This window comes from Nocardioides sp., assembly GCF_044226765.1.
In the GTDB taxonomy this organism is placed as follows: domain Bacteria; phylum Actinomycetota; class Actinomycetes; order Propionibacteriales; family Nocardioidaceae; genus Nocardioides.
Genome location: NZ_JBGAGJ010000014.1, coordinates 1 through 55,059, shown reverse-complemented (window position 1 = coordinate 55,059; position 55,059 = coordinate 1). Strand labels below are relative to the sequence as shown.

General features: G+C 73.0%; 56 protein-coding genes and 1 tRNA gene (1 of these 57 only partly in view). 33 read left to right on the top strand and 24 right to left on the bottom strand.

Annotated elements, in window-relative coordinates:
- The 4 genes from ACILRH_RS21220 to ACILRH_RS21205 form a co-directional block, all read right to left on the bottom strand.
- A protein-coding gene (locus tag ACILRH_RS21220; RefSeq protein WP_395696065.1) for a hypothetical protein crosses the window boundary here: on the bottom strand, positions 1–1,560 show its 5' portion. Its footprint begins 108 nt before the window's first position; the window shows 1,560 of its 1,668 coding nt (coding positions 1–1,560); its start codon is at positions 1,558–1,560; the stop codon falls past the left edge of the window.
- Positions 1,557–3,722: a glycosyltransferase gene (locus tag ACILRH_RS21215; RefSeq protein ID WP_395696064.1), complete on the bottom strand. Its 2,166-nt coding sequence runs from the start codon at positions 3,720–3,722 to the stop codon at positions 1,557–1,559. Before ACILRH_RS21215 ends, ACILRH_RS21220 begins: the two co-directional genes overlap by 4 nt.
- Positions 3,719–3,991: a hypothetical protein gene (locus ACILRH_RS21210; protein WP_395696063.1), complete on the bottom strand. Its 273-nt coding sequence runs from the start codon at positions 3,989–3,991 to the stop codon at positions 3,719–3,721. Before ACILRH_RS21210 ends, ACILRH_RS21215 begins: the two co-directional genes overlap by 4 nt.
- A 217-nt stretch (positions 3,992–4,208) precedes the next feature.
- On the bottom strand, positions 4,209–5,456 hold the full coding sequence (locus ACILRH_RS21205; RefSeq protein ID WP_395696062.1) for a cellulase family glycosylhydrolase: 1,248 nt from the start codon (positions 5,454–5,456) through the stop codon (positions 4,209–4,211).
- A 44-nt stretch (positions 5,457–5,500) separates the two neighbouring features.
- Here ACILRH_RS21205 and ACILRH_RS21200 point away from each other — a divergent pair, with 44 nt between their 5' ends.
- The 7 genes from ACILRH_RS21200 to ACILRH_RS21170 all read left to right on the top strand — a co-directional run bounded on the left by ACILRH_RS21200 (position 5,501) and on the right by ACILRH_RS21170 (position 13,817).
- On the top strand, positions 5,501–6,754 hold the full coding sequence (locus ACILRH_RS21200; RefSeq protein ID WP_395696061.1) for a hydroxyacid-oxoacid transhydrogenase: 1,254 nt from the start codon (positions 5,501–5,503) through the stop codon (positions 6,752–6,754).
- Between the two features lies 1 nt (position 6,755).
- Positions 6,756–9,458 carry an FAD-binding and (Fe-S)-binding domain-containing protein gene (locus ACILRH_RS21195; RefSeq protein ID WP_395696060.1) on the top strand — a complete coding sequence of 901 codons (2,703 nt, stop codon included), beginning with the start codon at positions 6,756–6,758 and terminating at the stop codon, positions 9,456–9,458.
- Positions 9,459–9,537: 79 nt separating this feature from the next.
- Positions 9,538–10,752, top strand: a complete 1,215-nt coding sequence (locus tag ACILRH_RS21190) for a class I SAM-dependent methyltransferase (RefSeq protein ID WP_395696059.1) — start codon at positions 9,538–9,540, stop codon at positions 10,750–10,752.
- The gene (locus ACILRH_RS21185; protein WP_395696058.1) at positions 10,752–11,537 is read left to right on the top strand and encodes a hypothetical protein; all 786 of its coding nucleotides are present in this window, start codon (positions 10,752–10,754) and stop codon (positions 11,535–11,537) included. Before ACILRH_RS21190 ends, ACILRH_RS21185 begins: the two co-directional genes overlap by 1 nt.
- Positions 11,521–12,525 carry a DNA topoisomerase IB gene (locus ACILRH_RS21180; RefSeq protein ID WP_395696057.1) on the top strand — a complete coding sequence of 335 codons (1,005 nt, stop codon included), beginning with the start codon at positions 11,521–11,523 and terminating at the stop codon, positions 12,523–12,525. Before ACILRH_RS21185 ends, ACILRH_RS21180 begins: the two co-directional genes overlap by 17 nt.
- Positions 12,526–12,528: 3 nt before the next feature.
- Positions 12,529–13,032: a macro domain-containing protein gene (locus tag ACILRH_RS21175; RefSeq protein ID WP_395696056.1), complete on the top strand. Its 504-nt coding sequence runs from the start codon at positions 12,529–12,531 to the stop codon at positions 13,030–13,032.
- A complete protein-coding gene (locus ACILRH_RS21170) occupies positions 13,029–13,817 on the top strand; it encodes an SDR family NAD(P)-dependent oxidoreductase (RefSeq protein WP_395696055.1) in 789 nt (262 codons plus the stop codon). Before ACILRH_RS21175 ends, ACILRH_RS21170 begins: the two co-directional genes overlap by 4 nt.
- 13 nt (positions 13,818–13,830) lie before the next feature.
- On the opposite strand, the gene ACILRH_RS21165 is transcribed toward ACILRH_RS21170, so the two are convergent.
- Positions 13,831–14,844 carry an AraC family transcriptional regulator gene (locus ACILRH_RS21165; RefSeq protein ID WP_395696054.1) on the bottom strand — a complete coding sequence of 338 codons (1,014 nt, stop codon included), beginning with the start codon at positions 14,842–14,844 and terminating at the stop codon, positions 13,831–13,833.
- Between the two features lie 84 nt (positions 14,845–14,928).
- Between ACILRH_RS21165 and ACILRH_RS21160 the strand changes: the two genes are divergently transcribed.
- Both ACILRH_RS21160 and ACILRH_RS21155 read left to right on the top strand, forming a co-directional pair.
- Positions 14,929–15,156, top strand: coding sequence for a hypothetical protein (locus ACILRH_RS21160; RefSeq protein WP_395696053.1), 228 nt, complete (start codon positions 14,929–14,931; stop codon positions 15,154–15,156).
- A gap of 28 nt (positions 15,157–15,184) precedes the next feature.
- On the top strand, positions 15,185–15,316 hold the full coding sequence (locus ACILRH_RS21155; RefSeq protein WP_395696052.1) for a hypothetical protein: 132 nt from the start codon (positions 15,185–15,187) through the stop codon (positions 15,314–15,316).
- Between the two features lie 17 nt (positions 15,317–15,333).
- On the opposite strand, the gene ACILRH_RS21150 is transcribed toward ACILRH_RS21155, so the two are convergent.
- Together ACILRH_RS21150 and serC are read right to left on the bottom strand one after the other, a co-directional pair.
- Positions 15,334–16,299, bottom strand: coding sequence for a type II CAAX prenyl endopeptidase Rce1 family protein (locus tag ACILRH_RS21150; RefSeq protein ID WP_395696051.1), 966 nt, complete (start codon positions 16,297–16,299; stop codon positions 15,334–15,336).
- Positions 16,300–16,520: 221 nt separating this feature from the next.
- The gene (serC, locus tag ACILRH_RS21145; protein ID WP_395696050.1) at positions 16,521–17,642 is read right to left on the bottom strand and encodes a phosphoserine transaminase; all 1,122 of its coding nucleotides are present in this window, start codon (positions 17,640–17,642) and stop codon (positions 16,521–16,523) included.
- Positions 17,643–17,693: 51 nt separating this feature from the next.
- Here serC and ACILRH_RS21140 point away from each other — a divergent pair, with 51 nt between their 5' ends.
- The gene (locus tag ACILRH_RS21140) at positions 17,694–17,990 is read left to right on the top strand and encodes a hypothetical protein (protein WP_395696049.1); all 297 of its coding nucleotides are present in this window, start codon (positions 17,694–17,696) and stop codon (positions 17,988–17,990) included.
- A gap of 3 nt (positions 17,991–17,993) precedes the next feature.
- Here ACILRH_RS21140 and ACILRH_RS21135 read toward each other — a convergent pair whose 3' ends face one another.
- Complete coding sequence (locus ACILRH_RS21135; RefSeq protein WP_395696048.1) at positions 17,994–18,590, bottom strand: class I SAM-dependent methyltransferase; 597 nt, start codon at positions 18,588–18,590, stop codon at positions 17,994–17,996.
- Between the two features lie 37 nt (positions 18,591–18,627).
- Here ACILRH_RS21135 and ACILRH_RS21130 point away from each other — a divergent pair, with 37 nt between their 5' ends.
- The 3 genes from ACILRH_RS21130 to ACILRH_RS21120 all read left to right on the top strand — a co-directional run bounded on the left by ACILRH_RS21130 (position 18,628) and on the right by ACILRH_RS21120 (position 20,921).
- The gene (locus tag ACILRH_RS21130) at positions 18,628–19,221 is read left to right on the top strand and encodes a hypothetical protein (RefSeq protein WP_395696047.1); all 594 of its coding nucleotides are present in this window, start codon (positions 18,628–18,630) and stop codon (positions 19,219–19,221) included.
- Between the two features lie 11 nt (positions 19,222–19,232).
- Complete coding sequence (locus ACILRH_RS21125; RefSeq protein ID WP_395696046.1) at positions 19,233–19,835, top strand: hypothetical protein; 603 nt, start codon at positions 19,233–19,235, stop codon at positions 19,833–19,835.
- A gap of 81 nt (positions 19,836–19,916) precedes the next feature.
- The gene (locus ACILRH_RS21120; protein ID WP_395696045.1) at positions 19,917–20,921 is read left to right on the top strand and encodes a hypothetical protein; all 1,005 of its coding nucleotides are present in this window, start codon (positions 19,917–19,919) and stop codon (positions 20,919–20,921) included.
- A 14-nt stretch (positions 20,922–20,935) separates the two neighbouring features.
- Here the strand turns inward: ACILRH_RS21120 and ACILRH_RS21115 are convergent, their stop codons facing one another.
- Together ACILRH_RS21115 and ACILRH_RS21110 are read right to left on the bottom strand one after the other, a co-directional pair.
- A complete protein-coding gene (locus ACILRH_RS21115) occupies positions 20,936–21,790 on the bottom strand; it encodes an SDR family NAD(P)-dependent oxidoreductase (RefSeq protein WP_395696044.1) in 855 nt (284 codons plus the stop codon).
- Positions 21,787–22,890, bottom strand: a complete 1,104-nt coding sequence (locus tag ACILRH_RS21110) for a citrate synthase 2 (protein ID WP_395696043.1) — start codon at positions 22,888–22,890, stop codon at positions 21,787–21,789. The genes ACILRH_RS21115 and ACILRH_RS21110 overlap by 4 nt, the downstream gene beginning before the upstream one ends.
- Before the next feature lie 36 nt (positions 22,891–22,926).
- Here ACILRH_RS21110 and pdxH point away from each other — a divergent pair, with 36 nt between their 5' ends.
- From pdxH to ACILRH_RS21085, 5 genes are all read left to right on the top strand, one after another.
- Positions 22,927–23,559, top strand: a complete 633-nt coding sequence (pdxH, locus tag ACILRH_RS21105; protein WP_395696042.1) for a pyridoxamine 5'-phosphate oxidase — start codon at positions 22,927–22,929, stop codon at positions 23,557–23,559.
- A 77-nt stretch (positions 23,560–23,636) separates the two neighbouring features.
- Positions 23,637–24,230, top strand: coding sequence for a TetR/AcrR family transcriptional regulator (locus tag ACILRH_RS21100; RefSeq protein ID WP_395696041.1), 594 nt, complete (start codon positions 23,637–23,639; stop codon positions 24,228–24,230).
- Complete coding sequence (locus tag ACILRH_RS21095) at positions 24,230–25,966, top strand: ABC transporter ATP-binding protein (protein WP_395696040.1); 1,737 nt, start codon at positions 24,230–24,232, stop codon at positions 25,964–25,966. Before ACILRH_RS21100 ends, ACILRH_RS21095 begins: the two co-directional genes overlap by 1 nt.
- Complete coding sequence (locus ACILRH_RS21090; RefSeq protein WP_395696039.1) at positions 25,963–27,930, top strand: ABC transporter ATP-binding protein; 1,968 nt, start codon at positions 25,963–25,965, stop codon at positions 27,928–27,930. Before ACILRH_RS21095 ends, ACILRH_RS21090 begins: the two co-directional genes overlap by 4 nt.
- A 234-nt stretch (positions 27,931–28,164) precedes the next feature.
- Positions 28,165–29,001: an isocitrate lyase/phosphoenolpyruvate mutase family protein gene (locus ACILRH_RS21085; RefSeq protein WP_395696038.1), complete on the top strand. Its 837-nt coding sequence runs from the start codon at positions 28,165–28,167 to the stop codon at positions 28,999–29,001.
- 30 nt (positions 29,002–29,031) lie between these two features.
- Here the strand turns inward: ACILRH_RS21085 and ACILRH_RS21080 are convergent, their stop codons facing one another.
- The 4 genes from ACILRH_RS21080 to ACILRH_RS21065 all read right to left on the bottom strand — a co-directional run bounded on the left by ACILRH_RS21080 (position 29,032) and on the right by ACILRH_RS21065 (position 32,814).
- Positions 29,032–30,147, bottom strand: a complete 1,116-nt coding sequence (locus ACILRH_RS21080) for an NDMA-dependent alcohol dehydrogenase (protein ID WP_395696037.1) — start codon at positions 30,145–30,147, stop codon at positions 29,032–29,034.
- 359 nt (positions 30,148–30,506) lie between these two features.
- Entirely contained in the window at positions 30,507–31,535 is a 1,029-nt protein-coding gene (locus ACILRH_RS21075; protein ID WP_395696036.1) for a hypothetical protein, read from the bottom strand.
- Positions 31,532–32,119, bottom strand: a complete 588-nt coding sequence (locus ACILRH_RS21070) for an RNA polymerase sigma factor (protein ID WP_395696035.1) — start codon at positions 32,117–32,119, stop codon at positions 31,532–31,534. The genes ACILRH_RS21075 and ACILRH_RS21070 overlap by 4 nt, the downstream gene beginning before the upstream one ends.
- A 53-nt stretch (positions 32,120–32,172) precedes the next feature.
- Positions 32,173–32,814: a hypothetical protein gene (locus ACILRH_RS21065; protein WP_395696034.1), complete on the bottom strand. Its 642-nt coding sequence runs from the start codon at positions 32,812–32,814 to the stop codon at positions 32,173–32,175.
- A gap of 214 nt (positions 32,815–33,028) precedes the next feature.
- On the opposite strand from ACILRH_RS21065, the gene ACILRH_RS21060 reads away from it, so the two are divergent.
- Entirely contained in the window at positions 33,029–34,639 is a 1,611-nt protein-coding gene (locus ACILRH_RS21060; protein WP_395696033.1) for an MDR family MFS transporter, read from the top strand.
- Position 34,640: 1 nt separating this feature from the next.
- Entirely contained in the window at positions 34,641–35,102 is a 462-nt protein-coding gene (locus ACILRH_RS21055; protein ID WP_395696032.1) for a MarR family winged helix-turn-helix transcriptional regulator, read from the top strand.
- A 6-nt stretch (positions 35,103–35,108) separates the two neighbouring features.
- Here the strand turns inward: ACILRH_RS21055 and ACILRH_RS21050 are convergent, their stop codons facing one another.
- The 3 genes from ACILRH_RS21050 to ACILRH_RS21040 all read right to left on the bottom strand — a co-directional run bounded on the left by ACILRH_RS21050 (position 35,109) and on the right by ACILRH_RS21040 (position 39,165).
- Positions 35,109–36,734, bottom strand: coding sequence for a glycoside hydrolase family 13 protein (locus tag ACILRH_RS21050; RefSeq protein ID WP_395696031.1), 1,626 nt, complete (start codon positions 36,732–36,734; stop codon positions 35,109–35,111).
- Positions 36,735–36,749: 15 nt separating this feature from the next.
- Entirely contained in the window at positions 36,750–37,742 is a 993-nt protein-coding gene (locus ACILRH_RS21045) for a hypothetical protein (RefSeq protein ID WP_395696030.1), read from the bottom strand.
- A gap of 67 nt (positions 37,743–37,809) precedes the next feature.
- On the bottom strand, positions 37,810–39,165 hold the full coding sequence (locus tag ACILRH_RS21040; protein ID WP_395696029.1) for a cryptochrome/photolyase family protein: 1,356 nt from the start codon (positions 39,163–39,165) through the stop codon (positions 37,810–37,812).
- Positions 39,166–39,239: 74 nt separating this feature from the next.
- On the opposite strand from ACILRH_RS21040, the gene ACILRH_RS21035 reads away from it, so the two are divergent.
- A complete protein-coding gene (locus tag ACILRH_RS21035; protein WP_395696028.1) occupies positions 39,240–39,926 on the top strand; it encodes a metal-dependent transcriptional regulator in 687 nt (228 codons plus the stop codon).
- A gap of 178 nt (positions 39,927–40,104) precedes the next feature.
- Here ACILRH_RS21035 and ACILRH_RS21030 read toward each other — a convergent pair whose 3' ends face one another.
- Positions 40,105–40,929, bottom strand: coding sequence for a Sir2 family NAD-dependent protein deacetylase (locus ACILRH_RS21030; RefSeq protein ID WP_395696027.1), 825 nt, complete (start codon positions 40,927–40,929; stop codon positions 40,105–40,107).
- Positions 40,930–40,939: 10 nt separating this feature from the next.
- Positions 40,940–41,209 carry a DUF2277 domain-containing protein gene (locus ACILRH_RS21025; protein WP_395696026.1) on the bottom strand — a complete coding sequence of 90 codons (270 nt, stop codon included), beginning with the start codon at positions 41,207–41,209 and terminating at the stop codon, positions 40,940–40,942.
- Between the two features lie 44 nt (positions 41,210–41,253).
- Between ACILRH_RS21025 and ACILRH_RS21020 the strand changes: the two genes are divergently transcribed.
- On the top strand, positions 41,254–42,432 hold the full coding sequence (locus ACILRH_RS21020) for a saccharopine dehydrogenase family protein (protein ID WP_395696025.1): 1,179 nt from the start codon (positions 41,254–41,256) through the stop codon (positions 42,430–42,432).
- A 47-nt stretch (positions 42,433–42,479) separates the two neighbouring features.
- Positions 42,480–42,710 (top strand): hypothetical protein, encoded by a 231-nt coding sequence (locus ACILRH_RS21015; RefSeq protein WP_395696024.1) that lies wholly within the window; start codon positions 42,480–42,482, stop codon positions 42,708–42,710.
- 170 nt (positions 42,711–42,880) lie between these two features.
- Here the strand turns inward: ACILRH_RS21015 and ACILRH_RS21010 are convergent.
- A tRNA-Arg gene (locus ACILRH_RS21010) sits at positions 42,881–42,953 on the bottom strand.
- Positions 42,954–43,137: 184 nt separating this feature from the next.
- Between ACILRH_RS21010 and ACILRH_RS21005 the strand changes: the two genes are divergently transcribed.
- Positions 43,138–44,376 (top strand): LCP family protein, encoded by a 1,239-nt coding sequence (locus ACILRH_RS21005; RefSeq protein WP_395696023.1) that lies wholly within the window; start codon positions 43,138–43,140, stop codon positions 44,374–44,376.
- Between the two features lie 10 nt (positions 44,377–44,386).
- Positions 44,387–44,593 carry a hypothetical protein gene (locus ACILRH_RS21000; protein WP_395696022.1) on the top strand — a complete coding sequence of 69 codons (207 nt, stop codon included), beginning with the start codon at positions 44,387–44,389 and terminating at the stop codon, positions 44,591–44,593.
- Positions 44,594–44,707: 114 nt separating this feature from the next.
- Here ACILRH_RS21000 and ACILRH_RS20995 read toward each other — a convergent pair whose 3' ends face one another.
- From ACILRH_RS20995 to ACILRH_RS20985, 3 genes are read right to left on the bottom strand one after another with little or no spacing between them, the layout of a single operon-like run.
- Positions 44,708–45,082: an MscL family protein gene (locus ACILRH_RS20995; protein ID WP_395696021.1), complete on the bottom strand. Its 375-nt coding sequence runs from the start codon at positions 45,080–45,082 to the stop codon at positions 44,708–44,710.
- 9 nt (positions 45,083–45,091) lie between these two features.
- Complete coding sequence (locus ACILRH_RS20990; protein ID WP_395696020.1) at positions 45,092–45,721, bottom strand: RcpC/CpaB family pilus assembly protein; 630 nt, start codon at positions 45,719–45,721, stop codon at positions 45,092–45,094.
- Positions 45,722–45,773: 52 nt separating this feature from the next.
- The gene (locus tag ACILRH_RS20985) at positions 45,774–46,088 is read right to left on the bottom strand and encodes an FmdB family zinc ribbon protein (protein ID WP_395696019.1); all 315 of its coding nucleotides are present in this window, start codon (positions 46,086–46,088) and stop codon (positions 45,774–45,776) included.
- Positions 46,089–46,180: 92 nt separating this feature from the next.
- Here ACILRH_RS20985 and ACILRH_RS20980 point away from each other — a divergent pair, with 92 nt between their 5' ends.
- A complete protein-coding gene (locus ACILRH_RS20980) occupies positions 46,181–48,757 on the top strand; it encodes a penicillin acylase family protein (RefSeq protein WP_395696018.1) in 2,577 nt (858 codons plus the stop codon).
- Between the two features lie 99 nt (positions 48,758–48,856).
- On the opposite strand, the gene ACILRH_RS20975 is transcribed toward ACILRH_RS20980, so the two are convergent.
- Positions 48,857–49,432 carry a 5-formyltetrahydrofolate cyclo-ligase gene (locus tag ACILRH_RS20975; RefSeq protein WP_395696111.1) on the bottom strand — a complete coding sequence of 192 codons (576 nt, stop codon included), beginning with the start codon at positions 49,430–49,432 and terminating at the stop codon, positions 48,857–48,859.
- Between the two features lie 31 nt (positions 49,433–49,463).
- On the opposite strand from ACILRH_RS20975, the gene ACILRH_RS20970 reads away from it, so the two are divergent.
- The 7 genes from ACILRH_RS20970 (at position 49,464) to ACILRH_RS20940 (ending at position 55,015) form a co-directional block, all read left to right on the top strand.
- Entirely contained in the window at positions 49,464–50,843 is a 1,380-nt protein-coding gene (locus ACILRH_RS20970) for a UTP--glucose-1-phosphate uridylyltransferase (RefSeq protein WP_395696017.1), read from the top strand.
- A complete protein-coding gene (glp, locus tag ACILRH_RS20965; RefSeq protein ID WP_395696016.1) occupies positions 50,836–52,083 on the top strand; it encodes a gephyrin-like molybdotransferase Glp in 1,248 nt (415 codons plus the stop codon). Before ACILRH_RS20970 ends, glp begins: the two co-directional genes overlap by 8 nt.
- Complete coding sequence (gene moaC / locus ACILRH_RS20960) at positions 52,083–52,559, top strand: cyclic pyranopterin monophosphate synthase MoaC (RefSeq protein WP_395696015.1); 477 nt, start codon at positions 52,083–52,085, stop codon at positions 52,557–52,559. Before glp ends, moaC begins: the two co-directional genes overlap by 1 nt.
- Complete coding sequence (locus ACILRH_RS20955) at positions 52,556–53,032, top strand: molybdenum cofactor biosynthesis protein B (RefSeq protein ID WP_395696014.1); 477 nt, start codon at positions 52,556–52,558, stop codon at positions 53,030–53,032. Before moaC ends, ACILRH_RS20955 begins: the two co-directional genes overlap by 4 nt.
- Positions 53,029–53,634 carry a GNAT family N-acetyltransferase gene (locus tag ACILRH_RS20950; protein ID WP_395696013.1) on the top strand — a complete coding sequence of 202 codons (606 nt, stop codon included), beginning with the start codon at positions 53,029–53,031 and terminating at the stop codon, positions 53,632–53,634. Before ACILRH_RS20955 ends, ACILRH_RS20950 begins: the two co-directional genes overlap by 4 nt.
- 61 nt (positions 53,635–53,695) lie before the next feature.
- Positions 53,696–54,514, top strand: a complete 819-nt coding sequence (locus tag ACILRH_RS20945) for a hypothetical protein (protein WP_395696012.1) — start codon at positions 53,696–53,698, stop codon at positions 54,512–54,514.
- Between the two features lie 33 nt (positions 54,515–54,547).
- Positions 54,548–55,015: an SRPBCC family protein gene (locus ACILRH_RS20940; protein ID WP_395696011.1), complete on the top strand. Its 468-nt coding sequence runs from the start codon at positions 54,548–54,550 to the stop codon at positions 55,013–55,015.
- Positions 55,016–55,059 lie beyond the last annotated feature (44 nt).

Sequence of the window (55,059 nt, the reverse complement as noted above, 5' to 3'; positions counted from 1 at the left end):
CTGCGGGTCGGTCCCGTTCGCGGCGTCCGGGTAGAGCTTGGTCAGCAGGTCGCCGTTGTCCGCGGTCGAGAGCAGCATGTAGTTGACCGCGCCGGCGGGGTCGCGAGCCGTCTCCTTCCACGGCCCGTCGCTCTTGTCGACGCGGTCGTAGAAGATCTCGGGCCGGCCGGTCAGCATCATCACGGCGTAGGTCTGCGCGTTGTCGGTCAGGATCGAGTTGTTCGCGGTGACGTTGTTGTCGATGTAGTTGGCCATCGCCTGCTCCGAGACGATGCCGACCTGGTCGCCGTTGAGCGTCTCGGCGCCCTCCTGCGACTCACCGGTGGTGATCGCGGCGGCGAACGGCGCCTCGAGGTTCTGGTAGCGGTAGGTCTTCATCGCGTTGAGGGTCCACGGGATGCTGACCAGCAGGGCCACGATGAGGATGCCGGCCACCAGGGAGCTGCCCTCCTCGGCCGAGCGGGCCAGCCAGATCGCGCCGATCACCGAGATCAGCAGGATCGGGAGCGCGTTGCGCATGAGCATCGGCGAGTCGGTCAGCCGGAGGGCGACCGCCAGCGCCGGGGTCAGGATCGAGGCGCCGAGCAGGACCCCGAGCCAGAGCGCGAAGGGGTTGCCGCGGGCGAAGCCGGAGAAGACGAGCATCGGCAGCACGATGATCGCCAGCGGCGCGCCGTAGAGCACCAGCTCTCCTGTCGCGCGCATGAGGTCGACCGCGGAGAACATCTGCAGCCCACCGGAGGCGGCCGAGTCGCTGCTGCTGGTGATCCACGCGAACGGGTTGTAGAGCAGGATGAAGTTGAAGACGGCCCACAGCGCGACGACGTAGATCGTCGGGGCGGAGAACCCGACTACCGTGCCCTCGACCTCCGTGCCGTCGGCACCGAGTCGCGCCAGGATGGCGCCGACCATGATCGCGCTGAGGACGAAGAGCGTCAGCGACGAGTAGCCGGCGAGCGCGGCGACCGAGTAGGACAGGCCGGCGAGCATCACCCAGCGCACGTCCGCGGTGATGTACCACGCGAAGAGCGAGCCGAGGCCGGTCACGACGAAGGCGATCCAGATGAACGGGCGGGCACCGGTCGTCGCGTAGAGCAGGACCAGCGGGTTGGCGCCGAGCGCCAGCAGCGCCGCGTAGCGCAGCGGCCCGGCCACGAGGGCGCGGCGCATCATGGTGTTGAAGGCGACCATGGTGATCGCGGCGAAGATCGCCGACGCCACGGGTACGGCGGCCATCGAGGTGACGAAGGAGCGCCAGATGGCCAGCGGGGCGATGAGCAGCGTCGACAGCGGCGGGTAGTCGAACCCGATCGCCGACAGCTTCGCCGGGTCGTTGTGCCACACCATGAGCCCGCGGTTGAGCCGGTCGAGGGTCTCGAAGCCCACGACGTGGAGGTCCACGACGACCCAGTAGCCGAACCAGCTGTAGCCGACGGCGAAGAGCAGGAAGACCAGCAGGCTCTCCCAGCGCCGCTTCGGCACGTCGTCGGGGCGACGACCGACGAGTTGGACGACGCCGGCACGGCGGTCCTTGGTGTGGATGATGGGTGCGGTGGTCATGACGCGTGAGCCGATCCGTCGTCGAGCCCGTGCGTCGTCTTCTCCCAGTAGAAGGGGTTCGTGAACAGCTGGATGAAGCCCTTCCAGGCCGCCCAGCTCATCAGGCCCCAGTAGAGCGGGGAGATCAGTGCGGTGCGGGTCAGCGAGAACTCGCCCCGCTGGAGGCTGCCGGCCACGCTGAGGTAGACGAAGATGAAGTTGCCGATGAACAGCAGCGCGCTGGCGACGTAGAAGATGATGCCCGGGAACAGCTGCTCGATGAAGCCGGCCTGGGTGAAGACGTACAGGGTGGTCAGGCCCCAGAAGATCGGGTTCAGCAGCAGCACGAACGCGGTCAGCATCGTGAAGTTGAAGCTCATGAAGCCGCGCACCCCGGTGGCCTTGAGCAGCGCCATCGGGTGCCGCATGTGCACCAGCCAGGTCTGGATGTAGCCCTTGTTCCAGCGGCTGCGTTGACGGATCCAGTTCGGGACCTGGGAGTTGGCCTCCTCCAGCGTCGTCGAGTCGATCATCGCGGTCCGGTAGCCCTCGCGGTGCAGCCGGATGCCGAGGTCGGCGTCCTCGGTGACGTTGAACGGGTCCCAGGCGCCGAGGTCGCGCAGCTTGGAGGTGATGAAGTGGTTGGAGGTGCCGCCCAGCGGGATCGGCGCCTCGGCGGCTCCCATGGCGGGCAGGATCAGCTCGAAGTGCATCGAGTACTCGTTGGCGAACCACGCGGTCAGGATGTTCTGGTCCTGGTTGAAGTGGTTCAGCTTCGCCTGGACGCACACGACGTTGCTGGCGACGCGGCCGAAGGCGATGACGGCCTTCTTGAGCTGGTCGGGGTCGGGACGGTCCTCGGCGTCGAAGATCACGCAGAGCGCCCCGGTGGCCAGCTGGAGGCCGTAGTTGCACGCCTTCGGCTTGGTCTTCGGCTGGCTGTCGGGGACGACCACGAGGTGGAAGTGCGGCGGCAGCTGCATCGCCCGGATCTTCTCGACCGTCTCCTCGTCGTCCTCCTCGCAGAGGAGCTTCACGTCCAGACGGGTGCGCGGGTAGTCCAGCGCGTTGATGTCGCGCACGAGGCGCGGGACGATCGCCGCCTCCTTGTAGAGCGGGACCAGGATCGTGTACATCGGCAGGTACCGCTCGTCGAGCGCCGCGATCTCCTCGTCGGTGACGTCGGTCTCGAGGTGCGTGCCCAGCGCCTGCATCGTCAGCCGGACCTTGTAGACGGTCACCACCAGGTAGAGCAGGCTGCACAGCCCGACCAGGCCGATCGCCGTCGGCCAGGGCCAGATGACCCCGCACACGACGACGATGATCGCGAAGATGACCAGGCCGGCCTTCTGGCCGCCGGAGATGACGATGTGCGCCGACTCCTCGGGTCGGGTCTCCATCATCAGCCGGGTCGACACCTCGGCGTAGTGACGCGCGTGGACCCGCTGGATCAGCTGGTCCAGCTCCGTCCGGTTGGCCAGCAGCTGGCGGAACGGCGACCCGAGAGCGGCCTCGACCTCGGCGGCCCGCTCGGCGTCCAGCGGGCGGGCGACGGCGAGGAGGACCAGCTCCTCGGTCGCCGCGACGGGCACGGCCTGGTAGGCCAGCGCGATCGGCTCGGGCAGCCGGCGTGCCACCTCCATGTCGGGGGTGAACTCCGACAGGCCCACGCGCTGCATCTGGTACATCTCCGAGAGCGCCGCCACCAGGGTGTCCTCGGTGATCGCCTCGTGCGAGACCAGGATGTCGCCGAGCGGGTCGCCGGTGCGGGAGTACTCGAGCATCGCGCGCTGGAGCTGCTCGTCGGTGATGAGCCCGCTGCGGGTGAGCATCTGGGCCATCTGCATGCGGGAGCGCCGGGCCTCGGGAGACTCGACCTCGGTGCCGTGGTGCGGGTAGACCGAGTCGATGGCGGCGGTGATCTCGTTGACCGTGTGCCGCACGAGCTGCACGGGCCGGTCGATCCGCTCGGCCACGACGTGCGCGGTGATGCTGTCGTCCGCGTCGGCGGCGGCCACCAGGACGGTCCCGTCGATCGTGGCGTAGGGCATCACCCGGAAGGTGCGGCAGATGCCCTCGGGGATCAGGTACCGCAGGTCCTGGTCGACGCCGTCGGTCAGCCGCTGGCTACGCCGGATGGGGGCCGCAGCGCCGGTCGAGGACGTAGTCGGTGTGCTGGTCATGACGAGGCCCCCGCACCGAATCCGTGGGTCGGGCGGGTCGCCGGCTGGCCACCGGGGTGGACCGCGCCGTCAGCCGGCGCGGCCGGCGACGACTTCTTCCGCGACCGGAACATCAAGAAGACCAGGTAGGCACCCAGCAGCACCACCAGCGGCGCGATGAGGAAGCTGAGCATGACGACGGCGAAGATGCCGAGGGTCAGCAGGATGCCGACGAACGCAGCGCCGACTGACTTCGATGCCGGCCGCGTAGGGCTTGCCTGCACGGTCATGATCTCCCCCCCCTGCTCGACGTCCCCCAACGCCGATGCCTTGACTCGATCGCTCTCCCATGGTGGCATCCACGAGCGTTCGATCCCTGTCACGGTAGTGCGGAACGGGCAACGTTCTGAAGAGGTCTGGTCCACCCGTTGACGCCCTGTGGACGACTCGTTGACGAGCCGTGGATCGCCCGTGGATTTCGGGCGGTCGCAGCGGCGTTCCTGCAGGTCAGGACGGGGAGCCACCCTGCGTGCTGGGGGAGGCCTTCCGGGTCGGGGCCGGGGTGGTCCGGCCCTCGTCCGCGGCGTGGCCCTGCAGCCAGCGGCGCGCGAGCAGGCCGTACGACGTCGGGCGGCCGCGCTCGCTGCTGACCAGCGCCATCGGGTCGGACGGATGGTCGGCCCAGACCCAGAACAGCACCCCGATCCCGTGCCGGTCGGCCCAGGTCAGGTAGCGCTCGACGTACCCGTCCTCGGGGTGCTCCGCGCCGAGCTCGGACGTCACGACGGGGACCGTGTCCGCCAGGTCGCCCAGCACGTCGTCCCAGCACGTCTCGTCGGCGCACGCCTTGAAGTCATAGGAGTGCACGGCCGCGACGAGCTGGTCGTCGTCGGGTGCGAAGTCGCGCCACTGGCTCAGGTCGTTGGCGTAGTCGAGGCCGCCGAGCAGGATCGGCTGCTCGGCGCCGGCCTGCCGGATCGTGCTCACGACCGACGCCATGCCCTGCACGACGTAGGTGACCCGGCCGTAGCTGGCGGTCTGGTCGTCCTCGGCGGGCGCCCGGCAGCCGCCGTCGCGCCAGCAGCGCCAGGTCAGGTCGAACAGGTAGCGGGTGCCGCTGGCGTTGTAGCGCGAGTAGGGCTCGTTGAACGCGTCGAACATCACCGACGGGTTGTCGGCGTACTGGGTGGCGACGGAGTTCCAGAAGGCGAGCGACTCGGAGTCGGGCATCGCCAGGTTGCCGAACTCGGGCTGCCCGATCCGCTTGCGGCTGTGCAGGTCGAGGATGACCACCAGACCGCGGTCGTTGAGCGCGGACACGAACTTGGCCACCTCGGAGCGGTAGCCGCTGACCGTGCGCTCCTCGTACTGGTCGCTCACGGGCGCGCCGCGGGTCCCGAGCCAGCAGTCCTGGTTGAGCGGCAGCCGGACGGTGTTGGCGCCCCACGAGGCGATCGTGCGTGCCTCGGTGGCATAGGGGTCGGCGGCCGTGATGTTGTCCAGGGCGGAGTAGCCCCAGCCCTGCGCGCAGGCGTACTCGAAGCTGCTCCAGTTCACCCCGCGCGGCACGAACTGCCGGTCGGTGCGGGAGTCGACGAGGCGGTTGCCGTCGACGACCGGGTGGGGAGCGCCCGTGTCGGGCGCGCCGAAGGTGGCGATCGGGCTGCGCAGCTGGGTCCAGGCGACGCCGCCGGCGACGAGGAGGACGACGACGGCCAGCACGACCCAGCGCGCATGGCGCCACACGTGACGCATCGAGCCCCCCTCTTCCGTCCGGTTCAGCGTAATAGGTTGGCGACGTGAGCGAGACGGTATTCACCTATGCTGCGCCGGCCTTGAAGTTCGGCAGCGGGGCGAGTGCCGAGGTCGGCCACGACCTCGCGGCGTACGGCGCCCGCCGGGTGCTGCTCGTCACCGATCCGGGCGTCGCGGCGACCGGTCACCCCGCTCGGATCGCCGAGCAGGTCGCCACCCGCGGCATCGAGGTGACGACGTACGACGGCGTGCACGTCGAGCCGACCGACGACTCGCTGCGCGACGCCGTGGCGTTCGCCCGCGACGCGGGGCCGTTCGACGCGATCCTCGCCGTCGGCGGCGGCTCGTCGATCGACACCGCGAAGGCGGTCGACCTGCTCACGACCAACCCCGGCGACCTGATGGACTACGTGAACCTCCCGGTCGGTCGCGGGCGGGCCCCGTCGGAGCCGCTGCTGCCCCTGGTCGCCGTCCCGACGACCACCGGCACCGGCTCGGAGAGCACCACGATCTGCGTGCTCGACGTGCTGTCGCTGCACGTCAAGACCGGCATCAGCCACCCCGCGCTGCGGCCGACCCTCGCGGTCGTCGACCCCCGGCTCACGCTCACCCAGCCGACGCAGGTGACCGCGGCCGCCGGCATGGACATCCTCTGCCACGCGCTCGAGAGCTGGACCGCACGGTGGTACGCCGACTTCGACGCCAAGCGGCCCGAGGACCGGGTGCCCTACTGCGGGGCCAACCCGATCGCCGACCTGTGGTCCGAGCGGGCGCTCACCCTGCTGGCCGGCGTCTTCCGCGACGCGGTCCGCGACGGCTCGGACCTGGCCGCGCGCGAGCAGATGGCGATGGCGGCCACCTTCGCCGGCCTGGGCTTCGGGAACGCCGGCGTGCACCTCCCGCACGCCAACGCGTACCCGATCGCGGGGCGGGTGCGGGACTACCGGCCCGAGGGCTACCCGGAGGTGATGGTGCCGCACGGGATGGCGGTCTCGCTCACGGCGCCGGAGGCGTTCCGGTTCACCTTCGAGGCGGCGCCCGAGCGGCACGTCCGGGCGGCCCGGCTGCTCGACCCCTCGGTCGAGCCCGGACCCGACGCCCTGCCCACGGTGCTCACGGCGCTGATGCGCGACATCGGGCTGCCGAACGGGCTCGCCGAGGTCGGCTACGGCGACGCCGACGTCGACGACCTCGTGGCCGGCGCCCTCCAGCAGGAGCGGTTGCTCGCGACCGCCCCGCGCCGTCCCACCGACGAGGACCTGGCCTCGGTCTTCCGGCGCTCGATGGAACACTGGTGACGTGACGTCCACCCCCGATCTCGTCGGTGCGCTGCGTGTCCGCGGGGTCACCGACGTCGACGACTCGGTGCTGGCGCGGGCGCTCTACTCCTCCGACGCGTCGCTCTACCGGGTCGTCCCGCAGGTGGTCGTGCGGCCGCGCCACGCCGACGAGCTCGACGCGGTCCTCGACGCGTCCGCGGAGACCGGGGCGCCGGTGACGATGCGCGGCGCCGGGACGTCGATCGCCGGCAACGCCGTGGGCACCGGGATCGTCGTCGACACCCGCCGGCACCTCGACCGGGTCGTGTCGATCGACCCCGAGGCGCGCACCGCCGTGGTCCAGCCGGGGGTCGTGCACGCCGACCTGCAGCGGGCCGCCGCCCCGCACGGGCTGCGCTTCGGCCCCGACCCCTCGACCCACACCCGCTGCACGATCGGCGGGATGATCGGCAACAACGCCTGCGGCTCGCGGGCCCTCGGCTACGGCCGCACCGTGGACAACATGGTGTCCCTCGACGTCGCCTACGGCCCGGGTGCCACCGACGTCGCCGCCCGGCTGGGCGTGCTGGTCGACGAGCACCTCGCCCACGTCCGCACCGGCTTCGGACGGTTCTCGAGACAGGTCAGCGGCTACTCGCTGGAGCACCTGCTGCCCGAGCACGGCCGCTCCGTCGACCGGTTCCTCGCCGGCTCGGAGGGCACCCTCGCCGTGGTCCGCCAGGCCACCGTGCGGCTGGTCGACGACACCGTCGAGCGGCAGCTGGTGGTGCTCGGCTACCCGTCGATGATCGAGGCGGCCGACGCCGTACCGGCCCTCCTCGCGGCGACCGGGGGCGCGATGGTGGCGTGCGAGGGCCTCGACGCGCGCATCGTCGACCTGGTGCGGGCACGGGGCGGGTCGGTGCCGGAGCTGCCCCCGGGGGCGGGCTGGCTCTTCGTCGAGGTGGTCGACGCCGGGTTGGTCGCGCGCGTGGTCGAGGAGGCCGGGGCCCTCGGGCACCGGGTGGTCACCGAGGGCGCGGAGTCGGCAGCGCTGTGGCGGATCCGCGAGGACGGGGCCGGCCTCGCGGCGCGGTCGCTGTCCCGGCCGGCGTACTCGGGTTGGGAGGACGCGGCCGTGCCGCCGGAGCGGCTCGGCGCCTGGCTGCGGGACTTCGACGAGCTGCTGCGCGACCACGACCTCGACGGCGTGCCCTACGGCCACTTCGGCGACGGCTGCGTGCACGTGCGCATCGACTTCCCCTTCCAGGTCCGGCCGGGCGACGACGCTCGCGCGTCGTTCCGCGAGTTCCTCACCGCCTGCGCCCTCAAGCTGCGCGACCACGGCGGGTCCCTGTCCGGCGAGCACGGCGACGGCCGGGCGCGCTCGGAGCTGCTGCCGCTGATGTACGACGAGCAGTCGATCGCCCTCTTCGGCGCGGTCAAGGCGATCTGCGACCCCCGGAACCTGCTCAACCCGGGCAACATCGTCGACCCACGCCCGCTCGACGCCGACCTCCGACCGGCGCGGCCCCGGCCGGCGATCCCGCTCGCCGACTCCGTGCACCGCTGCACGGGCGTCGGCAAGTGCGTGGCGCCGCGCACCGGCGGGGTGATGTGCCCGTCCTACCTGGCCACCGGGGAGGAGAAGGACTCCACCCGGGGCCGCTCCCGGGTGCTCCAGGAGGCGCTGGACGGCACGCTCGTCCAGGGCCTGGCCGACCCTGCCGTGCACGAGGCGCTCGACCTCTGCCTGGCCTGCAAGGGCTGCGCGTCGGACTGCCCGACCGGGGTGGACATGGCGACCTACAAGGCCGAGGCGCTGCACGCGACCTACGACGGGCCGGGCAGCGCGCGCCGGCCGCGCAGCCACTACCTGCTCGGCCGGCTGCCCCGGTGGGCACGGCTGGCGGCGCCGATGGCGCCGGTCGCGAACCGGATGATGCGGCTCGGGCCGGTCGCCCGGCTGGCGAAGGCGACCGCGGGGATCGACCACCGGCGCTCGATCCCGGCGTTCGCCCCGCGCACGCTGCGCCGCACGGTGGGCGTCCCCGACCGGGTGCCGGACGTGTGGATCTGGGCCGACTCCTTCACCGACCACTTCTTCCCGGCGAACGCGCTGGCCGCGATCCGCTTCCTGGAGTCGGTGGGCGTGACCGCGCGGGTCATCGCCGACGACGCCTGCTGCGGCCTGACCTGGATCACCACCGGTCAGCTCGACCAGGCCCGGACCATCCTGGAGCGGACGGTCCGCACGCTCACGCCGTACGTCGAGTCCGGCGTGCCGGTCGTCGGCCTGGAGCCCTCCTGCCTGGCGACCCTGCGCAGCGACGCCGAGGAGCTGACCGGCTCCGCGGTCGGGGTGCTCACGTTCGCCGAGCTGCTCGAGCGGCTCGACGTGCCGATCCCGTCGCTCGCGGGCGTCGAGGTGGTCGCGCAGCCGCACTGCCACCACGCGTCGGTGCTGGGCTGGGCCGCGGACCGCCGGCTGCTGGAGCGGGCCGGGGCCACCGTCACCCAGGTCGCGGGCTGCTGCGGGCTGGCCGGCAACTTCGGGATGGAGAAGGGCCACTACGACGTGTCGGTCGCGATCGCGGAGACCCACCTCCTGCCCGCGGTCCGGTCCCACCCGGACGCCGTCGTGCTCGCCGACGGGATGTCCTGCCGGGTGCAGCTCGACGACCTGGCCGGTGTCCCCACGATGCACCTCGCCGAGCTCCTGGAATCTAGGCTGGAGGCGTGAAGCCCCGCCACCGCAACCTCGTCATCCCGGTCGCGCTCGCGGGCATCCTGCTCATCGTGGTGATCGCGAGCGTGTGGCGGTGAGCGAGCCGCTCCTGCGGGCGCTGAACCGGATGCGCAGCCTGATCCTGGACCCCGACGTCCTGGTCAAGGCGGTCGCGTCGGGCCGGCAGAAGGGCGAGCAGCCGACCTGGCGGCGGGCAGAGCTGCGCTACGTCGACCTCAAGGCCGGCCGGCACCTGCAGGTCGTCACCTACGACGCCACGCAGGCCTTCACGTCCAACCACGTCGCCCCGTCCGACGGGTCGACCGCAGCCCGGGACGCGGTCGACGAGCTGCTCGACCAGCCCTTCGCGAGCTGGCACGTCGAGACCACGACGCAGACCCACCAGCTGCGGGTCACCAAGAAGCTCGAGGCGGTCGTGCACACGACCGACCGCGCGGCGCCCGTCGAGGCCGAGCGCGCCCACGACCGCGACAAGTCCCGGCTGCTGCCCGAGGACGACCCGGTCTTCGTGGCGCTCGGGATCTCCGACCAGGAGGGCCGGCTCAAGCCGAGCCGGCAGGCGAAGTACCGCCAGGTCGAGGAGTTCCTGCGCCTGCTGGACAGCTCGATCACCGACGCGTTCGACAAGGGACGCCTGCGGCGCCCGACCGCCGACGACCCGCTGCGCATCGCCGACCTCGGCTGCGGCAACGCCTACCTGACCTTCGCCGCCGACCGCTACCTCACGTCGGTGCGTGGGCTGCCGGTCCGCTTGGTCGGCGTCGACGTCAAGGAGCAGTCGCGCGACCACAACAGCGCGGTGGCCGCCGACCTCGGGGTGGCCGCCGAGTTCGTGGTCGGGACGATCGGCGGGGTCGAGCTCGACCCGGTGCCCGAGGTCGTGCTGGCGCTGCACGCCTGCGACACGGCGACCGACGAGGCCCTGGCCCAGGCGGTCGGCTGGGGCGCCAGACTCGTGCTCGCCGCGCCCTGCTGCCACCACGACGTGGCCGCCCAGCTGCGCAAGGCGCCGACCCCCTCGCCGTACGCGATGGTGACGCGGCACGGCATCCTGCGCGAGCGGCTGGCCGACACGCTCACCGACGCGCTGCGGGCGTCGCTGATGCGGCAGCAGGGCTACCGGGTCGACGTGGTGCAGTTCGTCGAGAGCCAGCACACGCCGCGCAACACGATGCTGCGTGCGGTGCGCACCGGTGCGCCGGTGAAGGGCGGCTCGGTGCGCAAGGAGTACGACGAGCTCGTCACGACCTGGGGTCTGCACCCGCGGCTGGCCGAGCTCCTGGGCTGATGCTGCTCGTCGACTTCGCCTTCTCCGACCCGGCGATCGTCGAGTCCAGCGGGCTGGTCGTCCGGGACGGGCTGTTCGTGACGGTCAACGACTCCGGCGACCGCGGCCGCGTCTTCACCGTCGACGGCTCCGGCGCGACGGTCGGCACGACCTCGTGGTCGCCGGCCCCGGTCGACGTCGAGGCCCTCGCGCCGGCCGGTCCGGGCGAGGTGTGGGTGGGAGACATCGGCGACAACACCGCGTCGCGGTCGTCGGTGACCGTGCTCCGGGTCCCCGTCGGTCCAGGTGACCGGACGGTGACGCCGCCGGCGTACACGCTCGTCTACCCCGACGGGGCCCACGACGCCGAGACGCTGCTCGCCGCCCCGGACGGCCGGCTCCTCGTCGTCACCAAGGACCTGCGCGGCGGCACGGTCTACGCCGCGCCGAGGCGGCTGTCGCCGCAGCAGCCCAACCGGCTGCGGCCGGTCGCCGACGCGCTGCCGTTCGCCACGGACGGGTCGTTCTTCCCCGACGGCCGGCACTACCTGGTCCGCGGCTACGCGGGCGCCGCCGCCTACACCTACCCGGGCCTGCGCGAGGTGGCGACCTTCGACCTGCCCGCGCAACCGCAGGGGGAGGGCATCGCGGTCGACGAGGACGGGTGGGTGCACGTCAGCAGCGAGGGGGAGCACAGCCGGGTGCTGCGGGTGGTGCCGGTCTCCGCCTGGGGCTGGCTGGAGCGCTCGGCCGGGTTTGTCGGGCGGGCGCTGCGGCTACTCCTCGGCCATGGTGCGGCTGCGTAGGACCTCTCCCGACCAGCCGGGGTGGACCCGGCGGCGGGCCGGTCGCGGCTTCGTCTACCTCGACCGCCACGGCGACCGGCTGCCTCCCGAGGACGTGGAGCGGATCCGCGCGCTGGTGATCCCGCCGGCGTGGAAGGACGTCTGGATCACGCCCTACCCGAACGGTCACCTGCAGGCCGTCGGCACCGACGACGCGGGACGGCGGCAGTACCTCTACCACCCGGAGTGGCGGACCCGGCGCGACGCGGAGAAGTTCGCCCGGATGCTGATGTTCGGCCGGGCGCTGACCAAGGCCCGCGAGCTCGTGCTCACCGACCTCGGTCGGGAGGGGATGCCGCTCGAGCGCGCCTGCGCGGCCGCCGTACGCCTGCTGGACCTCGGCTACTTCCGCATCGGCAACGACGTGTACGCCGACGAGAACGGGTCGTTCGGGCTCACCACGCTGGAGCGGCGGCACGTGCGCCGCCAGCAGGACCGCCTCGTGTTCACCTTCGTCGGCAAGTCGGGCGTCGACCACCGGATCGAGATCGACGACGTGACCGTGGTCGAGGCCATCGAGATCATGAGGCGGCGACGGGGTGAGGACCTGCGCCTGCTCGCCTACAAGCAGGGGCGGTCGTGGCGGTCGGTGCTGCCCGACCTGGTCAACGAGTACGTCCGCTCGTCGACGGGGCTGGAGGCCACGGCCAAGGACTTCCGCACCTGGCACGCCACCGTGCTCGCCGCCGCGGCGCTGGCCGAGACGCCGGAGCCCGGCCACACGAAGGCGTCGCGCAAGCGGGCGGTCTCCGGGGCGATGAAGGAGGTCGCGTCCTTCCTCGGCAACACCCCGACCCTGGCCCGCTCGTCCTACGTGGACCCTCGGGTCATCGAGGCCTACGAGGCGGGACGCACGATCTCGCGGGCCACCTCCCGCCGCTACGCGAACCCCGACGAGCGGCAGGCCGCGCTGGAGCGTGCGACGCTCACGCTGATCCGCGAGAGTTGACCCGTGGACGTCACGGTCGTGCAGGGCGACATCACGCAGCAGCGGGTGGACGCCGTCGTCAACGCCGCCAACCGGGCGATGCGCGGCGGTGGAGGGGTCGACGGGGCGATCCACCAGGCCGGCGGCCCGGCGGTGCTCGAGGACTGCGTCGCCCGCTTCCCGCACGGGCTCGCGACCGGCGCCGCCGGCTGGACCACGGCCGGTGCGATGGCCGCGCGGTGGGTGATCCACGTCGTCGGGCCGAACTGGACCGCGGGCGAGCGGGACCGCTCGCTGCTGCTGTCGTGCTACGCCGGCGCGCTCGAGGTCGCCGACTCGCTGGGTGCGTCGACGGTGGCCTTCCCGCTCGTCTCCGCCGGCATCTACGGCTGGCTGCGCGAGGACGCGATCGCCGCCCCGCTCGAGGTCTTCGGGTCGGTCGCGACGTCGGTCACCGAAGCCCGGATCGTCGCCTACGACCAGGCGACCTACGAGCAGGTGCGTGCGGCTGCCGAGGGCCCGCGGTGACGACGCTGCCGGCGGCGTACGACCTGACCGGTCGCGTCGTCCTGGTCACCGGGGCGGGCGCCCCCGACGGCATCGGCGCCGCGTGCGCGCGGCTGCTGGGCTCGCTGGGCGCCTCGGTGGCGGTGGCCGCCACGACGGGCCGGGTCGCGGAGCGGGCGGCCGAGCTGGAGGCGGTCGGCGTGGGCTCGGTCGGCGTGGTCGCGGACCTGACCGACCCGCGCGAGGTCGAGCGCGCGGTCGCGGAGGTCACCGCGGCGCTCGGCGCGCCGACGGTGTTGGTCAACAACGCCGGCATGACCAGCGTTTCGTCCCCGGGCACGTCCGGCCGCCTCTCCGACGTGGGGTACCACGAGTGGCGCGCCTCGATCGCGCGCAACCTGGACACCGCCTACCTGGTGACCCGGGCCGTGCTCCCCGGCCTGGTGGCCGCACGCTGGGGCCGGGTGGTCATGGTCGCGTCCGTGACCGGACCGGTGATGGCGATGCGCGGCGAGGCGGCGTACGCCGCGGCGAAGGCGGGCCTGGTCGGGCTGGCCCGGTCGGTCGCCGTCGACCACGCGGGCGACGGCGTCACCGCCAACGCCGTCGCGCCCGGCTGGATCGCCACCGGCAGCCAGACCGAGGACGAGGCCCGCCAGGGCACCGTGGTGCCGACGGGGCGCAGCGCCACGCCCGAGGAGGTGGCTGCGGCTGTCGGCTTCCTCTGCTCGCCGGGTGCCTCCTACGTCACCGGTCAGTGCCTGGTCGTCGACGGCGGCAACAGCGTCGCCGAGGAGCGCGGCTGACCGTCGCGCGGGGTCATGTCGGCTGCGGCTCCCGGAGGACGCCCCGGGCCCGGCTGGGACTGGTGCCGAACCAGCGGGTGCAGCTGCGCGAGAAGACGCTCTGCTCGGTGTAGCCGAGGAGGTGGGCGATGTGGGTCAGTGGCAGGTCGGTGTCGCGCAGCAGGTGGACGGCCTCCTCGCGCCGGGTGTCGTCGACCAGCTGCTGGTAGGTCGTCCCCTGGACGGCGAGCTGGCGCTGGAGGCTGCGCGGGTGGACGGCGAGCTGGACGGCCACCTGCTCGAGGCTGAGGCCCCCGGTCGGGAGCAGTCGTCGGATCGTCGTGGTCACGGGGGTCTGGTCGCCCGGGTCCACCGGGATCGTGTGCCCGGCGAGGTAGCGCAGGGCCAGCTGGTGCACCGCGACGTCGTCGGACACCGGCAGGTCGAGGACCTCGCGGCGGAGCAGGAAGCCGTGGTCGTCGGCGTTGAAGCGCACGGGGCAGCCGAAGTAGTCGGCGTACGCCGCCGGGTCGCCCACGGGCCCGTGGCGCAGGAGCACCGCGGTCGGGGTGAAGGACTCGCCGGCCAGGGCGCGGAACACGCGCAGGGACACCCCGAGGCCGAGCTCGGCGGTCTGGGCGTGCGGAAGGGTGTGCTGGGTCCGCAGCGCCCACTCGAAGCTCGCGAGGCGCTCCTCGGGTCGGGGGTCCACGCGGGCGAGGAGCTCAGGGGAGTAGCTGGCCATGTGCTGGTCGATGGCGCCCAACGCGGCACCGACGGTGGACGACGAGCGAGCGGCGATGCCGAGCGCCCCGAGGATCTCGATGCCCTGCCGCAGCGCGAGACGGCGCCCGAACTCGGGGGCGCCGGTCGCCCGTGCGGCACTCTCCATCAGCACCAGCACCCGCCGGGTCTCGATCAGGCTGTCACCGTCGCCGACCGCGGCCGGGTCGATGCCGGCCTCTCCCAGCAATCCCCACGGGTCGGAGCCCAGCTCCTCGACGAGCTCGCTGAAGCCCTGCAGGGAGGACCCGCGCACGGTGGACATGTCGCACAGCGTCAAGAACCTGTCGCCTGAGGTCAAGACCGCGCCCGTCCGGCCTGGTGAGGATGACGGCCGGGAGGAGTCGCTGTGCCACGCACGATGATCCGCGTCGACGGCGCGGTCGCCGCGCAGCTCGAGCGCGAGCTGGCGAGCCGAGGAGTCGCGTTGACCGTCCGGACCGAGGAGCCCGCGACGACGATCACCGGTGACCTCCACGGCGCGGCCGAGCTCGCCGCGGTCCTCGACCGGCTGCGGACGCTCGGCGTGGGAGTCCACCAGGTCGTCTGGGTCGCCGGACGGGGTCCGCAGACGTAGTCGGCGCCGGGGTGGGTACCGCCCAGCCATGACCAGCGAACCTCTCGAGCACGACCAGGACTCCGACCCGCCCACCCCGGACGGCGAGGAGCCGGACCAGAAGCAGCTGGGACCGGACGCCGAGCCGGGCGCCGATCCCGATCCGGACCTCAGCGAGTAGTGACCGCCGTGCAGAGGTCATGACCGCAGGCGGCCCCAGCCGGTGCGGTTGGCATAGGGGATGAGCGCCAGGGCCACGACGACGAACGGCAGCGCGAGGTCGAGTTCGCTGATGGCCGACGACTGCCAGGTGATCCCGTCGGCGAGGCCGCCGATGCGCGCGACGTCGTTGGACAGGCCGTGCATGGCCACCGCCAGCAGGGTCGCCTGGCCGGCGCGCGCCCAGAAGAAGGTCATCACGACCGAGATCGCGACCAGCTTGACGGTGAACGCACCCAGGTAGGCCAGCCCTCCGCCGAGCCCGTAGTCGACGAAGGCGTCGTACTTGACCGGGAAGTGCCAGGTCGCCCAGGCCAGGCCCACCAGCACCGACGCCGCGACCGGGCCGTGGGAGCGCAGCAGGACCGGGAGCGCGAACCCGCGCCACCCGTTCTCCTCGAGGAGTGCTCCGGCGTCGAGGAACATGGCGACCGGTAGCAGCGCGAGCATGCTCCCCGAGAGGCGCCAGGTGAGGTCGTCGGGCACGAAGGCCCGGTGCAGCAGGCCGCTGGCGAGGTTGCAGGCGGTGAAGACGACCACGACCACCAGCCAGATCCGCAGGCCGGTGCGGGCGCCCACCTCCGGCGACCACGGCCGGAACCGACGCCCCACGACCCGCACGAGGCGGCGTCCGCCGCGGACGCCGGCGACGAGGAGGACGGCGAGGTCCGGCGCGGCCACCTGGGCGAGCGCGAGCAGCACCCCGACGAGGGCCGCCGGGTAGGCGACCACGACGCGAGCCGCGGTGACGAGGTCGGAGCCGAAGTCGAGGCCCGCGCGGTCCAGGCCGGTCTCGATCGCCGCGTCCGCCCCGGTCAGCAGGAACGCGACCCCCAGCAGCACCTCCAGCGTGACGGCCAGCGCCCAGAAGAGCAGCACCGGGCGACGAGGGAGCTCGACGCCGTCCAGCGACGGCCGGGCTCCCGGCCCCGCGGACCTCCGCATGCCCAGAGCGTGGACCCGCCCCAGCCCTCGCGCCATCGGGGTCAGCCCTGGTCTGCCCCGGAGGTCGACCGTGAGGGCCGGCCACGCCGGTCGCGGTGCAGCAGCCCGGGTGTCGCCGAACTTGTCGACGTAAACCATCGCTTGTCGGCCGAAGTATTCGACGACAAGCGATGGTTTACCCGGTCGACCGGGTAAACCAGCACCGGCTGACGCCCGGGGGCTCAGAGGTGGTCGACGACCCAGTCGATGCAGTGCGTGAGCGCCTCGACGTCGGCGGGGTCGACGGCGGGGTACATGGCGATCCGCAGCTGGTTGCGGCCCAGCTTGCGGTAGGGCTCGGTGTCGACGACGCCGTTCGCGCGGAGGACGGCGGCGACGCGGGAAGCGTCGACGGAGTCCTCGAAGTCGACGGTGCCGATCACCAGCGAGCGGTGGGCGGGGTCCTCGACGTACGGGAAGGCGTACGGCGACTTCTCCGCCCACGTGTAGAGCATGTCGGAGGAGGCCGTGGTGCGGGCGACCATCGCGTCGAGCCCGCCGGCGGCGTTCATCCAGTCCAGCTGCTCGGCCATGAGGAACAGCGTGGCGATCGACGGGGTGTTGTAGGTCTGGTTCTTCTGCGAGTTGTCGATCGCGGTCGGCAGGTCGAAGAACGCCGGGACGTGCCGACCCGAGCCCGCGATCGACGCCGCGCGCTCGAGGGCGGCCGGCGAGAAGAGCCCGATCCACAGTCCGCCGTCGGAGGCGAAGCACTTCTGCGGCGCGAAGTAGTAGACGTCGGCCTCGCGCACGTCGACCGGCAGGCCGCCCGCGCCGGAGGTGGCGTCGACCAGCACGAGCGCGTCCGATGCCGCGCCCTCGGGCCGCACCACCGGCGCCATCACGGCCGTGGACGTCTCGTTGTGCGCCCACGCGTAGACGTCCACGCCGTCCTCGGCGACCGCGACCGGCGCCGACCCCGGCTCGCTCGTGATCACCGAGGGGTCGGCGAGCCACGGCGCCGCCGCGGCGGCCGCGGCGAACTTCGAGGAGAACTCACCGAAGGACAGGTGCTGGCTCCTCTCGCGGATCAGTCCGAAGGTGGCGACGTCCCAGAACGCCGTCGCGCCCCCGTTGCCGAGGACCACCTCGTAGCCGTCCGGGAGCGAGAACAGCGCGGTCAGCCCCGACCGCACCCGTCCCACCAGGTCCCGGACCGGGGCCTGGCGGTGCGAGGTGCCCATGAGCGTCGTGCCGGTGGCGGCCAGGGCGTCGAGGTGGGAGGTCTGGATCTTGGACGGACCGGCCCCGAACCTCCCGTCGGCGGGGAGGAGGTCGTGGGGGATCTTCGGCGCGTCGGTCACGGTCCCTATTCTGGCAGCCGCACATCCACACTCTCGGGAGACGAACAGATCATGAGCAACCGCACACCCGCCCAGACGCTCCTGCTCGTCGTGGGGGTCCTGCTGCTCCTCGCCGGCCTCGCCTGCGTCGTCGTCGGCTTCGCCGGCTTCGCGAACGCCGACCCGGGGATGGACGACAACACGCCGATCTTCCTCTTCGCCGGCGGCGGTCTCGCCGCCGTGGTCGGCTTCGGCATCATCGCGTTCACCCGCGCCTCGATCCTGATGGGTGACGGTGGCTACACCCGGATCACCGTCGAGCACGGCCGCCGACCCGACGAGCCGCCGGCCGGCCCCTCGGTCGACTGAGCCCTACGCCCGACGCCTGGCGAGCACGGCGTAGCGCTCGTCGTCGATCCGCCCGCCCCAGTAGCCCTCGTCGGGCAGCGGGGTCACCGTCGCGTCCAGCCCGGCCCCCTCGACGAGCGCGACCGTCCGGTCGGCGGTCAGGCCCGCGCCGGTCGACCAGTCACCCTCGATGAGCACCACCCGGCCGTCGGGGACGAGCAGGTCGACCCACCGCGCCAGGACGCCCGCCGGGTCGGGGAGGGCCCAGAGCACGTGGCGGCACAGCACCACGTCGTACGACGCCGCCGGCAGCGGCGGGTCCGCGGCGTCGCCCACGGTGAAGGTGACGCCGGGGAAGGTCCCCGCCTTGGCGCAGGCCCGGCGGACCATCTCGGGGGAGAAGTCGACGCCGTCGACCTCGTGGGCGTCCTCGGCGAGGAGCAGCGCGAGCGTGCCGGTGCCGCAGCCCAGGTCGGCGATGCGGGAGGGGATCGGCGGCACCAACGAGCGCAGCAGGCTCTGCCACGCGGCCCGGACCACCGGGTCGTGGAGACCGTGGTCGGGCTCCTGGTCGAAGGTCTCCGCCTCGACGTCCCACAGCTCACTGTCCCGAGATGACACGTGCCGACCCTACGTCCTGGGCCCGTACGGTGGGACGGTGCTGCTGCCTCCGAAGGTCGCCCACGGCGTCGCCGACGGTTCGGTGACGCTCGCGTTCCGGCGCTGGCGCCGTCCCGACGTCCGGGTGGGGTCGCAGTTCCGCACCGTCGCCGGCGTGGTCCGGGTCGACGGCGTCGAGGTGGTCGAGCAGGTCACCGACGACGACGCCCGCCGCGCCGGCTGGCCCGACGCGGCCCGGCTGCTGCGACAGCTCGACAAGGTCGGCGAGGGCTTGCCGACCTACCGTGTCGCCCTGTCCTGGGCCGGGCCCGACCCCCGGGTCGCCCTGCGGGAGGACGCCGACCTCTCCGACGCGGACGTCGCGGCGATCGATGCCCGGCTCGAGCGGCTGGACCGGGCGAGCAGCCACGGTCCCTGGACGACCGCCACCCTCGACGTGATCCGGCGCCGGCCGCACACCCGGGCACCGGACCTCGCCGCGGAGCTCGGCCGGGAGCGCGACCCGTTCAAGATCGACGTCCGCAAGCTGAAGAACCTCGGCCTCACCCAGAGCTTCGACGTCGGCTACGACCTCTCCCCGCGCGGTCGTGCCTACCTCGAACGGACCACGCGCGGGTCGCACCCGGCGTAGGCTCGACGGCCATGCGACTCGGGATCGCCGTCCTCCTGGCCACGCTCCTCCTCGGGCCGGCCGCCGCGTCCGCCCAGACCCCGATCGAGGGGTACGCGTCGTACGACCCCGGGACCAGGTGCCACCCGCGGCCCCTCCCGGGCACCGTGCTCCTGGCCCGAGCGGTGGTGCACCGGTACGGCGGCGCCCTGGTCGCGACGTCCCGGGCCTGCCGGCGCCACCCGACCTCGGAGCACCAGACGGGCCGCGCCTTCGACTGGGGCGCCGACGTGCGCCGGCCGGCCGACCGCGAGCGGGTCCAGGCGCTGCTCGACCGGCTGTTCGCGACCGACGCGGCCGGCAACGCCGACGCGTGGGCGCGCCGGGCCGGAGTCATGTACGTGATCTGGAACGACCGGATGTACCCGGCCTGGACCCACTTCGAGCCCGAGCCCTACCTCGCCTCCAGCTGCCCGACGCGCCGGCGCTGCTCGGCCACCCTCCGCCACCGCGACCACGTGCACGTGTCGCTGAGCAGGCGTGGCGCCCGAGGCCTCACCAGCTGGTACCCGGGCCGGTCGTCCCGGCCCCGGCCGGGACCGGCGACCCTGTCGCCCGGCCCCACCCGGTCCTAGCCTGGAAGGACCATCAGCGCCCGTCGCCGCAGTCGCGGCTGCGGCGTTCCCGGGGGCGGCCCTCGTGCAAGGGGGCACCCGATGTCACGCAGGTCCCTGCTGGGTGCGGCGATCGCCGCGCTGCTCCTGCCGGTGAGCGCGGTGCCGGCCGGCGCCCGAGCGGTGCCGCCGCAGCCGGTGGTGCACAGCCGCGGGGTCGCGTGGTTGACCCCGATCAGGGTCGGCCAGGTGGTCGGGGTGGCCACGGTGCGGCGCACCTACGTCGCGACCGGTGCCGGCCGGTGGCAGGTGGCCGCCGCCGTCCCCGGCTTCCGCACGACCGTGCGGCCGCGGACGCTCACCAGCACGCACAGCGGTCAGCGGGTCCGGCTCCAGCTCGTCTTCGTGCGTCGTACGGCACGCCTCGGTGCGTGGAGCCGCGGTCTGGTGCGGTTCGAGGGGTCGAGCTCCCTGCGCGCCCGGGTCGCGCTGCGGCCCGTGGGCGCCCTCGTGCCCACGGTCGACCGGCTGGTGGGCACCTCGGGCGACGAGACGTTCCCGGTCCGCGGTGGCGTCGACCGGACCGTGCCGGTGTCGGTCTCCGGGCTGGTCCAGCCCTGGACGTTCTTCCCGGTGCTCACCGCGGGCGCCTCGCACTTCCGCTGCCTGCCGGCCGGTCCGGCGACCCGGGCCCTGCGCGTCGACCTCTCCGCGAGCGACCCGACCGCCGACCTCGACCTCTTCGTGTACGCGGCCACGAACTGCGACCCGGGCACGCGAGGGCTGCTCGTCGCCTCGAGCCACCGGACGCGGAGCACCGAGCGGGTGGTGATGCTGAGGCCGGACCCGGGTGCCTACATCGTCGAGGTGCGGGCCGACGACACGGGCACCGGGAGCGACGTGACCGGGATCCTCCAGCTCATCGACGTCGAGGCGGGTGCCGGGTGGGGCGACCTCGCGGTGTCGCCGAACCCCGTGCCGCTGCGCACGGGGCGGACCTCGATGCTCCACCTGACCTGGTCGGGCCTCCCGACCGAGCACTTCTGGTTCGGGCTGGTCCAGCCGGCCGGTGCTCCGGCCCCGATGTGGGTCGACCTCCTGACCTGACCCCGGTCGTGCGGTCAGGCGGCGCGGGCGGTCCGGCGGGCCCGCCTGTCCTGCAGCCGCCGCTGCTTGGCGACGAAGCGGATGGAGGACCGTTGCACGAAGCCCGGGAAGAACCGCCCGAGACGCCACGCGACCCGCGCGGTGCGTGGCGTCACCAGCATCGCCCGGTCGTCGGCGACCGCGTCGAGCACCTGGGCCGCGAAGACGTCCGGGTCCAGCGGGTGCCGCACGCCCTGGCCCTTCAGGTAGTAGTCGCGGCCGTGGAACCTCCCGACGTGCCCCTTGTCCAGGATCGGGGTGTCCACCGCGGAGGGACACACGACCGTCACCCCGACGCCCTTCGCGGCGGCCTCCGAGCGCAGCGCGAGCGAGAGGCCCACGACGGCGTGCTTGGTCATCACGTAGGACGTGATCAGGCCGGCCGCCATCAGCCCGCCCATCGAGGCGGTGTTGACGATCTGACCCCCCGAGACGCCGGTGCCGCGGCGAGCGACCATCCGGGGGTACGCCGCCGCGACGCCGTGCACCACGCCGCGGATGTTGACGTCGATGATCGCGTTCCACTGGTCGAGGGTGAGGTCCTCGGTCTCCGCGCCGAAGGTGATGCCGGCGTTGTTGAACATCAGGTCGGGGTCGACCTCGTCGACCAGCTCCCGGACGGCGTCGGCGTCGGTGACGTCGAGGGTGACCGCCCGCGCGCCGATCGGGTCGGCGACCCGGGCGGCGGCGGCGCCGTCGAGGTCGGCGCAGACCACCTCGGCCCCGGCGGCGGCGAGGGCGCGCGAGAGCGACGCCCCGATGCCGGAACCGGCGCCGGTGACGATCGCCCGCTTGTCGCGGAAGTGCGACCCGAGATCGGCTCGGGTCACCCGGCCCACTCGTCGCGCCAGCCCTCGACGGCCGAGGCCGGCCGCGTGGACGGGCCCGTGTAGACCGCGGAGGGCCGGATCAGCCGGCCGGTGCGCTTCTGCTCCAGGATGTGGGCCGACCAGCCGCCGGTGCGGGCACAGGTGAACATCGAGGTGAACATGTTCGCCGGCACGTCGGCGAAGTCCAGCACGATCGCGGCCCAGAACTCGACGTTCGTCTCCAGGACCCGGTCCGGCCGCCGCTCGCGGAGCTCGGCGAGCGCTGCCTTCTCCAGCGCCTCGGCGACCTCGTAGCGCGGCGCGTCCAGCTCGCGCGCGGTGCGGCGCAGCACCCGGGCGCGCGGGTCCTCGGCCCGGTAGACCCGGTGCCCGAAGCCCATCAGCCGCTCGCCGTTGTCGAGCAGCTCCTTGACGTACGGCGCCGCGTCGCCCCGCTTCTCGACCTCCTCGATCATGCCGAGCACCCGCGAGGGGGCACCGCCGTGCAGCGGCCCGCTCATCGCACCGATCGCCCCGGAGAACGCCGCCGCGACGTCCGCGCCGGTCGAGGTGATCACCCGGGCGGTGAACGTCGAGGCGTTCATGCCGTGCTCGGCCGCGGAGCTCCAGTAGGCGTCGATCGCCTTGACGTGCAGCGGATCGGCCTCGCCGCGCCAGCGGATCAGGAACTTCTCGGCGAGCGTCGCGCCCTTGTCGACCTCGCTCTGCGGCACGACGTGCGTCCCCAGGCCGCGAGCCGACTGGGCGGCGTACGACAAGATCATGACGGCGACGCGCGACAGGTCCAGGCGGGCCTGCTCGTCGCTGATGTCGTAGGTCTGGCCCATGCCGAGCATCGGCGCGAGCATCGCGACCGACGCCTGGACGTCCGCGCGCACGTCGCCGGTGTGGATGGCGATGTTGTAGGGCTCCGCCGGCGGCAGGCCGGGGGAGTAGGACCCGTCGACGAGCAGGCCCCAGACGTTCTCGAAGGGGACGCGGCCGACGATCTCCTCGATGTCGACGCCCCGGTAGCGCAGGGCCGAGCCCTCCTTGTCCGGCTCGGCGATCTCCGTCTCGAAGGCGACGACGCCTTCCAACCCGTGGTGTACCTCAGTCACGGTGCGCAGTCTAGGCGCGGGTCTAGGGTCGAGGTCATGGACCTCGCAGCACTGCGTCAGGAGTACGAACGGGCCGGGCTCGACGAGGCGGACCTGGCGCCCGACCCGATCACGATGTTCGAGCGGTGGATGGCGGAGGCGGTGGACGCCGGGCTGCACGACCCGAACGCGATGGTCGTCTCGACCGTGGACGGGGCCGGCGCACCCTCGTCGCGGATGGTGCTGCTCAAGGGCGTCGGGGAGACCGGCTTCGTGTTCTTCACCAACACCGCCTCGCGCAAGGGCGCGGAGCTGGCCGGGAACCCGCGCTGCGCGCTGCTCTTCCCGTGGCACCCGCTGGAGCGGCAGGTCCGGGTGGAGGGGGTCGCGACACCGCTGCCGCGTCCGCAGGTCGAGGCCTACTTCGCCTCCCGTCCGCGCGGCTCGCGGCTCGGTGCCTGGGCGTCGCCCCAGTCCCAGGTCACGACCCGGGAGGAGCTGGCCGAGGCCTACGCCGCCGCCGAGGCGCGCTACCCCGACGAGGTCCCGGTCCCCGACGCCTGGGGTGGGTACGCCGTGGCGCCCGAGGTCGTCGAGTTCTGGCAGGGTCGCCCCGGCCGGATGCACGACCGCCTCGTCTACCGCCGCGACCCGGACGGCGGCTGGGCGACCGAGCGCCTCGCGCCGTAGGGCTCGACACCACCCGCGGGGACAGCAGGACGGAAACCCAGTTGTGAGTGAGTGCTCACTCACTTATGCTCGGTCTCGTGGACACCAAGAGGGAGCGCGCGCGGCCGCTGTCGCCCGACGAGCGGCGCGAGGCGCTGGTCGCCGCGACCCGGCCGCTGCTCTACGAGCACGGGCGGGCCGTCACCAGCAGGCAGATCGCGGAGGCCGCCGGGGTGGCCGAGGGGACGATCTTCCGGGTCTTCGACTCCAAGGAGGAGCTCGTCGACGCGGCCATCGAGAGCGCGTTCGCGCCCGGTGACCTCGAGCGCCGGATCCAGGAGATCGACCCCGACCAGCCGTTGCGCGACCGCCTGCTCCGCCTGGCGTCGATCCTCCAGCAGCGGTTCCTCGCGACCTTCACCCTGATGCAGAAGGTGGGCCTGGTCGGTCCGCCCCAGCACCTGCGCGACCACGCCGCACACGAGATGTGGCGGGCCCGGCTCGGCGGCCTGATGGTCGGCGTGGTCGGGCCGGACGCCGACCAGCTGTCGGTGCCGCCGGAGCACCTCGTCCACGTGCTGCGCCTGCTCACCTTCGCCGGCAGCCACCAGCACATCGCCGACGGGCGCCTGCTGACCCCCGACCAGATCGTCGACACCGTCCTGCACGGTCTCCTCAAGGAGAACCCCTGATGCTCCTCCGTCTGCTCCGCGAGCGGCTCGCACCGTACAGGACCTGGCTCGCGCTCGTCGTGCTGTTCCAGTTCATCGGCGTGGTGGCGATGCTCTACCTGCCGAGCCTGAACGCCGACATCATCGACTACGGCGTCGTCACCGGTGACACGGGCTACATCCTGCGCACCGGCGGGGAGATGCTGGCGATCTCGCTGGTCCAGATCGTCTGCTCCGTGCTCGCCGTCTGGTTCGGCGCGCGCACCGCGATGTCCTTCGGCCGGGACGTGCGCCGCGACCTCTTCGGGCGGGTGGGCGAGTTCTCCGCCCGCGAGGTGCAGGACTTCGGCGCACCGTCGCTGATCACCCGCAGCACCAACGACGTCCAGCAGGTCCAGATGATGGTGCTGATGGCCTGCACCATCGCGGTTTCCTCGCCGATCATGCTGGTCGGCGGCGTGTTCATGGCGCTGCGCGAGGACCTCGGGCTGGCGTGGATCCTGGCGGTCGCCGTGCCGGCGCTGTTCTTGAGCGTCGCCTTCGTGGTCAGCCGGATGGTGCCGAGCTTCCGGGCCATGCAGTCGCGCATCGACGAGGTCAACCGGGTGCTCCGCGAGCAGATCACCGGCATCCGGGTGGTCCGGGCGTTCGTGCGGGAGCCCTACGAGTCCCAGCGGTTCGGCAAGGCCAACGACGACCTCACCGAGGTCGCCGTGCGGGCGGGTCGCTGGATGGCGACGATGTTCCCGCTCGTGATCCTGGTCGTGAACGTCTCGAGCGTCGCGGTCATCTGGTTCGGCGGCCACCGCATCAACGACGGCGAGATGTTGCCCGGCGCGATGACGGCGTTCCTCTCCTACCTGATGCAGATCCTCATGTCGATCATGATGGCGACGTTCATGCTGATGATGATCCCGCGCGCGTCCGTGTGCGGCGACCGGATCATGGAGGTCCTCGACACCGACACCTCGGTCCGGCCGCCGGTCGACCCGGTGGCGCCGGACCCGGCACTGCGCGGTCACCTCGCGCTCGAGGACGTCACGTTCGCCTACCCGGGCGCCGAGGCGCCGGTCCTGTCGGAGGTCTCCTTCGAGGCCGGCCCCGGCCAGACCGTGGCGGTCATCGGGTCGACCGGCGCCGGCAAGAGCACCCTGGTCAACCTCGTGCCGCGGCTCTTCGACGCGACCTCGGGTGTCGTGCGGGTCGGTGGTCGCGACGTCCGCGACCTCGACCCCGACCTGCTGTGGGCCCAGCTCGGCCTGGTGCCGCAGAAGGCCTACCTGTTCAGTGGCACGATCCGCAGCAACCTCCAGTACGGCAAGGCGGACGCCACGGACGAGGAGATGTGGGCCGCGCTCGAGGTCGCGCAGGGGCGCGACTTCGTCGAGGCGCTTCCCGAGGGGCTCGACGCGCCGGTCAGCCAGGGCGGGACCAACTTCTCCGGCGGTCAGCGCCAACGACTGGCGATCGCCCGGGTGCTGGTCCGCAAGCCCGGCATCTACCTCTTCGACGACTCGTTCTCCGCGCTCGACCTCGCGACGGACGCGCGCCTGCGTGCGGCACTGCGTCCTGAGACCCGGGACGCGACGGTGGTGATCGTCGCCCAGCGGGTCAGCACCATCAAGGACGCCGACCTGATCCTCGTGCTCGAGGACGGCCGGGTCGTCGGCCGCGGCACCCACCACGAGCTGCTCGCCGGGAACCCGACCTACCAGGAGATCGTCACCTCCCAGATGACGGCGGAGGAGGCGGCATGAGCGCCCCGACGACGTCCGGACCCGCGACGAGCAAGGGTCGCGGCTTCGCGAAGACCGAGCGCATCGAGGCGCCGATGGGCGGACCCGGCCGCGGCCCGATGGGCGGCGGCATGGTCGGCCAGAAGGCGATGGACTTCGGGCCGTCCGCCAAGCGGCTGGTCGCCCGGATGCGCCCCGACCGCGGCAAGGCGGTCCTGGTCGTCGTGCTCGGCGTCGCCAGCGTCGCGCTGATGTCGGTGGGCCCGCGGATCCTCGGGCACGCGACGGACCTGGTCTTCAACGGCTTCATCGGCTCCAAGATCCCGCCGGGCACGCCGCGGTCGATGTGGCCCGAGGCCACCCAGGACATGGACATCGTCCCCGGCCAGGGCGTCGACTTCGCTGCCGTCGCGGACGTGCTGCTCCTCGTGCTCGCCATCTACGTCGCCGCGTCGCTGCTCAGCTGGCTGCAGGGCTTCGTGCTCAACACGGTCGTGCAGAACACGGTCCGCCAGCTGCGTGAGGACGTCGAGACCAAGATCAACCGGCTGCCGCTGGGCTACTTCGACCGCTCGCCGCGTGGCGAGCTGCTCTCGCGCGTCACCAACGACATCGACAACGTCAGCCAGACGCTGCAGCAGACGATGAGCCAGCTGCTCACCTCGGTGATGACCGTGGTCGCGGTGCTGGCGATGATGGTCTGGATCTCGCCGCTGCTGGCGCTCGTGGCGCTGGTGACGGTGCCGTTGTCGCTCATCGTGACCGCCCAGATCATGAAGCGGTCACAGGGTCAGTTCGTGGCGCAGTGGCGGCGTACCGGCGCCCTCAACGCCCAGGTCGAGGAGGCCTACTCCGGCCACTCGCTCGTCAAGGTCTTCGGCCGCCAGCAGGAGGTCGAGCGGATCTTCGCCGAGGAGAACGACGAGCTCGGCCTGGTCAGCTTCCGTGCCCAGTTCGTCAGCGGGCTGATCATGCCGTCGATGATGTTCATCGGGAACCTCAACTACGTCCTGGTCGCGGTCATCGGCGGGCTGCGCGTCGCGCACGGACAGCTGTCCCTCGGCGACGTCCAGGCGTTCATCCAGTACAGCCGTCAGTTCACCCAGCCGCTCACGACGGTCGCCTCGATGGCCAACCTGCTGCAGTCGGGGGTCGCATCCGCCGAGCGGGTCTTCGAGCTGCTCGACGCCGACGAGGAGCCGGTCGACGCCCCGGGTCTGGTCGAGCCGGCCCGGCGCCGGGGAGAGGTCGCGTTCGACCACGTCTCGTTCCGCTACGACGAGGACCGGCCGCTCATCGACGACCTGTCGCTGGTCGCCCGGCCCGGCGAGACCGTGGCGATCGTCGGCCCGACCGGCGCCGGCAAGACCACGCTGGTCAACCTGGTCATGCGCTTCTACGACATCGACGCGGGCCGCATCACGCTGGACGGGGTGGACATCTCCTCGATGCCGCGCGCGGCCCTGCGCGGCCAGGTCGGCATGGTGCTGCAGGACACCTGGCTGTTCGAGGGGACCATCCGCGACAACATCGCCTACGGGCGGCCGGACGCGACCGACGAGCAGGTGCTCGAGGCGGCGCGGGCGACGTTCGTGGACCGGTTCGTGCACTCGCTGCCCGACGGGTACGACACCGTCATCGACGAGGAGGGCTCCAACCTGTCGGCCGGCGAGCGGCAGCTGGTCACCATCGCCCGGGCGTTCCTCACCGACCCGGCGCTGCTGATCCTCGACGAGGCGACCTCGTCGGTGGACACCCGCACCGAGCTCCTCGTGCAGCACGCGATGGCGGCGCTGCGCTCGGACCGTACCTCGTTCGTCATCGCCCACCGGCTCTCCACGATCCGCGACGCCGACCTGATCCTGGTCATGGAGGACGGAGCGATCGTCGAGCAGGGCACCCACGACGAGCTGGTGCACCGCGACGGTGCCTACGCCCGGCTCTACCAGGCGCAGTTCACGGCCGCGGCGGGCGAGGTGGCGTAGCGGCGTCGGTGGCGCCCGGTCGGCTGTCCCCGTCGCTGCCTCGCCCTGGCTGCCGCAGCTTCACCATGGTGTGTCGGTGAACCGGCACTTCCCATGGCGGGCACATCGTGTGAGGTGAGGGTTCACCTGCATCCCGTGGTGAACCTGCGCCGTCGTCGGACCAGGTCGGGCCAGGTCGAACCGGGGCTGTCTCGGGGCTGTCCCGAGGGCTCCCGCATCACCGATGATCGGCAGATGCCCACACCCGCACCGGACCGCCCCGCCGCCGCTGCCGCCCTGCTGGCCCTGCACGACGGACCCGGCTTCGTGCTCCCGAACGCCTGGGACGGCGGCTCCGCACGGATCCTGGCGCAGGCCGGCTTCCCCGCCGTCGCCACGACCAGCGCCGGCATCGCCTGGTCGTGCGGGCTGCCCGACGGCGAGACGCTCGACCTCGACCGCATGCTCGAGCACGTCGGCCGGATCGTGGCCGCGGTGGGGGTGCCGGTGACCGCCGACCTCGAGGCCGGGTACGCCGACACCGTGGACGGCGTCGCCGCCTCGGTGGGGCGGGCGCTGGAGGTCGGTGTGGTCGGCGCCAACCTGGAGGACGCGCGCCATGGGGCGCTGCTCCCGCTGGAGGAGTCGGTCGAGCGGGTCAGGGCGGCGCGGTCGGCGGCGCCGCGCGGGACGTTCGTGCTCAACGCCCGCACCGACACCTACTTCGCCGGCACGTCGGGTGACGTGTTCGCGGAGACGGTCGAGCGGGCGACCCGCTACGTCGAGGCGGGGGCGGACTGCGTCTTCGTCCCGGGCGTCGTCGACGACGACACGATCCGCCGCCTCGCCGCGGCCGTGCCGGCCCCGCTCAACGTGGTCGCCGGGCTGGGGAGCACGACCGACGCCCGCACCCTGTTCTCGCTCGGGGTCAAGCGGGTCAGCGTCGGCGGCAGCCTGGCGCGCGCAGCGCTCAGCCTGGTGGACCGTGCGGGTCGCGAGCTGCTCGAGACCGGCACCCTCGGCTTCCTCGACGGCGCGATCTCCTACGCCGACCTCCAGGAGCGCTTCACCGCCGTCGACGCGGTGGGGTGACGCCGACGTCGTGCCTCGAGCGTCGACCGGTCAGTACACGACGACGCCCCGCAGGTTGCGGCCGGCGTGCATGTCCTCATAGCCCTGGGCGATCTCGTCGAGCTTGTAGGTGCGGGTGACCAGCTCGTCGAGCTTGAGGTGGCCCTCGGCGTACAGGCGCAGCAGGGTCGGGATGTCGGTCTTGGGGTTGGAGGCCCCGAACAGCGAGCCCTGGATCCGCTTCTGGAACAGCGTGATGTCGGCGAGCGAGATCGGCGCTCCCACCTCGGCGATGTTGCCGAGACCGGTCACGACCACGGTGCCCGCCTTGCGGATCGCGGCCATCGCCTGACCGAGGTGCTCCCCGGTGGTGACCCCGACCGTGACGATGGCCGAGTCGGCGCCCTGACCGTTGGTGACCGACTGGGCGAGCTCGGTGGCCTCCTCCATCGTGGCGACCGCGTGGGTGGCGCCGAGCTCGAGGGCCTTGGTGCGCTTGAGCTCGACCGGGTCGACGGCGATGACCATCGACGCGCCGGCGAACGCTGCCGCCTGCACGGCGTTGATGCCGATGCCGCCGACGCCCATGACGACCACGACGTCCCCGGGCCGTACGTCGGCGGAGTTGACCGCCGATCCCCAGCCGGTGCCCACGCCGCAGCCGACCAGGCACGCCTTGTCGAGCGGCACGTCGTCGGTCACCTTGATGGCGGAGTCGACCGCGACCGTCGTCACCTCGGCGAAGGTCGAGATGCCGCACATCTGCCCGACCGGCTGTCCCTCGTGGGTCAGGCGGAAGCTGGTCGGGTCGTCCCACCGGGACCCGTTGAGGAGGGTGGCGCCGAGGTCGCACAGGTTCTGCATGCCGCGCGAGCACCACGTGCACCGGCCGCAGGAGGGCAGGAAGGAGAAGACCACGTGGTCGCCCTCCTGCCACCCGGGCGTGTGCGGACCGACCGCGGTGACGACGCCGGCACCCTCGTGACCGCCGCAGAACGGGTAGACGCCGACGGGGATGTCGCCGGTCGCGACGTGGTCGTCGGAGTGGCACAGGCCCGAGGCGGTCATCTGCACCTGGAGCTCGCCCTGGCGGGGGTCGTCGACCTCGAGGTCGACGACCTCGTAGGTGCCGGGGGCCTGCTTGATGACGGCGCCGCGTGTGTGCATGGGTTCCTCCTCGAGAACGAAACCGGTGCCGGTGACCGGCGGGGTCCCACCGTGCGCCGAGGTGAGTTGGCAATCGGTTGGCCGCCGGCGGCGTTCCGGTTAATCCCTTGAACGGCGCCGGGCGCCGACCTAGCGTGAGCGCACACGGGAAAGGAGGTGGTCCGAGGAATGAGTTCTTCAAGGACGCGTGAGGTGGCTGCCCGCTAGCAGCCCACTAGCAACACCTGGGGTGGAAGCACCCCGGGACGGCTGCTGGTGAATCCGAAGCAGTCACCCGACCCGCAGGCGATCCGGGATCACGTCCCCCGGAGCGGGCCCCGACCAGGGGTCCACGCCTGCGGGTCGTCCTGTGTCCGGGCTCAGCCTCCGTCGTCGGAGCCAGAGCCATCGTCCGACCCGCCGCCGCCGTCTGAGCCACTGTCGCTCGAGCCGCCGCCGGAACCGCCGTCGCCGGAACTGCCGTCGCCCGAGCCGCCGTCGCCCGAGCCGCCGTCGCCCGAGCCGCCGTCGCCCGAGCCGCCGTCGCCCGAGCCGCCGTCGCCGGACCCGCTCCCGCCGTCCGACCCGGAGTCGCCCGACCCGGAGTGACCCGACCCGGAGTGACCCGACCCGGAGTGACCCGAGCCGGAGTGACCCGAGCCGGAGTGACCCGAGCCGGAGTGACCCGAGCCGGAGTCGCCCGAGCCCGAGTTGTCCGAGCCCGAGTGACCCGACCCCGAGTTGTCCGAGCCCGAGTGACCCGACCCCGAGTTGTCCGAGCCCGAGTCCGACCCCGGGTCCGAGCTCGAGTCCGACCCCGGGTCCGAGCTCGAGTGACCCGATCCGGACTGGTCCGATCCGCCGCCCCGTGTGGAGCCGTCCTGCGACCCGTGCCCGGACGAGGAGCCGTCGGTGCCGGCCGACGCCCCGCCGGTGTGGGAGGCCGGGGTCGGGTCCGGGACCGGGGCAGGCCGTTCGGGCCGGTCGCCGGGAGCCGGGCTGTCCGGACGGTGGTGGACCGGCCGGTCCTGGCTGGAGCGGGAGCCGCCGAGGAGGTCCTCGAGCGGCGCGGGCAGGAGGTCCTCGTGGTGGGCGACGCCGACCGCCGCGATCGCGGCTCCGGCGAGACCCAGCTTGGCAGCCAGGCTGAGGCCCGCGAGCGCCGTGAGCACCCGGCGCCACCACGCGGGGGCCCGGACGGCGGGCAGCGGGGCGAGGCCGGTCAGCACCGACGCGAGTGCGACGCTCGGCTCCGGCGCGGGAGCGTCGCGCAGCTCCGCGGTCAGCGCGCCGAGGGCGCGGGCCAGGGCGACCTGCTCGCTGTCGAGCGACGTGACGTCGACGTCCAAGTCGGCGGCGTACCCGCGGGCGGCCGTGAGCAGCAGCTCGGTGGCGTGATCGGTCGTCATCGGCTCACGCTCCCGGTCCGCTCAGCATCGCCGGGCTCCGCGCCGGGGTCTCGCACCACCGTGCGTCGAAGGGCGTCCAGGCCGCGCCGCTGGAGGGACTTGACCGTGCCCGGTGACTTGCCGAGCGCCGCCGCGACCGCCTCGATGGGTAGGTCGGCGACCAGCCGCATGAGGAGGACGTCGCGCTGCCCAGGTGACAGGCGCCCGATCGCCTCGACGAGCGTGGCCGCACCCTGCTGGGCCACGACGACCTCCTCGACCGACGCCACGGTCCGCCGGTCCAGCCGGTCGTCCCACGACGTCACGGGCACCCGGCGGGAGCGCCGTCGCAGGTCGTCGGCCACGCGGCGCCGCGCGATCGTGAACAGCAGCGCCCGGAACGCCGTCTCGTCGCCCTGGAAGGAGGCGAGCCCACCGAAGGCGCCGAGGAAGACGTCGCTGGTGACGGCATCGGGATCCTCGGCGCCGCGCGCCCGGACGAAGGCTGCCACGTCGCGGGCGTGCCGGTGCCAGAGCCCGGCAAGGGCGTCTCCCTCGCCCCGCCGGGCTCCTGCCAGCAGCTCCTCGAAGCTCGACGGCTCCACGGACCGGATCGTGGTCCCCCGGGCGGCGTGCCGTCAGTCGTTCGCGACGACTCTCATGAAACGGCGTACCAGACCAGCTGACGCCCGCCGTGGTCCCCGCCACCGCCGTGCCCGCTGCCGGAGTTCTCATCGTTCCCGTCGCCACCGTCGTCCTCGCACGCGTCCTGGTTCGAGCCTCCCGACTGGTCCGCGCCCTGGTCGTCCTCGTCCTCGTCGTCGACGCCGTCCTGGTCGGAGTCCTCGTCGTCGGCGACGCAGGCCTCGTCGGCGTCGTCCTCGTCCTCGTTGTCGACACCGTCGTGGTCGGAGTCCTCGTCACCGTCCGGCACGCCGTCGTCGTCGGTGTCGGCGTCGGTCGGGTCCGTGCTGGGATCTCCGTCGGAGACCTCGTCCCCGTCGTCGTCGCCGTCGCCGTCGGTGTCCTGGCTGCGCGGGTCGGTGTGGTGCCGGAACTCCCCGATGTTGCGCAGCCCGTCCCGGTCGGCGTCCCCGCGGGCGTTGGCCCGGTGCGCGTCGAGGTGGTGGCGGACCTCCCAGCGGTTCGGCATCCCGTCGCGGTCCCAGTCGGCACGGCTCGCCGAGGCCGGGGACAGCGTGAGTCCCAGCGAGAGCGGCACGGCCATGGCGGCCAGGCCGGCGGCGACGGCGCCGACGGTGCGGCGCGCAGGGACGTGGAAGGCGGGTGAGTCGGTCATGGTGGGCTCCAGGGTCTCGGGGTGGTCCGTCACCGGGGGATCGCCGCCGACGGCGTCCGGGATACGGCCACGGGCCGACGGATCGGCACCGGTCCAGACCGGCCCGCCCCCGGCGCAGCCGGGCTCCCCATCCACGGACGGAAAGTTGTCGGAGGCAACGACCGGGAATATAGTTGTCCACGTCAACCTTGTACTCCGCGTGAATCGAGCATCCGTGACCCAGGCACCGCCCACCCCCCGGCTCGTCGAGGAGCCCGGTGAGATGAGCCACCGCCAGATCCTGGAGGCCCTCAGCGGCCTGCTGCTCGCGATGTTCGTCGCGATGCTCTCCAGCACCGTGGTCACCAACGCCCTGCCGACCATCGTCAGCGACCTGCACGGCAGCCAGACCGGCTACACCTGGGTCGTGGTCGCCACGATGCTGGCGATGACGGCGACCACGCCGATCTGGGGCAAGCTCTCGGACCTGTTCAGCAAGAAGATGCTGGTCCAGCTCGCGCTGGTCATCTACATCGGTGGCTCCCTGATCGCGGCGTTCGCCCCCTCGATGGGCATCCTGATCTCGGCCCGCGTCGTGCAGGGCCTCGGCGTCGGCGGCCTCACCGCTCTGGTGCAGGTCGTGATCGCCACGATGATCTCCCCGCGCGAACGGGGGCGCTACTCGGGCTATCTCGGCGCCACTTTCGCCCTGGCGACCGTCAGCGGCCCGCTCATCGGCGGCCTGATCGTGGACTCGCCGTTCGGCTGGCGCGGGTGCTTCTTCGTCGGCCTGCCGTTCGCCCTGGCCGCTTTCGTGCTGCTGCAGAAGACCCTGCACCTGCCGGTCGTCACCCGCCCGGTCCGCATCGACTACCTCGGCGCGACCCTGCTGGTCGGTGGCGTCTCCACCCTGCTGGTGTGGGTCAGCCTGGCCGGCAACGACTACGACTGGCTCTCGCCGGTCTCCGCCGCCCTGGTGGCGCTCGGCGCCGTGCTGGTGGCCGCCGCCGTGTACGTCGAGGCGCGGGTCGCCCCCGAGCCGATCATCCCGCTCCGGCTCTTCCGTGACCGGACGATGACCCTGGCCACGATCGCGTCGGCCATGGTCGGCGTGGCCATGTTCGGCTCGACGGTCTATCTGAGCCAGTACTTCCAGACCGCCCGCGGCATGACGCCCACCGAGGCGGGGCTGATGTCGATCGCGATGGTCGGCGGGCTCTTCGTCTCCAGCCTGGTCTCGGGCCGGATCATCAGCGACTCGGGCCGCTGGAAGCGGTTCCTGGTCGGCGGCATGGTGCTGGTCGTCGTCGGCCTCGGCCTGCTGAGCACCATCGACGAGACCACCAGCCTGGTCGTCATCGGGGTCTTCATGGCCGTCCTGGGTGTCGGCCTGGGTGCGACCATGCAGAACCTGGTGCTCTCGGTGCAGAACAACGTCACGATGGCTGACATGGGCGCCGCGAGCTCCGTCGTCGCGTTCTTCCGCACCATGGGCGGCTCGATCGGGGTGTCCGTCCTCGGGGCCCTGCTCAGCCACCAGGTGGCCCAGCAGGTGGCCGCCGGGTACGTCGCCGCGCAGCGTCCCCCGACCTTCGACGCCGGCAGCCACGCGGTGCCGGACGTGGCGGCGCTGCCCGGCTGGGAGCAGGCGATCTGGGAGGCCGCGTTCGGCGAGTCCTTCGGACACATCTTCCTGGTGGCGACACCCTTCGCCGTGGTCGCGCTCATCTGCGTCATGCTGATCCGTGAGGTGCCCCTGCGCACCTCGAACCTGGAGGCGGAGTGCGAGGCCTCGCCCGAGGTCGCCGCCGAGCTGCACCACGCGGTCGTGAGGAGCGAGGCCTGACGTGACGACCCGGACCACAGAGACCACCCTGGCGCGAGCCGACCTGCTCGCGGGCCTGGAGCAGGAGGTGGGCGTGATGATCCGGCGGATCCGCCGGGTCATCGCCGAGCGGGCGCACGCCGTGCACCCGGAGCTGCAGTCCTCGTCGTACCTGATGCTGTCGTGGCTGGTCCGGCAGGGCCCGCAACGCGCGTCGGCGATGGCAGACGCGTTCAGCATCGACAAGGGGGCCATCAGCCGCCAGGTCCAGCACCTGGTCGATCTCGGCCTCGTCGACCGCTCGCCCGACCCGGCGGACGGCCGGGCGACGCTGGTGTCGGTGAGCGCCGACGCGGCCGCCCGGATGGAGGCCGTCGCCGGCGAGCGGCGCCGGTGGCTCGACGACCGGCTGCGCGACTGGACCGACGCGGACCTCGAGGCGATCGTCGCGCTGCTCGGCCGCTACAACGCCGCCCTCGACTGATCCAGGTCAGGCAGGGGCCTCGCCGAGCCAGACGGCGGTGTCGGCCGGCAGCGTGTCGGCGACCGGTCCGCTGGCCATCAGCACGTCGCCGGCGGGGAGCCCGACCGGCTGGTCGCCGCAGTTGAGCACGACCGTCACCGGCCCGCGCCGGAACGCGAGGACGTCGGCGCCCAGGTCGAGCATCTCGACGTCGTCGCCCGCGGTGTGGGCGAACGTGCGCCGGGCCGCCAGCGCCGCGCGGTAGAAGCCGAGCGTCGAGCCCGGGTCGGCCTCCTGCTTGTCGACCGTGAGCGCCGCCCATGCGTCCGGCTGCGGGATCCAGGGCTGGCCGTCGCCGGGCCCGAACCCGAACGGCGGGGCGTCACCGCTCCACGGCAGCGGCACCCGGCAGCCGTCGCGGCCGCCCACGCCGGTGCGCAGGAAGAACGGGTCCTGCTTGTGCTCCGGCGCGACGTCGACCTCGGGCAGGCCGAGCTCCTCGCCCTGGTAGAGGTACGCCGAGCCCGGCAGCGCGAGCATCGTCAGCGTCGCTGCGCGCGCCCGGGCCAGGCCCAGCTCGCCACCGCCGTACCGGGTGACGTGGCGGGCGACGTCGTGGTTGGACAGCACCCACGTCGGCGACCCGTGCACGTCGGCGACCGCCTCGAGGGTGCCGGTGATGACGTCGGCGAACTGGCTCGCCGACCACGGGGCCAGCAGCCAGGCGAAGTTGAAGGCCTGGCTCATCTCGTCCTCGCGGATGTAGCGGGCCATCGACTCCGGGGTCTGGGTCCACGCCTCGGCGACGAGCATCCGGTCGCCGTCGTACTCGGCGAGCACCTCGTGCCAGCGGCGGTAGACGTCGTGGACCTCGGGCTGGTCCCACATCGGCTCGTCGACGCCGGCACGCTCGACCATCGCCTCGGTGGCGGGCAGGCCGCGCGAGAGGTCGAGGCCGCCGGGGAGGACCTGGTCACGCAGGCTCTCCTCCTTGAGCAGGCCGTGGGCGACGTCGACGCGGAACCCGTCGGCGCCGCGGTCGAGCCAGAACCGGAGCACCTCGACGAACATGTCGCCGACCTCGGGGTTGCGCCAGTCGAGGTCGGGCTGGCTCTCGTCGAAGAGGTGGAGGTACCACTGCGCGTCGTCGCCGGTGCCGTCGGGCGCCTTGCTCCACGCGGGCCCGCCGAAGACCGACATCCAGTTGTTGGGCCGCGACCCGTCCGGGGCGGCGTCGCGGAAGAGGTAGCGCGCGCGCTCGGGACTCCCCGGGCCGGCGGCGAGCGCGGCCTGGAACCAGGCGTGGTCGCTCGAGGTGTGGTTGGGCACCAGGTCCACGATCACCTTCAGGCCGAGCTCGTGGGCGCGGGCCAGCAGCTCGTCGGCGTCGGCCAGGGTGCCGAAGAGCGGGTCGACGTCGTGGTAGTCGGCGACGTCGTAGCCGTGGTCGCGCTGGGGCGAGGTGTAGAACGGCGAGATCCAGACCGCGTCGACGCCCAGGTCGCGCAGGTAGGGCAGCCGCGAGGTGATGCCGGCGAGGTCGCCGATGCCGTCACCGTTCGCGTCCGCGAAGCTGCGCGGGTAGACCTGGTAGGTCACCGCGTGGCGCCACCACTCCTGGCCGGACACGTCCCTTTGATCGTTCAAACCCATGCGGGCGATCCTAGGTCAGGAGGTCGAACCGCGGGCCGTCCGGACGGGCCCGGAGCGCCACGCGCCCCAGCAGACCAGCGCGGTCACGAGCCCGAGCAGCACGACGTTGTGCGCGTACTTCTCCAGCGTGCTCACCTGGCCGATGGGAGTGGCGAGGAAGCCGGAGGTTCCGGCGGCCAGCAGCGCTCCGGCGGCCAGCGCGAGCACGTGCCGCTGCCCCCAGTCGCCTCGGTGGGAGAGCCGCCACACCACGACCACCGCGGCGACGGCGACCAGCACCACGACGGTCGTGCCGATCCGGGTCGCCGGGATCGACCCGAAGGCCAGCGTCGCGACGTACGCCGCCGCGGCGACCACCAGCGGGCGCGGGACCACCCCCGGCACGATGAGCGCGGGGCGGCGTCCCACCACGACGGCGGCCACGACCAGTCCGGTCGCGACGACGGCCGACGCCACGAGCTGACCCCAGGTCGCGGTCGCCTCGCCGGTCTCGTAGGCATCCCACATCACCAGCGCGCTCGCGGCCAGGTAGAGCAGCGCGACGACGACGATCACCACGGGGCCCAGCCACGGCTGGTCGCGGTGCCGTCGGCTGATCGTCTCCACGACCGCGATCGGCGAGCCGATGCTGAGCATCACGTGGTTGCCGACGAACAGGACGGCGAGGTAGACGCTCAGCCCGATCGGCCCGATGTAGGTCGGCGCCGCCATGTCCTGCCAGTAGGGGATGTCGCGGTAGTCGGTGCTCCACATCGACTGGTCGACGATGCCGGCCTGCACGACACCGAACGCGGCTGCCATGAGCAGGATCCCGGGCCAGCCGAGCGCGAGGCGGCGGGCGGCCTCGCGGATGAGCAGGGCCGGCGCGCCGTAGAGCGGGGAGAAGACGACGAGGTTGCCGACCAGCGTGGCGGGGTGGCCGGTGCTGTCGTCGTAGCCCCAGAGGTACTCGGCGCACACCGGGGCCAGGACGAGGAGTCCGAGTGCGGGGAGCCAGACCGTGCGCATGCAGCGACGCTAGGCGTGGGGTCGGCCGTCCGGAACGGACCGCGGTAGGGACCGGGCCCTACCTAAGTCAGCGGATCTGCTCCCAGCGGTCCAGCGCCTCGCGCCGCTCGGCGGCGTGGTCGACGACCGGGGCCGGGTAGCCGGCCAGGTCGCGGTCGTCCGCGCTCGGCTCGTGCGGGTCGGCGACCTCGGTGAGCTCGGGCACCCACCGGCGGACGTAGTGCCCCTGCGGGTCGAACTTTCGGCCCTGCGATGTCGGGTTGAAGACCCGGAAGTACGGCGCCGCGTCGACGCCGCTGCCGGCCGCCCACTGCCAGTTCTGCTGGTTGGAGGCGAGGTCGGCGTCGGCCAGCCAGCGCATGAAGTGCCGGGCGCCGTGCTGCCACTCCAGGTGCAGGTCCTTGACCAGGAAGCTGGCCACGATCATCCGCACCCGGTTGTGCATCCAGCCCTGGGCCCGCAGCTGGCGCATCCCGGCGTCGACCACCGGGTAGCCGGTGCGGCCCTCCTGCCAGGCCTCGAGCCGGTCGTCCGGCTCGTCGTACCGCATCCGGGCGTACTCGGGCCGGAGGTACTCCCGGGCGGTCTCCGGGCGGGCGAAGAGCACGTCGGCGAAGAACTCGCGCCAGGCCAGCTCCTTGCGATAGGTCGCCGCGCCCGCGCTGCGCAGCCGGGCGAGGTCGGCCAGCATCGTCCGCGGGTGGATCTCCCCCCACTTCAGGTGCACCGACATCCGCGAGGTGGTGTCGAGGTCGGGCCGGTTCCGCTCGTCGTCGTAGTCGGCGACCCGGTCGAGGAACTCCTGCCACCGGCGCCGGGCGGCATCCTCCCCGGCCTCGGGCAGGTCGAGGCCGCTCGGGTGCGGCGGGTCGGGGATCTCGGTCGTGCCCTCGTCGAGCCGGACCCAGCGGCCGTCGGTCGGCGCGTCGACCGGCCCGCGCCAGCCGTGCTCGGCCCACGCCCGCGAGAACGGGGTGTAGACGCGGTAGGGTTCGCCGCTGCCGTTTGTCACCCGACCGGGCGCGACGGCGTACGGCGACCCGGTGCGCACCAGCTCGACCCCGTGCTCGGCGAGCGCCTCCTCGACCTCGCGGTCGCGGCGGTGGCCGTACGGGCCGAAGTCGGCCGCGATGTGCACGCGGGTCGCCCCGACGGCGCGGGCGGCGAGCACCACGCGGCGCACCGGAGTGCCGCGCCCCACCGACAGCCGCCCGCCGAGGGGCCGCAACGACTCGTCCAGGGCGCGCAGCGACGCACCCAGGTAGGCCCGACGGGTCGGCCCGGACGGCCCCCACAGGGCCGGGTCCAGGACGAACAGCGGCAGCACGGGGCCGTCGGCCAGGGCCTCCAGGAGCGCGGGGTTGTCCGCCAGGCGCAGGTCGCGGCGGAACCACATGACGCTGGGGGTGTCGGACTCGGTCATCCCCGCCAGCCTGCCACCCTCCCGAAAGGCGGCGCGGATGGAGGGCCCGCCACGGATGGGACACAATGACCCGCGTGAGCGACCTGATCGACACGACCGAGATGTACCTGCGGACCATCTACGAGCTGGTCGAGGAGGGCATCGTGCCGCTGCGGGCGCGGATCGCGGAGCGCCTGCACCAGAGCGGCCCCACGGTCTCCCAGACCGTGGCGCGGATGGAGCGCGACGGTCTGCTCACCGTCGAGGGGGACCGCCACCTCGAGCTCACCGACGAGGGCATGCGGCTGGCCACCCGGGTGATGCGCAAGCACCGGCTCGCCGAGCGGCTGCTGACCGACGTGATCGGGCTGGACTGGGAGCTGGTCCACGACGAGGCCTGCCGGTGGGAGCACGTGATCTCCGAGACCGTCGAGCGCCGGCTCCTCGAGCTGCTCGACCACCCCACCGAGTCGCCCTACGGCAACCCGATCCCGGGCCTCGACGAGCTCGGCGACTCCGAGGCGCCCGAGCAGTTCATGGAGGGTGTCCAGCCGCTCGCGGCCGTGGCCGGCGCCGCCGAGGGTCGGGTCCTGGTGCGCCGGATCTCCGAGGAGATGCAGAAGGACGAGCCGCTGATGAGCGCGCTGCGCCGGGTCGGCGCGCTGCCCGACAAGACCATCACGGTGGTCGCCACCGGCGAGGGCGTGCTGGTGGGGTCGGCCGGGGAGACCGCCGAGATCGACCTCGACGCCGCCGACCACATCTTCGTCAAGAAGCTGTGAGCTCCCCTGGGCCGAGCTTGCTCGGGCCAGGAGCCGGGAGCCAGGTCGAGTAGGCGCGCGACCGACGGAGGAGGTCGCGACCGGCGTATCGAGACCTCGGTCGGGTCTCGATACGCTCGCTGGCGCTCGCTACTCGACCAGCCAAGGGGGCGGCTACTCGACCAGCGAACGGGGGCGGCTACTCGACCAGCGAGAGCGGTTCCCGTGCCCGGGCCAGCTCGGTGAGGAACGCGCTGCAGCCCATGTCGAGCTTGTACGTCGCCAGCTCGTCGCCCCGGGTCGGGCCCCGGTTGACGATGACGACCGGCGTGCCGGCCTTCGCCGCGCGCCGCACGAACCGGAACCCGGACATCACCGTCAGGCTCGACCCGGCGACCAGCAGCGCTCCGCCCTCGTCCGCGAGCGCGTCGACGGCGGCGTAGCAGCGCTCCACCCGGGCGGGCGGGACGTTCTCGCCGAAGAACACGACGTCCGGCTTGAGCACGCCGTCGCCGCACTCCGCGCAGCCGGGGACGACGAAGCCGGCGGTGTCGTCGAGGTCGACGTCACCGTCCGGGCGCACCGCTGCGTCGGCGTACCGCTCGGCGAAGCCGGGGTTCGCGTCGGCCAGCCGGGCCTGGAGGGCCGCGCGCGACGACGTGGCCCGGCAGTCCAGGCAGACGACGTCGGCGATCCGCCCGTGCAGGGCGACCAGCCGCGGCGAGCCGGCCCGCTCGTGCAGCCCGTCGACGTTCTGGGTGATCAGCAGGTCCGGTGCGACCCGCGCCAGGGCGAGGTGGCCGGCGTTCGGCTCGGCGTGCCGCATCCGGCCCCAGCCGAGGTGGCTGCGCGCCCAGTAGCGCTGCCGTGCCGCCGGTCCGGAGACGAACTCCTGGTAGGTCATCGGCGTCCGGGCGGGGGAGCCGGGCCCGCGGTAGTCCGGGATGCCGGAGTCGGTCGAGAGGCCGGCCCCGGTGAGCACCACCAGCGGCCGACCGGCCAGCAGGGCGAGGGCGTCGGTCACGGGCGGCCGGTCAGCGGGCGTAGCGCAGCTCGGCACGGGCGCGCGCCTTGGCGGCCTCGACCTCGCGGTTCTTCGGCGGCGCGGTGGTGACCAGCTCGTCGAGGAGGTGCTCGGTGATGTGGGCGATCTCCCGCACCGCGCGGTCGAACGCCTCCTGGTTGGCCTGGCTCGGCTTCGTCGTGCCGCTGACCTTGCGGACGTACTGCAGGGCGGCTGCGGCGACCTCGTCACGGGTGGCCGGCGGCTCGAAGTTGTTCAGCGGGCGGATGTTGCGGCACATGCCCCCGAGCGTACGTCGACCGCCGACCTGCCAGCATGGCCTGCATGACTGCAGGCGACCCCCGCGAGCACGACATCGTCCTCCTCGGCGCGACCGGCTTCACCGGTGGCCTGACCGCCGAGTACCTGGTGCGCCACGCACCGGCGGGGCTGCGGTGGGCCCTGGCCGGCCGCAACACCGCCAAGCTCGAGGCCGTGCGCGACCGGCTGGCCGAGATCGACCCGGCGACAGCGGAACTGCCGCTGCTGCACGCCGACTCGGCGGACCCGGCCTCGCTGGCCGACGTCGCGGCGTCGACGAAGGTCGTCATCACGACGGTCGGCCCCTACCTCGAGCACGGCGAGCCGCTTGTCGCCGCCTGCGCCGAGGCCGGCACCGACTACGTCGATCTCACCGGGGAGCCCGAGTTCGTGGACCGGATGTACCTGGCGCACCACGCCACCGCGGAGCGCACCGGGGCGCGGATCGTGCACGCGTGCGGCTTCGACTCGATCCCGCACGACCTGGGTGCCCTGTTCACGGTCCAGCAGCTCGACGCCTCGGGACCGGTGCGGCTGCGGGGGGTGGTCCGCTCCGCGGGGACCTTCTCCGGCGGCACCTTCCACTCCGCGCTCGGCCAGTTCTCCCGGGCCCGCCAGATGCGCAGCGCCATGCAGGAGCGCCGCCGCGTCGAGCCGCGGCCGGAGGGCCGCCGGGTGCGGGCCGTCGGCGGCAAGCCGCACCGCGACGACGTCCTGGGCTACTGGCTGCTGCCGATGCCCACCATCGACCCGTTCATCGTCGCCCGGAGCGCGGCCGCGCTGCCGGCGTACGGCCCGGACTTCTCCTACTCCCACTACGCCGGCACCAAGACGCTGCGGTACGCCGTCGGCGGTGCGGCCGGCGTCGCCGGGATCTTCGGCGCGGCGCAGGTGCCGCCGCTGCGGAGGTTCCTGCTCACCAAGGTGCCGCAGGGTGAGGGGCCGGACCCCGAGCGCCGGGCGCGGTCGTGGTTCACCGTCGACTTCGTGGGAGAGAGCGGCGGCCGCACCGTGCACACCCGGGTCAGCGGCGGCGACCCCGGCTACGACGAGACGGCCAAGATGCTCGCGGAGTCGGCGCTGTGCCTCGCGCTCGACGACAACCCGGTGACCGCGGGCCAGGTGACCACCGCCCAGGCGATGGGCGACCACCTGCTCGCCCGCCTGCAGGCGGCCGGGATGCGCTTCGAGGTGGTGGAGTAACCCCTTGGGGTGAGTTCGGCCGGTGGCCGGACCGGGCACGAGTCGTCATGACCGACCTCCCGGACGCCGGCCGCCTGCGCGACCTCCTCGAGGTCCGCCGCGGCCCGGTGGCAGACGCGCTCGTGGACGCCGTCGGCATCCCGCGCTCGACGGCCCGCGACGTCCTGGAGGACGTCGGCCTGGACCCGCTCACGCCCGCCGCCGCCGTCACCGACGCCGAGGTCGGCCGGGTCCGACGTGCCCTCGCCGCGGTCCCGGACCCGCGCCGGGCGTCCTGAGTCGTCCAGGGCGCCGCCTCCGTCGCCCGCGTCGCCGTTTCATCATGGTCTGTCGGTGAACCAGCACCTCCCATGGTGGGCACGCCGTGGGAAGTGTCGGTCCACCTGCATCCCGTGGTGAACCTGGGGCCGGCCGGGCAGGCTCGTCGAGCACGAGCGGTGCCCGAAGGTGCCCCAGGTAGGAGTCGAACCTACGACCTTTCGCTTAGGAGGCGGCTGCTCTATCCACTGAGCTACTGGGGCGTGACGCGCGGTGACGTCGGCGGTCAGTGTGTCACGTGAGGGGTGACCCGGGGACGGGGGCCGCCGCGGCGCCGGGCCGGCGGCGACGTACGCTGGTTTGTCGATCTGCGCTGGTCACAGGGACACTTAAGGTTCGGGCCGTACCGTCGCCCGCGCCCCTGTCCCGAAGACCCGAGGTTCGTCGATGTCCGACCCTGCGCCCGAGCGCGTGGACCGCGACACGACCGCGCCCCAGGGGCGGGCCAAGCGGCGGGGCAAGGTCCGCAAGCGGCACACGGTCGGCAAGGTGCTGCTGGCCACCGTGCTGGTGCTGGTCATGGTCACCGGCCTCGGCACGATCTGGCTCTACCGCCACCTCAACAGCAACCTCAACGTCTACGACCCGACCGCGCAGATGTCGAACCGGCCGGCGAAGGTGAAGGTCGAGGGTCCGCACGAGCCGCTCAACGTGCTCGTGATGGGGTCGGACAGCCGTGACTGCAAGGGTTGCAACATCGACAACCTGACCGGCGGCGGGCAGCGGTCGGACACCACGATCCTGCTGCACCTCTCGGCGGACCGGACCCGCGCCTACGGGATCAGCATCCCGCGCGACCTGCTCGTCGACCGGCCCGAGTGCAGGACGAAGTCGGGCGACACCATCCCCGGCGGCAGCGGGTCGATGTGGAACGAGGCCTTCTCGCTCGGCGGGCCGGCGTGCACCATGCAGCAGTTCGAGCAGCTCACCGGCATCCACCTCGACCACTTCGTCGTGGTCGACTTCGAGGGCTTCCGCGGGATGGTGGACGCGATCGGCGGGGTGGAGGTCTGCATCCCCGAGCCGATCGTGGACCCCGCGCACGGGATCAACATCGAGGCCGGCACCCGCAAGATCAAGGGCTACGAGGCGCTGAACTACGTGCGGGAGCGGTACGTCGTCGGCAATGGCTCCGACATCGGCCGGATGAAGCGGCAGCAGGCGTTCATCGCGTCGATGGCCCACCAGGTGGTGACTGCCGGCACGCTGGCGCGCCCGGACCGGCTGATCCGGTTCCTGGACTCGGCGACCAAGTCGCTGACGGTGGACCCGGGCCTGTCGAACGTCGCGAAGATCGCCGAGCTCGGGATCCAGTTCAAGGGCATCGGCCTGGACAACATCCAGTTCATCACCATCCCGAACATCCCGGACCCCGCGGACCCGAACCGCCTGGTCTGGAAGCAGCCGGACGCCAAGCGGGTGTGGCAGAAGATCGCCGAGGACGAGCCGCTCACCAAGCGGCTCACCCCCGATGTGATCAGCGCCGGCAACGTGCCGGGCAGCAGCTCCTCGCCGAGCCCGTCCGGCTCTCCGACCGGGTCAGGGTCGCCGTCGAGCTCGCCGTCCGGGTCGGCCTCGAACGACGCGAGCAAGCAGGCGCTCGAGGACGCCGGGCTCTGCACATGACGGGGTGCACATGACCGGGGAGCACGACCCCGGGAAGGGCGAGCCCGGCAAGCGCGAGTCCGACTGGGAGCGCCGGCGGCGGCTGGCCGAGGTCTTCGGCGACACCCTGCCGGAGACCACCTCCGACGAGCGGGACGACCAGGGCGCGACGCGATCTGGCGAGGACGGCCAGGACCGGTGGCTGCGGGAGCAGGTGCCCCCGCACCACGGTTCCTGAGGCGGATCCGGCTGCAGGTTTACCCGGTCGACCGGGTAAACCCTCGCTTGTCGGCGAAAACTTCGGCCGACAAGCGAGGGGAGAAGCCGACAAGTCCGGCCCGGAGGTGCTCCGCTACGCCGTCGGCGGGGTGCCGCGCTGGGCGACGAGCGCGTCGCGGATCTCGGTGAGCAGCTTGACGTCCTCCGGCGTGCCAGGGGCGGGGCTGGGGAAGTACCGCTCCTTGGCGACCGTGTAGGGCTTGACGATCAGGAAGTACACGACCGCGGCCATGATCACGAACGAGACCACCGCCGTGACCCAGGCGCCCACCAGCAGGCCCCATGGCGTCCAGGCGGAGAAGTCCGGCTCGCCGCCGATCTTGCCGATGAGGCCGAGGATCAGGTCGACCGTCGCGGTCACCACCTTGGCGAACGCCGCGGCCATGATGAACGCGACCGCCAGCTCGACGAGGTTGCCCCGGAGGATGAAGTTCTTGAATCCCGTCATGACGGCAACCTAACCGCCGAACGTGACGGTGAGGTACGCCCGCACCGAGGCGTCCGCGATCCGGGCGGCGTCGCCCGGGGCGACGCCGACGACCACGAGCCGGCCGCCGAGGGCGCCCCCCGGCCCGGACCCGGCGCCCGCGTCGTCGCGCGGCAGCGCCAGCACGGTCACGCCGGACCCGACGACCCTCGCGCTCTCGCCGCGGGGCTCGGCGGCGACCAGGTCGACCCGGTCGCCGACCGTCAGCAGACCGGCCACGCCGGCGTCGGGCAGCCGCACCGGCACGGCGACCAGGCCGGGGTAGCCGTCGGTGAGCGACGGGCCGACCAGGCGTACGTCGGTCAGCGGCTCGCCCTCCCTCAGCGGCGCCGCGAGCGTCCGGCCGACCGGGTCCGTGACGTCCCCCGCGGGCACGGAGCCGGGTGCGAACCCCACGGTGCGGACGTCGCCACTGCCGACCACGGTGCCCGACGGCAGGTCTCGCACCGCGACCACGACCGGCACGGTGGCGGGCGGAGGGGCGGTCGCCGCGTGCAGCCCGGCGGCGACCGCGGCCGCAGCCAGCACGGCGGCGATCAGGCGGCGCCGGGCGAGGACGGCTCGGCGTACGGGTCGCAGCAGGGCGGCGAGGCGGCGCATGCCGCGACGCTAGGTCAGCGCGGGCCGGACGCGCGCCGGCTCTCCACAGGGGTCAGGACGAGGACGACGCGGCCGCCGAGGCGGCGGGCTTGCTCTCGGTCTTCGTCTCGGTCTTCTTCTCGCCCGACGCCCCGTTCGCGGTCGAGGTGGTCGACGTCGGGCTGCTCGACGAGGCCGAGGAGGAGTCCGCGGACCGGCTGTCGGTGCGGTAGAAGCCGGAGCCCTTGAAGACCACGCCCACGGCGTTGAAGAGCTTGCGCAGTCGGCCCTGGCACTCGGGGCACTCGGTCAGCGCGTCGTCGGAGAAGCTCTGCACCTGCTCGAAGGCGTGGCCGCACTCGGTGCAGGCGTACTGGTAGGTCGGCACGGTTCTCCTTCGCGTCGTGGCCACTCGGGCCGGCGCCTGGCACTCGGCCCCGGCGAGTGCCAATACTATGGCACGGCACAATGTCCCGGGTCATGGCTGGCGGACTCGGGTTCTGGAGGTGGCCGCGCGTCCTGCGGCTCGCGTCCTACGTCGCTGCCGGGCTCGCGGTCCTGCTCGTCGCCGTGGTGCTGGCCGTGGTGCACTTCGTCCGCGCCCCCCTCCCGCAGACGACGGGCGAGCTGGACCTCCCGGGCCTCGAGGACCCGGTGCGGGTCGTACGCGACGACGCGGGCATCTCGCAGCTCTACGGCGACTCGCTCGACGACCTGATGCGGGCGCAGGGCTACGTCCACGCCCAGGAGCGGTTCTTCGAGATGGACGTGCGCCGGCACGCGACGGCGGGGCGGCTGGCCGAGATGTTCGGCGAGGACGCCGTGGCGAGCGACGAGCTGGTGCGCACGATGGGGTGGCGCCGGGTCGCCTCCCGCGAGCTCGCCCTGGTGTCGCCGGCCACCCGGGCGGCCCTGCAGGCGTACGCCGACGGCGTCAACGCCTACCTGGACAGCCACACCCCCAGCGAGATCGCGGTGGAGTACACCGTCCTCAACGCCGGTGGCCTGGACTACACCCCCGAGCAGTGGACCCCGGTCGACTCCCTGGCCTGGCTCAAGGCCATGGCCTGGGACCTGCGCGGCAACATGACCGACGAGATCGACCGCGTCCTGGCGCGGGCCGGCCACACGGCCCGCGAGGTGGCGCAGCTCTACCCGCCGTACGACTACGCGGACCACGCCCCGATCGTCGCGGGCGGGGCCGTCGTGGGTGGCACGTTCCAGCAGCAGGCCCCCGCGGCGGCCGCGCGGCCGGCGTACCCCGCCGCCGCCCGCGGCGCGCTCGCCGGCCTGCGCGACAGCATCGCCAGGATGCCGGCGCTGGTCGGCCACGGCGACGGGCTGGGCAGCAACAGCTGGGTGGTCGACGGCGACCACACCGACTCCGGCGGCCCGCTGCTGGCCAACGACCCGCACCTGGGCACCTCGCTGCCGGGCGTCTGGATGCAGATGGGCCTGCACTGCCGCACGGTGACCGACGACTGCCCGCTGGACGTGGCCGGCTTCACCTTCTCCGGCGTGCCGGGCGTGATCATCGGCCACAACGCCGACATCGCCTGGGGGTTCACGAACCTGGGCCCCGACGTCAGCGACCTCTACCTGGAGAAGGTGGAGGGTGACCGGTGGCGCTACGACGGCCGGTGGCGGCCGCTGCGCACGCACCGCGAGACGATCGAGGTGGCCGACGGCGAGGACCGCACCATCACGGTCCGGTCCACGGCTCACGGGCCGCTGCTCTCCGACGTCGCCGACGACTATGCCGACCTGGGCGACTCGCCGCCGGGCGTCAGGCCGGGCCGGTACGCCGTCTCGCTGGCCTGGACCGCGCTGCGGCCGTCGCGGACCGCGGACGCCCTGCTCGGCATCGACTCCGCGGGCAGCTGGGCGGAGTTCCGCCGGGCCGCCCGCTCGTTCGCCGTTCCGGCGCAGAACCTCGTGTACGCCGACCGCGCCGGTCACATCGGCTACCAGGCGCCCGGCCTGGTGCCGATCCGGCGCCGGGGCAACGACGGGACGATGCCGTCGGCGGGCTGGCGTCCCGAGGACGACTGGACCGGGCGGTTCGTCCCGTTCGACGCGCTGCCGAGCGTCCTGGACCCCGAGCGCGGCTTCGTGGTCACGGCCAACCAGGCGTTGACCGGGCCCGGGTACCCCGTCCACCTCACCGGCGACTGGGACCAGGGCTACCGCTCGCAACGCATCACCGACCTCCTGCAGCAGCAGCTCGACGGCGATGGGTCGGTCTCGGCGGACGACATGCTCGCGATCCAGCTCGACGACCTGAACCCCCTGGCGGCCGAGCTGGTGCCGTACCTGCTGACGGTGGACCTGCCGCGCGGCTACTACGCGGCCGGCCAGTGGCAGCTGCGCCGGTGGGACTTCCACCAGGACGCGGACAGCCCGGGCGCGGCGTACTTCAACGTGGTGTGGCGCAACCTGCTCGCGCTCACCTTCCACGACGAGCTGCCCGAGGACGCCTGGCCCGACGGTGGGGACCGGTGGTTCGCGGTCGTCACCCGGCTGCTGCGGCAGCCGGACAGCCCGTGGTGGGACGACCGGACCACCGACGTCCGCGAGACCCGCGACGACGTGCTGCGGCAGGCGATGGAGGACGCCCGCGACGAGCTCACCCGGCGCCAGGCGCTCGACAGCGACGACTGGACCTGGGGACACCTGCACCGCCTCGACCTGCACAGTCCGACGCTGGGGGAGTCGGGGATCGGGCTGGTCGAGCGGCTGGTCAACCGCGACGGATGGGAGGTCGGCGGCGGGTCCTCGGCCGTCGACGCGGCGGCGTGGGACGCCGCGCAGGGGTACGGCGTCGTCAGCGCGCCGTCGATGCGGATGGTCGTGTCGCCGGCGGACTGGGACGCCTCACGGTGGATCAACCTGACCGGCGTCTCGGGCCACCCCTTCGACCCCCACTACACCGACCAGACCGACCGCTGGGTCCGGGGCGAGACCCTCCCGTGGACGTTCACGCCCGACGCCGTCGAGCGGGCCGCCGAGGACGTGCTCACCCTCGAGCCCGCCGCCGATGGGGCGCACGGCGGTTGAGGTGCGAGCGCAGCGAGCCTCGAAACCACCGTCGCCGCTCGGCTCACCGGGTCTCGAGGCTCGGCGCTGGCGCGCCTCGCACCTCGACCGACGCGGGCGTCAACGAAGGCGGCGAACACCGGTCGGGGTGGCGGCGTAGCGGACCGGGCGATCGTGGGGCTCGACGGGGACGTCGACGCCGACCTCGCCGTCGTAGAGCAGCGCGCAGGTGAAGGTGCCCACCGGCACCCGGCCCAGCGCCCGGTCGTAGGAGCCGCCCCCGCGCCCCAGGCGCATCCCCGTCGACGACACGGCGAGCGCGGGCACCAGCACCACGTCGGCGGTCGCGATCGCGTCGACCCCGAGCCGCTCGCCCACCGGCTCGAGCAGCCCCAGCCGGGCCCGCACCAGGTCGTCGGGCGAGCGGTAGACGGCCCAGTCCAGGTCGTCGTCGGGCAGCAGCACCGGGAGGATCACCCGCTTGCCGGCCGCGCGGAGCCCGTCGAGCAGGGGACCGGTCCCGGGCTCGCCGTTCATCGAGACGTACGCCGCCACGGTGGCCGCCCGGCGCACGTCGACCGTGCCGAGCAGGTGCTCGGCGAGGGCACGGGCCGCGAGCCCCACCTCGGCGAGCGGGCGGCGGTGCCGGTCGGTGAGCAGGCGGTCGCGCACCGCGATCTTCGCGGGCGATTGCATGGCCGTCACACCGGAAGCCTACGATCGGACCATGGGTAGTGCTGGTCTGATGAGGGCTCGCGACAAGATGGCCGCCGCCGGCGTGGACGAGGTGGCCATCGACACCTTCGCCCACTACTACCGGCTGCTCGAGCACGGTGAGACGGGGATGATCCCCGAGTCCACCATCGACCCCGTCGACATCGAGTCGCTGGCCGACGTGCACGTGGCCGACGAGCAGGCCGCGCAGGCGCTGCGCGGCACCGCGGTGATCAAGCTCAACGGCGGCCTCGGCACGTCGATGGGGATGGACCGGGCCAAGTCGCTGCTCTGCGTGCGCCGCGGGCTGTCCTTCCTCGACATCATCGCCCGCCAGGTGCTGCACCTGCGCACCCAGCACGACGCCACGCTGCCGATCATCTTCATGAACAGCTTCCGCACCTCCGGCGACACCCTCGCCGCGCTGGCGCGGTACGACGACCTCCCGGTCGACGGGCTGCCGCTGGAGTTCCTGCAGAACAAGGAGCCCAAGCTGCTCGTGAAGGACCTCACCCCGGTCAGCTGGCCCAAGGAGCCCGACCTGGAGTGGTGCCCGCCGGGCCACGGCGACATCTACACGGCGCTGCGCGGGACCGGGCTGCTCGACCGGCTGATCGCCGCCGGCTACGAGCGGGTCTTCGTCTCCAACTCCGACAACCTGGGTGCGGTCCCCGACCCGCGGATCGCCGGCTGGTTCGCCGAGAGCGGTGCGCCGTTCGCGATCGAGGCGGTCCGTCGTACCCCGTCGGACCGCAAGGGCGGACACTTCGCCCGGCGCCGGACCGACGGGCGCATCGTGCTGCGCGAGACCGCGCAGACCCCGGACGCCGACCAGGCGGCGCTGGCCGACCTCGACCGGCACCGCTACTGCTCGACCAACAACATCTGGTTCGACCTCGCCGCGATGAAGCACGCGCTCGACGTGCGCCAGGGGATCCTCGGCCTGCCGCTGATCCGCAACGTCAAGAACGTCGACCCGGGCGACAAGTCCAGCCCCGAGGTGATCCAGGTCGAGACCGCGATGGGCGCCGCCGTGGAGGTGTTCGAGGGCTCGCGGCTGATCGAGGTCGGCCGCGACCGGTTCGTGCCGGTGAAGACGACCAACGACCTGCTGGTGCTGCGCTCGGACGTCTACGACCTCGGCTCGGACTTCGTGCTCGACCAGGCCTCCGACGCCCTGCCCTTCGTGGACCTCGACGGCGACTTCTACAAGCTGGTCGGTGACTTCGACAAGCGGTTCCCCGAGGGCGCCCCCTCGCTGCGGAAGGCCTCGTCCTTCACCGTGCACGGCGACTGGACCTTCGGGCGCGGGGTCGAGGTGGTCGGCGAGGTCGACCTGGCCGCGAAGTCCGCGCAGCGCGTCGACGGTGGCACCGTCCTCTCGCATGAGTGAGCAGCCGACGACCGACCGGCTCGTCTCCGTCGACGAGCACCTCGAGCGGATCCTGGCGGCGATCGAGCCGCTGCCGGCGTTCCCGCAGCCGCTGATGGAGACCCTCGGGCTGGCGGTGGCCGAGGACGTCGTCGCGCCGATCTCGCTGCCGTCCTTCGACAACTCGGCGATGGACGGCTACGCCGTGCGCCACACCGACGTCGTCACCGCGTCCCCGGAGTCGCCGGTGCACCTGCCGGTGGTGGGCGAGATCGGGGCCGGGCAGGCGCAGCTGCTGGCGCTGTCGCCCGGCACGGCGGCCAAGATCATGACCGGCGCACCGGTGCCCGCGGGCGCGGACACGGTGGTGCCCTACGAGTGGACGGACCGCGGGGTCGCGCAGGTGCGCATCGAGCGGTCGCCGTCGTACGCCCAGCACGTGCGGCCCGCGGGCGGTGACGTCGAGGCCGGCGACGTGGTGGTCTCCGAGGGCACCGTCCTCGGCCCGCGCCACCTCGGGCTGCTCGCGGCGGTCGGCCGCGCCACGGTGCTGTCCCGGCCGCGGCCCCGCGTGGTGGTCATCTCGACCGGCTCCGAGCTGCGCGAACCGGGTGCATCCCTGGGCCACGACTCCATCTACGACGGCAACTCGTTCCTGCTCGCTGCCGCGGCCCGTCGCGTGGGTGCGATCGCCTATCGCGTCGGGATCGTGCCCGACGAGCCGCGGGCGTTCCTCGACGCGCTCAACGACCAGCTCGTCCGCGCCGACGTCGTGGTCACCAGCGGCGGGGTCTCGCAGGGCGACTTCGACGTGGTGAAGGAGGCGCTCGCGCCGCTCGGCACCGTCTGGTTCGGTGGCGTGGCGATGCAGCCGGGCAAGCCGCAGGGCTTCGGCCGGCTCGGCGAGGACGACACCCCGGTCTTCACGCTGCCGGGCAACCCGGTCTCGTCGTACATCTCCTTCGAGATGTTCGTGCTGCCCGCGCTGCGCAAGCTGATGGGGCGCACGCCCTACGCGCGCCCGACGACCACGGCCCGGCTGACCCACGACCTCCGGTCGCACGACGGCCGCCGGCAGCTCGCCCGGGCGCAGTGGTCGGTCGACGCCGCCGGTCCCGCGGTCACGCCGGTCGGTGGACACGGTTCCCACCTGATCGGCGATCTGGCACAGTCCGACGCGCTGGTCGTGGTGCCCGAGGGGGTCGGCTCGGTCGCTGCCGGCGAGCAGGTCCAGGTCCTGAGGCTCGACGAGGAGTTCTGATGTCGGAACCGCGGCTCACCCACGTGGACGAGTCCGGGGCCGCACGGATGGTCGACGTCTCGGGCAAGGACGTCACCGCGCGGACGGCGACCGCGTCGGGCCGGGTGCTCGTGTCGGCCGAGGTGGTCACCCTGCTGCGCGGTGAGGGCGTGCCGAAGGGCGACGCGCTCGGGGTGGCCCGCGTCGCCGGCATCCTGGCCGCCAAGCAGACGCCCACGCTGGTGCCGCTGTGCCACCCGCTGGCGATCTCCGGGGTGACCGTCGACCTCGACGTCGCCGACGACGGGGTCGACATCCGGGCGACGGTGCGCACCACCGACCGCACCGGGGTGGAGATGGAGGCGCTGACCGCCGTCTCGGTCGCGGCGCTGACGGTCGTCGACATGGTCAAGGCCGTCGACAAGGCGGCGGTGATCACCGACGTCCGGGTCGAGACGAAGACCGGTGGGAAGTCGGGCGACTGGAGCCGCGGATGAGCCTGCGTGCCGAGGTGGTCGTCGCGTCGAACCGCGCCGCCGCCGGGGTCTACGAGGACACCACGGGCCCGCTGCTCGTCGCGTTCCTGCAGGAGCTCGGCTTCGTGGTCTCCGCCCCGGTCGTCGTCCCCGATGGGGAGCCGGTGGGCGAGGCGATCGCGGCGGCCGCGGCCGGTGGCGCCCGGGTCGTGCTCACCACCGGGGGCACCGGCCTCACCCCGACCGACCGCACGCCGGAGGTCACCCGCGCGCTGCTGGACCGCGAGGTCCCGGGCCTCGCCGAGGCGATCCGCGCCCACGGTGTGGCCAAGGGCGTGCCGACGGCGGTGCTCTCCCGGGGCCTCGCCGGCCTGGTCGGCTCGTGCCTCGTGGTCAACCTGCCCGGCTCGCGCGGTGGGGTGAAGGACGGCCTCGAGGTGCTGCGGCCGGTGCTGCTGCACGCCGTCGAGCAGAGCGTGGGAAGCGACCATTGAGCCAGCGGGGGTGGCCGGCCCGACTCAGCGCCGGTGACGTCACCGTGCGGCCGCTGTCGTACGGCGACGCCGCCGCCTGGCGGGACGCGCGGCGGCGCAACGTCGCGTGGCTGCGGCCGTGGGACGCGACGGTCCCGCCCGGGGCGGCGGCCCGGCCGGCGTCGTTCCGCGCCCTCGTCCGGCGGCTGCACCGCCAGGCCCGCGCGGACGCGACGTACCCGTTCGCGATCGAGGTCGACGGCCGGTTCGCCGGGCAGGTGACGGTCAACAACATCGTGCGGGGGTCCGCGCAGTTCGCGTCGGTCGGCTACTGGCTCGACCAGCAGTACGCCGGCCGCGGCGTGATGCCGCGCGCCGTGGCCCTGGTGATCGACCACTGCTTCGCGACCGCCGGCCTGCACCGCATCGAGGTCGCCATCCGTCCGGAGAACTCCAACTCCCTGCGCGTGGTGGAGAAGCTCGGTCTGCGCGAGGTGGGCTACGCCCCGAAGTTCCTGCACATCGACGGCGAGTGGCGCGACCACCGGATCTACGCGGTCACCGCCGAGGAGTGCCCGGAGGGCATGCTGCGGCGTCTGGAGTCCCAGCAGTCACAGGAGTGATTTTGCGACACACCTGTGGACATCCGAGGTGGAGTGCGGTAGCGCTCCTAACCTCTGACTCGTGGACCTGAGCGCTCTGATCTTCGTCGCCCTTGCCGTGGCGTGGGCCGTCTACCTCGTCCCCAAGGCGCTCCGACACCACGAGGACGGCGCCCGCAGCAGGTCGGTCGACCGCTTCTCGCACACGATGCGCGTGCTGGCCCGGCGCGAGCCGGTCTCGGCCAAGAGCGCCCGGCTGGTGGTCAACCGGTCCCGGCCGGCCGCCAAGGAGGCCGCCACGGAGGCCGCCACCGAGGAGCCGGTCGAGCTGACTCACGCTCAGGTGCGGGCGCGGCGTGCGGCCGCCAAGCGGGCGACCAAGCGGCGGCGCACCGTGCTCGCGATCGTGCTGCTCGCCAACCTCGCGGTCGTCGGCGTGGCCGCCTTCGGCCTGATCAGCTGGTGGTACGTCGCCATCCCCGCCGGCCTGCTGGTCGCCTGGCTGGTGACCTGCCGGATCATGGTCAAGGGCGAGCGCCGGGCGCTGCAGCCGACCCGACGGATGCCGGTCGACCCCGTCGAGGAGGAGGTCGTGGAGGCTCCCGAGGACCGCGTGCTGGTCGAGGAGGAGGTCGCCGACGACCCGATGGCCGACACGTCTGCTGGCATGGCGGCGGTCGTGGACCCGGCGCTGTGGGACCCGGTGCCGGTCACCCTGCCGACGTACGTCGGCAAGCCGCCCGCCGCCCGCCGCACCGTTCGCACCATCGACCTCGAGGGCACCGGCGTGTGGACCTCGGGCCGCACCGAGTCCGACGCCCAGCTCGCTCGGGAGGCCGACGAGGCACAGAAGGCGGCCCGCCAGGCCCGCACCGACGCCGAGCGCGCCACCGGCTCCTGACGGCTGCTCCGCATCCGGCCTAGGCTCGGTGGCATGGCCCCCGAGCTCGCCGCCTCCCGCACCTACCCGGTCACCGTCGAGCGTGCCTTCGACGTCACCCTCCCCACCCCGCTGACCGACCTCTTCTCCCGGCGGTACGCCGCCATCCCGGCGATCCGCGAGGTCCGTGACCAGGCGGGGGAGTGGGCGACGGCCGGCCAGACCCGCACGATCCGGCTGGCCGACGGCGGCAGCATCCGCGAGACCCTGACCGCCGTGGACCGGCCCGACCGCTTCGCCTACCGTCTGTCCGACATCTCCGGCCCGATGAAGCCCCTCGTGACCGGCGTCGAGGGCCGCTGGCTCTTTGAGCCGGCCGGCGACGGGGCCCGCGTCACCTGGGCCTGGACCGTCCAGCCGCGCGGCCCGCTCGGCCGCGCGGCGATGCCCGTCTTCGCCCGGATGTGGCGCGGCTACGCCCGCCAGGCGCTCGAGGAGCTCGAGCACATCCTGGTCCCCTGACGCGCCGTATCCGTCGGTCGGGTCGTGTGCCTGAGACCGACCTC

Excerpts from the sequence above, each read along its gene's own strand:
- ACILRH_RS21215 (WP_395696064.1), bottom strand. The coding sequence starts at position 3,722 with ATGACCAGCACACCGACTACGTCCTCGACCGGCGCTGCGGCCCCCATC.
- ACILRH_RS21210 (WP_395696063.1), bottom strand. The coding sequence starts at position 3,991 with ATGACCGTGCAGGCAAGCCCTACGCGGCCGGCATCGAAGTCAGTCGGC.
- ACILRH_RS21205 (WP_395696062.1), bottom strand. The coding sequence starts at position 5,456 with ATGCGTCACGTGTGGCGCCATGCGCGCTGGGTCGTGCTGGCCGTCGTC.
- ACILRH_RS21185 (WP_395696058.1), top strand. The coding sequence starts at position 10,752 with ATGCTGCTCGTCGACTTCGCCTTCTCCGACCCGGCGATCGTCGAGTCC.
- ACILRH_RS21180 (WP_395696057.1), top strand. The coding sequence starts at position 11,521 with ATGGTGCGGCTGCGTAGGACCTCTCCCGACCAGCCGGGGTGGACCCGG.
- ACILRH_RS21165 (WP_395696054.1), bottom strand. The coding sequence starts at position 14,844 with ATGTCCACCGTGCGCGGGTCCTCCCTGCAGGGCTTCAGCGAGCTCGTC.
- ACILRH_RS21155 (WP_395696052.1), top strand. The coding sequence starts at position 15,185 with ATGACCAGCGAACCTCTCGAGCACGACCAGGACTCCGACCCGCCCACC.
- ACILRH_RS21150 (WP_395696051.1), bottom strand. The coding sequence starts at position 16,299 with ATGCGGAGGTCCGCGGGGCCGGGAGCCCGGCCGTCGCTGGACGGCGTC.
- ACILRH_RS21140 (WP_395696049.1), top strand. The coding sequence starts at position 17,694 with ATGAGCAACCGCACACCCGCCCAGACGCTCCTGCTCGTCGTGGGGGTC.
- ACILRH_RS21125 (WP_395696046.1), top strand. The coding sequence starts at position 19,233 with ATGCGACTCGGGATCGCCGTCCTCCTGGCCACGCTCCTCCTCGGGCCG.
- ACILRH_RS21120 (WP_395696045.1), top strand. The coding sequence starts at position 19,917 with ATGTCACGCAGGTCCCTGCTGGGTGCGGCGATCGCCGCGCTGCTCCTG.
- pdxH (WP_395696042.1), top strand. The coding sequence starts at position 22,927 with ATGGACCTCGCAGCACTGCGTCAGGAGTACGAACGGGCCGGGCTCGAC.
- ACILRH_RS21095 (WP_395696040.1), top strand. The coding sequence starts at position 24,230 with ATGCTCCTCCGTCTGCTCCGCGAGCGGCTCGCACCGTACAGGACCTGG.
- ACILRH_RS21090 (WP_395696039.1), top strand. The coding sequence starts at position 25,963 with ATGAGCGCCCCGACGACGTCCGGACCCGCGACGAGCAAGGGTCGCGGC.
- ACILRH_RS21085 (WP_395696038.1), top strand. The coding sequence starts at position 28,165 with ATGCCCACACCCGCACCGGACCGCCCCGCCGCCGCTGCCGCCCTGCTG.
- ACILRH_RS21080 (WP_395696037.1), bottom strand. The coding sequence starts at position 30,147 with ATGCACACACGCGGCGCCGTCATCAAGCAGGCCCCCGGCACCTACGAG.
- ACILRH_RS21075 (WP_395696036.1), bottom strand. The coding sequence starts at position 31,535 with ATGACGACCGATCACGCCACCGAGCTGCTGCTCACGGCCGCCCGCGGG.
- ACILRH_RS21065 (WP_395696034.1), bottom strand. The coding sequence starts at position 32,814 with ATGACCGACTCACCCGCCTTCCACGTCCCTGCGCGCCGCACCGTCGGC.
- ACILRH_RS21050 (WP_395696031.1), bottom strand. The coding sequence starts at position 36,734 with ATGGGTTTGAACGATCAAAGGGACGTGTCCGGCCAGGAGTGGTGGCGC.
- ACILRH_RS21045 (WP_395696030.1), bottom strand. The coding sequence starts at position 37,742 with ATGCGCACGGTCTGGCTCCCCGCACTCGGACTCCTCGTCCTGGCCCCG.
- ACILRH_RS21040 (WP_395696029.1), bottom strand. The coding sequence starts at position 39,165 with ATGACCGAGTCCGACACCCCCAGCGTCATGTGGTTCCGCCGCGACCTG.
- ACILRH_RS21025 (WP_395696026.1), bottom strand. The coding sequence starts at position 41,209 with ATGTGCCGCAACATCCGCCCGCTGAACAACTTCGAGCCGCCGGCCACC.
- ACILRH_RS21020 (WP_395696025.1), top strand. The coding sequence starts at position 41,254 with ATGACTGCAGGCGACCCCCGCGAGCACGACATCGTCCTCCTCGGCGCG.
- ACILRH_RS21015 (WP_395696024.1), top strand. The coding sequence starts at position 42,480 with ATGACCGACCTCCCGGACGCCGGCCGCCTGCGCGACCTCCTCGAGGTC.
- ACILRH_RS21005 (WP_395696023.1), top strand. The coding sequence starts at position 43,138 with ATGTCCGACCCTGCGCCCGAGCGCGTGGACCGCGACACGACCGCGCCC.
- ACILRH_RS21000 (WP_395696022.1), top strand. The coding sequence starts at position 44,387 with ATGACCGGGGAGCACGACCCCGGGAAGGGCGAGCCCGGCAAGCGCGAG.
- ACILRH_RS20995 (WP_395696021.1), bottom strand. The coding sequence starts at position 45,082 with ATGACGGGATTCAAGAACTTCATCCTCCGGGGCAACCTCGTCGAGCTG.
- ACILRH_RS20990 (WP_395696020.1), bottom strand. The coding sequence starts at position 45,721 with ATGCGCCGCCTCGCCGCCCTGCTGCGACCCGTACGCCGAGCCGTCCTC.
- ACILRH_RS20980 (WP_395696018.1), top strand. The coding sequence starts at position 46,181 with ATGGCTGGCGGACTCGGGTTCTGGAGGTGGCCGCGCGTCCTGCGGCTC.
- ACILRH_RS20975 (WP_395696111.1), bottom strand. The coding sequence starts at position 49,432 with ATGCAATCGCCCGCGAAGATCGCGGTGCGCGACCGCCTGCTCACCGAC.
- ACILRH_RS20970 (WP_395696017.1), top strand. The coding sequence starts at position 49,464 with ATGGGTAGTGCTGGTCTGATGAGGGCTCGCGACAAGATGGCCGCCGCC.
- glp (WP_395696016.1), top strand. The coding sequence starts at position 50,836 with ATGAGTGAGCAGCCGACGACCGACCGGCTCGTCTCCGTCGACGAGCAC.
- moaC (WP_395696015.1), top strand. The coding sequence starts at position 52,083 with ATGTCGGAACCGCGGCTCACCCACGTGGACGAGTCCGGGGCCGCACGG.
- ACILRH_RS20955 (WP_395696014.1), top strand. The coding sequence starts at position 52,556 with ATGAGCCTGCGTGCCGAGGTGGTCGTCGCGTCGAACCGCGCCGCCGCC.
- ACILRH_RS20940 (WP_395696011.1), top strand. The coding sequence starts at position 54,548 with ATGGCCCCCGAGCTCGCCGCCTCCCGCACCTACCCGGTCACCGTCGAG.